Source organism: Streptomyces caniscabiei (assembly GCF_014930365.1).
In the GTDB taxonomy this organism is placed as follows: domain Bacteria; phylum Actinomycetota; class Actinomycetes; order Streptomycetales; family Streptomycetaceae; genus Streptomyces; species Streptomyces caniscabiei.
This window is the reverse complement of sequence record NZ_JABXWI010000010.1, coordinates 57,672-114,707: the sequence shown is the minus strand read 5'-3', so window position 1 is coordinate 114,707 and position 57,036 is coordinate 57,672. Positions and strand designations below refer to the sequence as shown.

Below are 57,036 nucleotides of genomic sequence, written 5' to 3'. Positions count from 1 at the left end.
GCACATGGACGTGCCCTGCCTGCACGACGTCATGGCGGTGGCCGGGCTGTGCCTCGTGGCGGTGGCCCGGGTGCGCGTCGTGCCGCTGACCGGGGATGTGTTCGTGCACCACGCGCCCGTGCCCGCCCTCGTCCCCCTGCCCGCCCCGCTGGCCGGCCCAGGGGGCGTAGGCGAGGAGCAGGGAGCCCGCGAACCAGCCGGCGTCGAGGAGCTGACCGGACTGGTAGCTGGTGTGCAGCAGGGGCGAGGTGAACAGGGCGTCGCACATCACGGTGAGCGCGAGGGCGCCGATCGCCGTGTTGACCGCGGAGCGGTGCATCGAGGAGCGGCGGAAGTGCAGCGCGAGCACCATGCTGACCAGGGCGATGTCGAGCAGCGGATAGGCCAGCGAGAGCGCGGTGTGCGCGGTGTTGGAGTCCTCCAGCTGGGCGTTCTGGGCGAGCGCGAGGCTCCAGGAGAGGGTGACGAGGGACCCGCCGATGAGCCAGGAGTCCAGGGCCAGGCAGACCCAGCCGGCCCTGGTGACGGGCCTCTTGGCCAGCACCAGCAGGCCGACGATGGCGGGTGGCGCGAAGCAGAGGAAGAACAGGTCGGCGTAGCTCGGCTCGGGCACGGGCCGCTCCAGGACGACCTCGTACCACCCCCAGACGCCGTTGCCCAGGGCGGCCATGGCGGAGGAGAGGGCGAACAGCAGCCAGGCGGGTCGAAAGCGGCTGCGCCGGGTGCGCGCGTAGCGGAAGCAGGAGACGGCCGCGGCCGCTGCGGCGGCGCTGAGCCCGAAGTCGCCCATGACGAGGGCGACTTGCTCATTGCCCCAGCCGAACGCGGCACCGACGGCGTAGGCCGCGCAGAGCAGGGCGAGGACGAGCTGGGCCCGCAGGCTCCCACGGCCTCGGGCGGACGCCCGCCCACCGGGCGACTGCGGTCCGGGCAGCGGCTTGGCGGCCCGGAGCGTGGGGTCCAGCGTGGAGGCGGAGGACGGGCGGGTGCTCACGGGGTCTCCCCGGTGAGCACCGCTCCCGTGTCCCGCCGGTCCCGCCGCGTCGGGTGGGTGTGTTTTCTGCGGCTGCTGTGCCTGCGGTACTGACCGTGACCGCCGCGTCCGCCGTGGCTCCCGTGCGGGTGCCTCCGCGTCGCAGCTCGCCAGGGCCGCCGTCGGCGGCTCCGCCGCGTCGGATCGTTCGTCCATAGGCCGTGCATCGCCCGTCGCCCCCCTCGCTGTCTCAAGTCCGTCCCCGGCGCCGAACGGTGCGCGGCGCAGCCCCTGTCGGGGACGATACACCAGTCTCGTCACTCAGGGACATAGTTCCTCTACGCTCAGTGACCACCTGCGGCAACACGAGCACGTTCCGCTTCCGAAGGAATGCGGAGGGTGCCCGAAGTGGATTACGCGTCGTCCGTCTCGCCTGTCGTAAGGACCACGTTGCGCAATGGCTCCCGGTTCACGAAACGCCCCAACTGGTCCACCAACAGCCTTTTCGCACGCGGCAGGAAGGCCGACGTGGGGCCGCCGACGTGCGGGCTGATGAGGACCCCGGGCGCGCGCCAGAGCGGGTGGCCGGGCGGCAGCGGCTCGGGGTCGGTGACGTCCAGCGCCGCGGTGATGCGGCCGTTGTCCAGTTCCGCCAGCAGTGCCTTGGTGTCGACGACGCCTCCGCGGGCAACATTCACCAGGAGGGCCCCGTTCTTCATGTGGGCCAGGAACTCGGCGTTGACCAGGCCTTTCGTCTGTTCCGTGAGAGGCGTGGACAGGATCACGACATCCGCCTGCGGCAGCAGGGAGGGCAGTTCGGTGAACGAATGCACCGGTCCGCGCGCCGTGGTGCGCTCAGAGCGCGCGACGCGCGCCACCCGCGCCACCTCGAAAGGTACGAGCCGGTCCTCGATGGCCGCGCCGATCGCGCCGTAACCGACGATCAGCACGGTCCTGTCGGCGAGCGCGGGGCGGAAGTCGCCCTCCCAGCGCTCCTGTTGCTGGGCCCGGACGAAGTCGGGGACACCGCGCAGCGAGGCGAGGGTCAGGGTCAGCGCGAGTTCGGCCGTGCTGGCCTCATGCACTCCGCGGGCGTTGCACAGCTGGACACCGGGAGCGACCACGGACAGCCGGGCCGTGATGTCGTCGACCCCTGCCGTGAGCGTCTGGACGACCCGCAGGTTCCGCATGGCCGCCAGCGGGTTGCCCGCCACCCCCCGGCGCTTCATGTAGGGGACCACGTAGAGGACGCAGTCGGCGGGGTCGCCCGGATAGGGCTGCGTGCCGTCCTCGCCCCCGTCCCAGAAGAGGTAGTTGGGGCCCTTGGGGAGCCCTTCGATCTCGTCCGGCGGGATCGAGAGCCACACGTCGGCGGTCACGTCCGGGGCCGGGTGGGCGGTCGCGTCAGCAGTCATGCTCCGGAGGCTATGTCAGGTACCCGCTACGGCAGAGGTTAGGTTGGGGGTTCGGGAGAGGGAGGGTCACGACCAGGTGGAGCGCAGGACGATCGGCGCGGCGACGCTCGAGGTGGGGGCCGTAGGACTCGGGTGCATGCCGATGAGCTGGGCGTACACCGGGTCGCGGCAGCGGGGCGACGAGTCGATGCGGACGGTGCACCGGGCCCTCGACCTCGGCACCACGCTGCTGGACACGGCCGACATGTACGGCCCCTTCACCAATGAGCTGCTGGTGGGCCGGGTACTGAAGGAGCGTCGCGCGGAGGCGTTCGTCTCCACCAAGGTGGGCCTGCTGGTGGGCGAACAGCACATCGTGGCCAACGGCCGCCCCGGCTATGTGAAACGTGCCTGCGACGCCTCGCTGCGCCGGCTCCAGACCGATGTCATCGACCTCTACCAGCTCCATCGCGCGGACCCCGAGGTCCCCGTGGAGGAGACGTGGGGCGCGATGGCGGAACTCGTACAGGCCGGGAAGGTGCGGGCGTTGGGCCTGTGCGCGGTGGGCGCGCGGGCGGGCCGCCGGCCGGGGGCGGGGGTCCACGACACCACGCTCCGCCAGCTCCGGCGCGTCCAGCAGGTCTTCCCGGTGAGCGCGGTGCAGGCGGAGCTGTCGGTCTGGTCGCGGGAGGCCCTGGACGCCCTGCTCCCCTGGTGCGTGGCCCGCGGCATCGGCTTTCTCGCGGCCATGCCTCTGGGGAACGGTTTCCTCACCGGCACCCTGACCCCCGGCGGGGGCTTCGAGCCGGACGACCTCCGGGCCCGTCACCCCCGCTTCACCGCCGAGATGATGGCGGCCAACCAACCCCTCGTCGTCGGCCTGCGCCGGATCGCGGCCCGCCACGGGGCGACGGTGACCCCGGCCCAGGTGGCCCTCGCCTGGATCCTGTCCCTCGGCCCCCACGTGGTCCCGGTGCCGGGCACGAAGCAGGCACGGTGGGTGACGGAGAACGCGGCCGCCCACGCGCTGCGCCTGACGCCGCAGGACCTGGCCGAGGTGGCGGGCCTGCCGCCGGCGCGGGGATCCTGGGACTGAGGGAACGCGGCGCCGAGGGACGTACGCCTCGGGGAGCGGCCGGCCGAGGCCCGCCGCGCGGGCCGGCACCGGCGAAAGATCCGCTGGTTCGGGGCGAAAGATCCGCTGGTTCGGGCGGAGGCGGAACTTGTGGGGCACTCGCGGTGTAAGACAAGTAGAAGCTCCACGCCGAAGGGATCGTGATGGTGCAACGTCGAGTGGTGACGGCCGCGTTGGCCGCCGCCGTGCTCCTGGTGACGGCCGGCTGCTCCTCCGACGACGGAGAGAAGACGGACGCGGCCGGCAGCCCACCCCCGAGCAGCAGCAGTGCCGGTTCGTCCCCGCCGGGCAAGGCGACGGACGAGCCACCTCCCGCGAAGGGCTCGGTCAAGGTGGTCCGCACCGTCGCCGAGGGCCTCGACACTCCCTGGGGCCTCGCGCCCCTCCCCGAGGGCGGCCTCCTCGTCTCCTCCCGTGACGGGGCCACGATCAGCAGCATCGACGAGAAGACCGGCGAACGGACCGAGCTCGGCGAGGTCCCCGGCGTCGCCCCGGCGGGCGAGGGCGGCCTCATGGGCATCGCCGTCTCCCCGGAGTACGCCTCCGACCACATGATCTACGCGTACTTCACCTCGGAGTCCGACAACCGCATCGTGCGGATGCTGTACGACCCCGAGAAGCCGGCCGGCGAACAGCTCGGCGCCCCCGACACCATCCTCCGGGGCATCCCCAAGGGCACCAACCACAACGGCGGCCGGCTCGCCTTCGGCCCCGACCGGATGTTGTACGCGAGCACGGGCGAGCGGTACGAGGGGCCGCTGGCCCAGGACAAGGACTCCCTCGGCGGCAAGATCCTCCGTATGACCCCGGAGGGACAGCCCGCCCCGGGCAACCCCTTCGACGACTCCGTCGTCTACTCCTACGGCCACCGCAACGTCCAGGGCCTCGCCTGGGACCCCGAACAGCGCCTGTGGGCCTCGGAGTTCGGCCAGAACACCTGGGATGAGCTGAACCACATCCGCCCCGGCGGGAACTACGGCTGGCCGGAGGTGGAGGGCAAGGGCGGCGAGTCCGGCTATGTAGACCCGGTGGCCGTGTGGAGCACGGAGGAGGCCTCCCCGAGCGGGATCGCCATAGCGGAGGGCTCGGTCTGGATGGCGGGCCTGCGCGGCCAGCGTCTGTGGCGCGTCCCCCTCGACGGCACGAAGACCGCCGCCGACCCCCAGGCCTTCCTGGAGGGCGACTACGGCCGACTCCGTACGGTGGTCTCCGCCGGCGGCGACAAGCTCTGGCTGGTGACCAGTGAGACGGACGGACGGGGCTCCCCGGAGGACGGCGACGACAAGATCCTCGAGCTGGAGGTGACGTAGACCTCCGCCTACTCCTCGGCCGCCGTGGCCGGCTCTGCCTCCTTCTCCACGGGCTCGGGCGGGCGTATGACGACCTTCCCGGACGCGAGGTCTATCGGTCCGCGTCCTGGATCGTTGTCCCCGACGTCCTCGCGGGTCAGTGCCAGCCGGTTCTCCTCGTCACGGGTGTGCTTGCGGCCCGGTGCGAACAGTTCCTCGAAGGCGTTGAACACTGTGTTCCCTCCCCCAGGGCCACGAGGCGGCGGGCGGTCGGTCCCTGTCGAACAGCGGAGCCTCGGTGGTCCTCCCTTCCATCATCCCGCTGCCAGCCGTTCTCCGGCCCCCGTCGGCGCCAGGCCCACCCGGTGGGCCACCGCCGCGGCCTCGCCCCGGCTGGAGACGCCGAGCTTGGCGAGGATGTTGGAGACGTGGACGCTCGCCGTCTTGGGGGAGATGAAGAGTTCCTCGGCTATCTGACGGTTGGTGCGGCCGGCGGCGACCAGGCGCAGGACGTCGTCCTCCCGGTCGGTGAGGCCGAGCGCGGCCACGGGGTCGGCGGCGGGCGCCGGCCCGGGTGCGCGGCTCAGGGTGAGGCGGGCTCGGCGGGCGAGGAGGGCGACCTCGTCGGCGAGGGGGTGGGCGCCGAGGTGGTCGGCGACGGCGGCGGCCAGCCGCAGCAGTTCCGTCGCCCGGTCCCGGGCCTCGTCGTCGGTGCCGGCGGCCAGCAGTGCCTCGGCGAGGCGGTGCCGGACGCGGGCGAGGTCGTAGGGCCGTTCCAGCGGCTCGAAGGCGTTGACGACGTCGGACCAGGTGTCGGGGTCCGTCCTGCCCTCGGCGCGCTGGAGTTCGGCGCGGACCCAGCGTTCGTGGGCGAGCCAGATCGGTGAGCCGGTGGTGAGCTTCCTGGCCACGGTGAAGATCCGGTCGAGGGTCTCGGCACGGCCGGGCCCGGCGGCCGGGAGGGTGCGGGCGTCGGCCTCGGCGGTGGCGGCGGTGAGGAGCAGGGGCCAGGCGTAACGCTGGGTGCCGACGGAGAAGCCGGTGTCGAGGACGCGGGCCAGTTCCGCGCGGGCGTCCATGAGGCGGTCCTCGGCGGCGGCGATGCCGAGGGCGAGGAAGGAGAGCGGCAGATCGTTCTGCGGCATGGGGTTGTGGTGGCCGTAGTGGCCGCGGGCGGCGGCCAGGTGACCACCGGCCTCGGCGACGTCGCCGCGGGCGAGGGCGATGAAGGCCTGGATGAGCGTGCTGAGGCCTCGGGGCTTCTGGCTGGAGGCGACGCTCTGGGCCATGGTCACCGCTTCGAGGGCCTCGTCCCAGCGGCCGAGGGAGAGCAGGGACTCGGCGAGGTTGCCCCACACCCAGGCCTCGGACTCCAGCAGGCCCCGGCGCCGGGTGATGTCGATGCCCTCCTTCAGCAGGCGCACGGCTTCCTGGGAACGGCCGATGCCTTCCAGGCAGGACGGGATGTTCACATAGGAGCGGCCCACGACGGCGGCGGGGCCGCGTTCCAGGGCGCGGCGGCGGACCTCCTCCATCACCGCGATGCCCGTGTCGACGTCGCCGGCGTCGACCATCAGGCCGCCGAGGGTGAGGCGGGCGTTGAGTTCGATGTCCTCGGCGCCCACCATGCGCGCGTAGTCGACGGCGCGCTGGGCGTCGGAGAGCGCGTCGGGGCCGGGGGCGTGGAGCATGGACCAGCCGGCCACCCGGGAGAGCACTTCGGCGTGGACCTCGGAGGGCGGCAGTCCGCGGACGAGGTCCTGGGCGGTGGCGAGTTCCTTCCAGCCGTCGCCCCGGGCGAGACCCTCGGTGAGCAGGGAGCGCTGGACCCAGAACCAGGCGGTGCGCAGCGGGTCGCCCCCGTCCGCGAGCAGGTCCAGTGCGCGGCGGGTGATCCGCATGGCCCGCTCGCGCTCTCCGCACAGCCGTCCGGCGACGGCGGCCTCGGCCATGAGGTCGAGGTAGCGCAGCGGGGTGGTGGCGGGGTCGCAGCCGCAGGGAGGGTAGACCTCGGTGTAGTCGACGGGGCGGAGGGCGGCGCGGACGGCTTCGGGGGCGGTGTCCCACAGCTCCATCGCCCGTTCCAGGAGGCGGAGTTGCTCGGCGTGGGCGTGCCGGGAGCGGGCCTCGGCGGAGGCGTCGAGGACGGCGGGCAGGGCCTTGGCGGCGTCGTGGGCGTGGTACCAGTAGCTGGCCAGGCGGGTGGCGCGGCCGTCGGTGGGGACGAGGGACGGGTCGGCCTCCAGGGCCTCGGCGTAGCGGCGGTTGAGGCGGGAGCGTTCGCCGGGCAGCAGGTCGTCGCTGACGGCCTCGCGGACCAGGGAGTGCCGGAAGCGGTAGCCGTCGTCGCCGGGGGCGGCGAGCAGGATGTTGGCGCCGACGGCGGCCCGCAGGGCTTCGATGAGGTCGTCCTCGGGGAGCCCGGCGACCGCGGCGAGCAGGGCGTACTCCACGGTGGAGCCGCCCTCGGCGACGAGGCGGGCGATCCGCTGGGCGTCCTCGGGGAGCCGTTCGACGCGGACGAGGAGCAGGTCGCGCAGGGAGTCGGTGAGGCCGGGGCAGCCGCCGTCGTCAGCGGCGACGGCGAGTTCCTCGACGAAGAAGGCGTTGCCGTCGGAGCGGTCGAAGATCTCGTCCACGCGCTCCGGGTCGGGTTCGGTGGCGAGGATGCCGGCGAGTTGGTGGCCGACCTCGGCGCGGGTGAAGCGGGGCAGTTCGATGCGGCGGACCGTGCGGAGGCGGTCTAGTTCGGCGAGGAGGGGGCGCAGCGGGTGGCGGCGGTGGATGTCGTCGGAGCGGTAGGTGGCGAGGACGACGAGGCGGCCGGTGCGCAGGGTGCGCAGGAGGTAGGCGAGGAGGTGGCGGGTGGAGGCGTCGGCCCAGTGCAGGTCCTCCAGGACGAGGACGATCGTGCGGTCGGCGGCGAGGCGTTCCAGCAGGCGGGCGGTGAGTTCGAAGAGGCGGGCGGTGCCCTCCTCGTCGTGCCGTGCGCGTGGGGTCTCGCCCAACTCGGGCAGCAGCCGGGCCAGTTCCTGTTCCTGTCCGGTGGCCGCGGCGGCCAGTTCGTCGGGCAGCCGGCGGCGCAGCGCCCGCAGGGCGGTGGAGAAGGGGGCGTAGGGCAGGCCGTCGGCACCGATCTCGACACAGCCGCCGAGGGCGACGACCGCGCCCCCGCGCGCGGCCTCGCCGGTGAACTCCTCGACCAGGCGGGTCTTGCCGACCCCGGCCTCACCGCCGAGCAGCAGTGCCTGTGGGCCGCCGCCCCCGTCTCCCCCGTTCCCCGCCGCGGCCGCGGCGCCTCCCCCGGCGCGGGCCAACGCCTCGCGCAACACCTTCAGTTCGTCGGTACGACCCACGAACACCGGACTGACGGACCTGGTCTCCACAGCGCCGAGCATCGCACGGCCCTCGGCCACTCGGGCACCGAATATCCGCGGCCCCCGGGCGGCCGGGAGGCGATCGTCCGCCCAGGGGGCGGCGTCCGTCCCGGCCCGGGCGGCCCTCCCCGTCATGCGGCGCGCGGGAAGCGGAGTCGGCGCGGGCGGCGGTGTGGCACGCTTCCCTCCGGGTCCTGTTCCCCGTCCCCCGAGGCGGACCTCGCCGCGGTCGTGGAGTCGTGTGCGGCCGCGCGGCGGGCGCGGCGGGCCTCGCGCACCTGGCGGTACTGCTCGGCCTCGCGGATCAGCTCGGCGGAACGGATCTGCTGGAGCTCGTACTCGAACATCTCGTACCCCTCGTGAAGAGTCGGTCTCGGCTCGCTTGCTGCGATGCCTCAACCTTCGTCTCCGAGGCGGGTGCGCCACATCGGGAGAGTTCCGCATCTTGGACGCGGCGAGGGGCCTTAGGCCCGTCGTAGGGATGCCTACGACGGGCCTAAGGCCCCTCAGAAGCCGCTGGGTCCGCCCGGTCGGGCGGGGGCGTCAGGTGCTCGGCAGTGCCAGCAGGATGTCGGAGTACTTCAGGGCGGCCAGCACCAGCCCGATGAAGCCGACCGAGACACCGGCCCAGGCCACCGACTTGATCCACGGCGCCTGGACCTGGTCGGGGTCGCCGAACGCGGGCCGCACCAGCACGGCGACGCCGACGATCAGGCCGACCAGCGCGAAGAGGCCGCTCCAGAGGGCGGAGGCCTGCCAGGCGTCGCCGTAGACGGCCTGGAGCTGGGTGGCGACGGTCGCGTTGGTCGCGGCCTGCATCTCCAGCTGTCCGGTGATCTCCTCACGCGCCGAGGCGACGGTGCCGACCCAGCCTCCGGTGAGGGAGACGAGGCCCAGGACCACGGACACGATGCCGGCGGCCCCCTGGCCGACGCCCGGCGTCGCCTTCGCGGCGGCCGGCGGGAACTCCTCGTCTGCTGCCTCGGCTTCCCCGGCCTCGTCGGAGGCGTCGGTGCCCTCGGTCTCGACCGAGTCGTCGGCCCCCGTCGCGGCGTCCTCGCGCGCCGCGTCCTCCTTGGTGACGTCGGTGCCCTTCACCGACTCGTCGTCGTTCCTGGCCTCGGCGCCCGTCTCGGCCCCGGTCTCGTCAGCTGTCTTGGTTCCCATACCTCGCACCGTACGAATGTTGTCTGAGAGGTTTCTTAACGATCCTTGTGAGCGCTGCGGGCGCGTGCCGCACGCCATTCGGGCGCCAGGACGGACCATATCTCCAAGTCGTGCCGTATCCCTCGGTGGGGATATCTCTCGCGCTGCACACCGTCCCTGACCATGCCGAGCCGCCGTGCCACATCGAGGCTCGGGGTGTTGCCGGAGGCCGCGATCCATTCGACCCGGTGGACGGCGCGGACGTCGACGGCCCAGTCGATGAGGATCCGCATGGCGCGGGTGACGAGCCCGCGCCCGGTGCCGGCGGGCTCCAGCCAGCAGCCGACCTCGCAGTTGGCGTTCTCCGCGTCGAAGTTGAGGAAGAGGACCCCGCCGACGAGTGTGCCGTCGAGCCAGATGCCGTGCAGGGAGCCGGTGTCGGCGGCGCGCATGTCGGCGTACCGCTGGAGGACGGCGCGGGCGCCGTCGACGTCCGTGGCGCTCTGGCCGAAGGGGACGTACTGGTTGATGAAGTCCCGTCCCCGCTCCAGGTGGGCGAGGAACTCCTCGGCGTGCCAGGGCTCCAGGGGCCGTAGTTCGGCGCCGTCGTCACCCAGGGATATCGCGTACATCCTCCGGCCGCTCCTTCTCCAGATCTTCCACCAGGACGTCCGCGAGCCTCTCATGGGCGGCGCGGGTCTCGGGCGGTTCGATGCTGATGCGGGGCATGCGCCGGTCGAGCCAGCGGGGCAGCCACCAGTTGGCGCCGCCGAGCAGGTGCATGAGGGCGGGGACGAGGAGCGTACGCAGGACGAAGGCGTCCAGGGCGACGGCGGCGGCGAGCGCGATGCCGAACATGGCGATCACGCGGTCGCCGCTGAGGACGAAGGCGAGGAAGACGGAGATCATGATGACCGCCGCGGAGTTGATCACCCGGCTGGTCTCGGCGAGGCCGACGCGGACCGCGCGCCGGTTGTCGCCGGTCTCCAGCCACTCCTCGTACATCCGGCTGACCAGGAAGACCTGGTAGTCCATGGAGAGCCCGAAGAGGACCGACACCATGATCACGGGGAGGAAGGGTTCGATCGGTCCGGCGCGGCCGAGGCCCAGCAGCTCGCTCCCCCAGCCCCATTGGAAGATCGCGACGACCACGCCGAAGGCGGCGGCGACGGCGGCCACGTTCATCGCGGCGGCCTTGAGCGGTATCCCGACGGACCGGAAGGCGAGCAGGAGCAGCAGACAGCCGAGGCCGATGACGACGCCCACGAACAGCGGGAGCTTGCCGACGATGACGTCCGCGAAGTCGTCGTACCCGGCGGTCACCCCGCCGACGTGCACATCGAGCGTGGTGCCCGTCTCGGCGCGCGGCAGCACCTCGTCGCGCAGCCGTTCGACCAGGTCGCTGGTCCTCGCGGACTGCGGGGAGGAGTCGGGGACGACGGTGAGGTACGCGGTGTCGCCGCCGGTGTCGTACGTCACCGGGGTCACCGCCGAGACGCCCTCGGTGGCCCGGAGCGTGGTGTCGAGGTTGTCGAGGGCGAGCTTGTCGGCGGCGCCGTCGACCTTGGTGACGAGGGTGAGCGGGCCGTTCACGCCCGGGCCGAAGCCGTCGGCGAGCAGGTCGTACGCCTGGCGGGTGGTCGTCGCCGCCGGGTCGTTGCCCTGGTCGGAGGTGCCGAGGCGCAGTCCGAGCGTGGGCAGGGCGAGGAGGGTCATGACGACGAGAGCGATCGCGCCGAGCTTCTTGGGGTGCCGCTCCACGAAGGCGGACCAGCGGGCGGCGAAGCCGGTGGGCACCTCGGGCTCGGGGCCGTGCTCGGCGAGACGGCGGCGCTCGCGGCGGCTGAGCGCCCGCATGCCGATGAACGACAGCAGGGCCGGCAGCAGCGTCACCGAGGCGGCGACGGTCAGGACCACGGTGAGGGAGGCGGCGATCGCGACGCCGTTGAGGAAGCCGAGCCGCAGGATCAGCATGCCCAGCAGGGCTATGCAGACCGTGGCGCCGGCGAAGACGACGGCCCGTCCGGTGGTCGCGACGGCACTGCGCGCGGCCTCCTCGACGGACAGGCCCCGCTTCAGCCCCCGGCGGTGGCGGGTCACGATGAACAGCGCGTAGTCGATGCCGACGCCGAGGCCGATGAGGGTGCCCAGCATGGGCGCGAAGTCGGCCACCGTCATGGCGTGCCCGAGCAGGGTGATCCCCGCGTAGGCGGTGCCCACGCTGACCAGGGCGGTCGCGATCGGCAGCAGGCTGGCGGCGAGCGAGCCGAAGGCCAGGAAGAGGACGACGGCGGCGACGAGGACACCGACGATCTCCGCGAGGTGCCCGCCGGAGGTCTCGGTGAGTCCGATCGAGGTGCCGCCCAGCTCCACCTGGAGCCCGTCGCCCTCGGCGGCCTTCGCCGTGTCGACGACGGCCTCGGCCTGCGCCTCGTCCACGTCCTCGGCGGGCCGGTCGAAGGTGACGGTCGCGTAGGCCGTACGGCCGTCCTCGCTGATCCGCCCACCGTCGGCGCCGTCGTACGGGTCGGTGACGGCGGCGACGCCCGGCAGCTCGGCGATCTTGTCGAGGGTCTTCGTCATGGTCTGCTCGACGGCGGCGGCCCGCACGCTCGCGGTTCCGTCGCTCGCGGTCCCGTCGCTCGTGTGCCAGACGACGGTGGCGCTGTCACCGCTGATGCCCGGGAAGCCCTCGTTCAGCAGTTCGGTGGCACGGCTGGACTCGGTTCCGGGGGTCTTGTAGTCGTTCGAGTACGCGGCTCCCGCGACGGCGGCGCCCGCGGCCGTACCGGCGAAGGCGAGAAGCCACAGTAGGACGGCGACGAGACGGTGCCGGACACACCAGCGCGCGAGGGCTGCCACGGATCGTGCTCCTGAGGGGGGAGGCGTGAGCGATTCCTGGCAACTGTTGCACCACAATGTGATCGTTTGGCCCCTTTGAGGGTCTCCTCACAGGGGATGGGAGACACCTCACAGGACAAACGACGGCACTCTGTCGCCCTCCGTCACGGCCGTACGCACGCCCGAGGGCGACGCATCGCGGGGATGCGCCGCCCTCGGGGATACGCGGAGAACCGCCGTCGCGTTCAGCCCTCGCCGACGCCCAGCTTCTCCAGGATCAGCTCCTTGACGCGGGCGGCGTCGGCCTGACCGCGGGTGGCCTTCATGACCGCGCCGACCAGGGCACCCGCCGCGGCGACCTTGCCGGAGCGGATCTTGTCGGCGATGCCCGGGTTGCCGGCGATGGCCTCGTCGACGGCGGTGCCGAGGGCACCCTCGTCGGAGACGACCTTCAGACCGCGCTTCTCGACGACCTCGTCCGGGGGGCCCTCGCCCGCGAGGACGCCCTCGATGACCTGCCGGGCGAGCTTGTCGTTCAGGTCGCCCTTCGAGACCAGCTCGGTCACGCGCGCGACCTGCTCCGGCGTGATGGCCAGCTCGTCGAGCGCCGTGCCCGACTCGTTGGCGCTGCGCGCCAGCTCGCCCATCCACCACTTGCGGGCGGAGGCGGCGTCCGCCCCGGCCTCGATGGTGGCGACGATGAGGTCGAGGGCCCCGGCGTTGAGGATCGCCTGCATCTCGGTGCCCGAGATGCCCCACTCCGCGAGGAGCCGGTTGCGGCGGACCAGCGGCAGCTCGGGCAGCGCGGACCGCAGCTCCTCGACCCACTCGCGCGAGGGGGCCACCGGCACGAGGTCCGGCTCGGGGAAGTACCGGTAGTCCTCGGCCTCCTCCTTGACCCGGCCCGAGGTCGTGGACCCCGTGTCCTCGTGGAAGTGGCGGGTCTCCTGGATGATCGTGCCGCCGGACGAGAGCACCGCGGCGTGCCGCTGGATCTCGAACCGGGCCGCACGCTCCACGGAACGCAGCGAGTTCACGTTCTTCGTCTCGGAGCGCGTGCCGAACTTCTCGCGGCCGTGCGGGCGCAGCGACAGGTTCACGTCGCAGCGCATCTGGCCCATCTCCATCCGGGCCTCGGAGACGCCGAGCGCCTTGATGACCTCGCGCAGCTCACGGACGTACGCCTTGGCGACCTCGGGAGCGCGCTCGCCCGCGCCCTCGATCGGCTTGGTGACGATCTCGATGAGCGGGATGCCCGCGCGGTTGTAGTCGAGCAGCGAGTGCGAGGCGCCGTGGATACGGCCGGTGGCACCGCCGACGTGCGTCGACTTGCCGGTGTCCTCCTCCATGTGGGCGCGCTCGATCTCCACGCGGAAGGTCTCGCCGTCCTCCAGCTGCACGTCGAGGTAGCCGTTGAAGGCGATCGGCTCGTCGTACTGGGAGGTCTGGAAGTTCTTCGGCATGTCCGGATAGAAGTAGTTCTTCCGGGCGAAGCGGCACCACTCGGCGATCTCGCAGTTCAGCGCGAGACCGATCTTGATCGCCGACTCGACGCCGATCGCGTTGACGACCGGGAGCGCGCCGGGCAGGCCGAGGCAGGTGGGACAGGTCTGCGTGTTGGCGCCCTGACCGAGTTCGGTCGAGCAGCCGCAGAACATCTTGGTCCTGGTGCCGAGTTCGACATGGACCTCGAGGCCCATGACGGGGTCGTACGACGCCAGCGCGTCCTCGTACGACACCAGGTCGGTCGTGGTGGTCACGGTGGAAACTTCCCTCTCAGCCCAGCAGGACGTCGTCGTCGCCCAGCCGCTTCAGTTCGCGGTAGAGGACGGCGAGGCCGGTGACGATGCCGATGGCGGCCACGGACGCGTCGATCAGCCGCAGCGTGTCCTGATCGGCGCGGGCCTTCCTGATCCGCTTGGCGATGCCCCACGCGCCGAAGGCGGTGGTGGCGATGGACACGTACGTACCGGACTTGGACTTCTGGAAGTCCTTGGCCTTGGACAGTGCGTTGGTCACAGCGACGGAGCCTCCTCGAGGAGCGGGTGCCCCCACTTTTCCACGAAGGCGGCCTCGACGGCGGCGCCGACCTTGTAAAGACGGTCGTCCTTCAGCGCCGGGGCGATGATCTGCAGTCCGACCGGCAGTCCGTCCTCCGGCGCGAGGCCGCAGGGCAGGGACATCGCGGCGTTGCCCGCGAGGTTGGTCGGGATGGTGCAGAGGTCCGCCAGGTACATCGCCATCGGGTCGTCGGCGCGCTCGCCGATCGGGAAGGCGGTGGTCGGCGTGGTCGGCGACACGATGACGTCGACCTTCTCGAACGACTTCTCGAAGTCCCGGGTGATGAGCGTCCGGACCTTCTGGGCGCTGCCGTAGTACGCGTCGTAGTAGCCGGAGGAGAGCGCGTACGTGCCGAGCATGATGCGGCGCTTCACCTCGGGGCCGAAGCCCGCCTCACGGGTGAGGGAGGTGACGGCCTCCGCGGAGTTGGTGCCGTCGTCGCCGGTCCGCAGGCCGTAGCGCAGCCCGTCGAAGCGGGCGAGGTTGCTCGAACACTCGCTCGGCGCGATCAGGTAGTACGCGGCCAGCGCCAGGTCGAACGACGGGCAGTCCAGCTCGACGATCTCGGCGCCCAGCTCCTTCAGGAGGGCGACGGACTCGTCGAACCGCTGGAGCACACCGGCCTGGTAGCCCTCGCCGCGGAACTGCTTGACCACACCGACGCGCATCCCGGCGACGCTGCCGTTGCGGGCGGCCTCGACGACCGGCGGGACCGGCGCGTCGATGGAGGTGGAGTCGAGCGGGTCGTGGCCGGCGATCACCTCGTGCAGCAGCGCCGCGTCCAGGACCGTACGGGCGCAGGGCCCGCCCTGGTCGAGGGAGGAGGAGAAGGCGACCATGCCGTAGCGGGAGACCGCGCCGTACGTCGGCTTGACGCCGACCGTGCCGGTGACGGCGGCCGGCTGGCGGATGGAACCGCCGGTGTCGGTGCCGATGGCGAGGGGCGCCTGGTAGGAGGCGAGGGAGGCGGAGGAACCGCCGCCGGAGCCGCCGGGGATACGGGTGAGGTCCCACGGGTTGCCGGTCGGGCCGTACGCGCTGTTCTCGGTGGAGGACCCCATGGCGAACTCGTCCATGTTGGTCTTGCCGAGGATGACGACGTCCGCGTCCTTGAGCCGCTTGGTGAGCGTGGCGTCGTACGGCGGGATCCAGCCCTCCAGGATCTTCGAGCCGACGGTGGTGGGAACCCCGACCGTGGTGAAGATGTCCTTGAGCGCGAGCGGGACGCCGGCGAGCGGGCCGAGCCGCTCGCCCCTGGCCTTCTTCTCGTCGACGGCACGGGCCTGCGCGAGGGCGCCCTCGCGGTCGACGTGCAGGAAGGCGTGCACCTTCTCGTCGACGGCCTCGATCCGGGCGAGGTGGGCCTCGGTGACCTGCACGGCGGTGAGTTCACCGGCGGCGATCCTCGCGGCGATCTCGGCCGCGGTGAGCTTGATGATGGCGTCGGTCATGACGTGATCAGTCCTCCCCCAGGATCTGCGGCACCTTGAAACGCTGCTGCTCCTGGGCCGGGGCGGCGGACAGCGCCTGCTCGGGGGTGAGCGACGGACGGACCTCGTCCGCGCGCATGACGTTCGTCAGCGGCAGCGGGTGCGAGGTCGGCGGTACATCTTGGTCGGCGACCTCGCTGACGCGGGCGACCGCGCCGATGATGTCGTCCAGCTGACCCGCGAAGTGTTCGAGTTCTTCGGGTTTCAGCTCCAGACGCGCCAGCCGTGCGAGGTGGGCGACCTCCTCGCGCGTGATGCCAGGCATGCAGCGATCCTCTGGGGTGAGTGTGTGTGGTTTGGCGCCAATCCTATGGGGCGCGCGCCGTTGTCCGCGCACGGGTTCTTCGCCCCCGCCGCCCCTACCCGTCCCTCCCCCACTCTCGGCTTCGCTCGAGCGGGAGGTACCCCCACCAAGGGGCTGCGCCCTTTCGACCCCCACACGTCCGTCCGGTGGGGGCTGGTCGCGCAGTTCCCCGCGCCCCTGAAAGGCCTACGGCCTTTCGGGCCGAAAGCAGGGCGCAGCCCGCTTTTTCAGGGGCGCGGGGAACTGCGCGAGAAGCCCCACTCACCCGCACCCGCCGACGAAACCCGCACTCCCGAGCTGTCAGGCGCCCGCGTCACTCATCCGCCGTCGCCGCCGGCAATGCCGCGGCCGGCCGCTGCCACCCCCGCGACCCCCGCGCCCGCAGCCACGCCGTGGCCTCCTCCGGTGGCATCGCGGCGGCGACGAGCCACCCCTGCACCGCGTCGCACCCGAGATCCCGCAACCGCTCCCACGTCTCGTCGTCCTCGACGCCCTCCGCCACGACGAGCAGCCCCAGCGAGTGCGCCAGATCGACCGTGCACCGCACGATCTCCGCGTCCTCGTTGTCGATCGCCAGCCGCGCCACGAACGACCGGTCGATCTTCAGCTCGCTCACCGGCAGCCGCCGCAGATGCACCAGCGACGAGTACCCCGTCCCGAAGTCGTCGAGCGACATCTTCACCCCGTGCCCGGTCAGCCCGGCGAGCGTGTCCGCCGCCCGCTGCGGGTCCTCCAGCAGCACGTGTTCCGTTATCTCCAGCTGCAACGCCCCGGCCGGCACCCCGTGCCGGGCCAGCCGCGCCGCGACCGCCCCCGCGAACCCGGGGGTGTGGACATCGCGCGGGGACACGTTCACCGCGACCGGCACGTGCAGTCCCTGCGCCCGCCACCGCGCCACCTGCCCGAGCGCCGTCTCCAGGACGTACTCCGTCAGATGCGGCATCAGCCCGGACGACTCGGCGATCGCTATGAACTCGTCCGGCGGCACCTTCCCCCGCTCGGGGTGCACCCACCGCACCAGCGCCTCCAGACCGGCGACCTGCCCGTCGAAGCGCACCTTCGGCTGGTAGTGCAGCTCGACCTCGCGGGCGTCCAGCGCGCGCCGCAGGTCACCGAGGAGACCGAGCCGGTCCGGGGTGTTGGAGTCCCGCTTGGACTCGTAGACCTCGACGCCCGTGCGGTCCCGTTTCGCCTGGTACATCGCCACATCCGCCCGCCGCAGCAGCCCCTCCGCGTCGAGCGCGTGGTCGGGGAAGACGGCGAGCCCCGCGCTGGCCTCCAGGACGAGGGTGAGGCCGTCGAGGTCGAGCGGTGAGCCGAGCGCGGCGACGAGGTTGCGGGCGACGCGGGAGGCGGACGTGGTGGAGTCGGCGACGGGCAGCAGGACGGCGAACTCGTCGCCGCCGAGCCGCGCGGCCTCCGCTCCGCGGGGCAGGGCGACCCGCAGCCGGTCGGCTATCTGCAACAGCAACCGGTCACCGGCGAGGTGCCCGAGCGTGTCGTTGACGGACCGGAAGCGGTCGAGGTCGATCAGCATCAGTGCCGATCTCGCCCCGATGCGTTCGGCGTCGTCCAGGGCGGTCCAGGTGCGCTCCAGCAGCCACTGCCGGTTCGGCAGTCCGGTGAGCGGGTCGCGCAGCTGTTCCTCGGCGCGGGCGCGGGCGATCCAGAGCGTGGAGTCGAGCGCGATGAGGGGGATGGCGAAGAGCGGCAGCAGCAGCGGCTGGGCGAGGGCGACGACGCACACGAGCGGGGCGATGCCGAGCAGCGCGACGGCGACGAGGCCCTGTCTGACCAGGGCGGTGCGCGCGACGGTGGGCAGACCGCCGCGCGGTGCGGCCAGGTACCAGAGCAGGACGCGGCTGACCACGAGGTAGGCGATGGCGACCAGGGCCACCTGGGGCGCCGAGTAGAGGTTCCAGCTGTCCGGGTCCCAGGGTTGCTCCACGGAGGGGACACGGCCGAAGACCCGCAGGACGAGCGCGCCGGCGCCGATGCCGAGGATGTCGACCGCGCCGTGCAGCACGCCCTGCCGCCAGCGCCCCCGGCGGGCGACACCGACCAGCACGACGACCGTGAGGCTGACCATCCCGGCGGCCACCCAGCCGTAGAGCAGCAGGACGGCGAGGGTGAGGGCGGCGCCGGAGCCGGTGCCGCCCCACCAGCGGGCGCGGCCCATGGCGACGAGGTGACCGACGATGATGCCGGTGAGCAGGGCGAGGGACCAGCCGACCGCTCCGGCCGGGAAGAGGGCGCTCTCTCCCGTGAAGGCACGGTAGAACCCGGCGCCCAGGATGGCGCCGGCCAGGCCCACGATCACGGCGGGCAGTGCGGGCCAGGACAGGTGCCGGTCGGCGTCGTGGCCCGAGAGGTCGTGGCCGCGGGCCTCGCCGAGCGCGCCGGTGAGGGCGGGTGCCCCGCCGGTGCCGACCGCGGTGCCGGAGGTGAGCTGTGCCGGGCCCGGCAGGAGCGGGCCGCGTGCGCTCGCGCCCGCACGGCCCGGCGGCCAGGCGCTCCCCGCCCGGGACTCCGCGGCCGTCGTCCGACCGGGTCCCCGCTCCGCACCTCCCGGTTCACGGCTTCCGAGCCCCCGGCTTCCCGGCTCCCGGCTTCCCTCGAACGGGCGTACCCCCATGAGCAGGGAGCGTCCCCGTCGCCAGGCCCCGGAGACCCGGCGCAGGCGCAGCCGCGAGTCCGGGGCGACGCTCTCGGTCGGTTCCATTCCCGTCCCTCTCACAGCCGGCGGTGCCCACGCCACGCGGCCCGTTGCTCCCGGACGATCCGGGGCGGCACCGCGTCCGAGAACCCGCCACGCGTCCGGGCACGGCAGGCGCACACCTCAACAGTAGGCCGCACAAGGCTTCCACGGGCAGCGGTCGGTGTCGGTTGCCCGAATGCGACCGGCCACCCGTATGCATCTGGTATGCGCCGAACGGGTGGCCTTCAACCCCTACTCCTCGATCGGGAGCGCGACTTCCGCGGCCGCGTCCGGTCCCTGTTCGAGCAGGACGGCGAAGCCGTCCTCGTTGAGGACGGGGACCTTGAGCTGCATCGCCTTGTCGAACTTGGAGCCCGGATTCTCACCGACCACGACGAAGGAGGTCTTCTTCGACACCGATCCGGTGACCTTGGCGCCCCGGCTCTGCAGCGCCTCCTTGGCGCCGTCCCGGGTGTGGTGTTCGAGTGTTCCGGTCACCACGACCGTCAGCCCTTCGAGGGGCCTCGGGCCTTCGTCCTCGCCGGAGCGCTCGTCCTCCAGACGGACCCCGGCCGCCTTCCATTTGCGGAGGATCTCCTGGTGCCACTCCACCGCGAACCACTCCTTCAGGGAAGCGGCGATGATGGCGCCGACCCCGTCGGTGGCGGCGAGCTGCTCCTCGCTCGCCTCCCTGATGGCGTCGATGGAGCGGAACTCGCGTGCCAGCGCCTCGGCGGCCACCGGGCCGACGTGCCGGATCGACAGACCGGTGAGAATGCGGGCGAGCGGCCGGTTCTTGGCCGCCTGGATGTTCTCCAGCATCGCGACCGCGTTCTTCCTGGGTCCGCCTTCCTTGTTGGCGAAGACCATGGCGTGCTTCTCCTCGCCGGTCTCCGGGTCCCGCTTGGGCAGACCGCTGTCCTGGTCGAGGACGTACGCCTTGATGGGCAGCAACTGCTCGATGGTGAGGTCGAACAGGTCGCCCTCGTCGAGGAGCGGCGGCTCGGACGGCTCCAGCGGCTTGGTGAGCGCGGCGGCGGCGACGTAGCCGAAGTGCTCGATGTCGAGGCACTTGCGGCCGGCGAGGTAGAAGAGGCGCTCCCGCAACTGGGCCGGGCAGCTACGGGAGTTGAGGCACCGCACGTCGATGTCGCCCTCCTTGGCCGGGGCCAGCGGCTCGCCGCACTCCGGGCACTCGGTCGGCATCACGAACGGGCGGGTCTCGTTCTCCTTGCGCAGCGCCACGACCGGCCCGAGGATCTCGGGGATGACGTCGCCGGCCTTGCGGATGACGACCGTGTCGCCGATGAGGACGTTCTTCGCCTTCACGACCTCCTGGTTGTGCAGGGTCGCGAACTCGACCTCCGAGCCGGCCACCGTGACCGGCTCGACCTGGGCGTACGGGGTGACGCGGCCGGTGCGGCCGACGCCCACCTTGATGTCGATGAGCTTGGTGTTGACCTCTTCCGGCGCGTACTTGTAGGCGATCGCCCAGCGGGGTGCGCGGGCCGTCGACCCGAGACGGCCCTGCAGCCGGATCTCGTCGAGCTTGACGACGGCGCCGTCGATCTCGTGCGCCACGGAGTGGCGGTGCTCGCCGTAGTAGGCGATGAACTCCCGTACGCCGTCGAGGTCGTCGACCACCCGGTTGTGCTCGGCGGTGGGCAGGCCCCAGGACTTGAGGAGGTCGTAGGCCTCGGAGAGGCGGGTGAAGCCGCCGTCGAAGCCCTCCAGGGCGCCGATGCCGTGGACGACCATGTGCAGCGGCAGGGTGGCGGTGACCTTGGGGTCCTTCTGACGCAGTGAACCCGAGGCGGAGTTGCGGGGGTTGGCGTACGGCTTCTCACCGGCCGCCACCCGGCGTTCGTTGAGCCCCTGGAAGGCCTCCATCGGGAAGTAGACCTCGCCCCGGATCTCGACGAGCCGCGGGACGCGGTCGCCCTTCAGCCGGTGCGGGATCTCGGCGATGGTCATGACGTTGGGCGTGATGTCCTCGCCGGTCCGCCCGGTGCCCCGGGTGGCGGCCCGGGTGAGCCTGCCGTCCTCGTACGTCAGGTTGACCGCGAGGCCGTCGATCTTGAGCTCGCACAGCAGGTGGTAGTCGGAGGTGCCGACGTCCTTGGCGACGCGCTCGGCCCAGGCGGCGAGGCCCTCGTCGTCGAAGACGTTGTCGAGGGAGAGCATGCGCTCGCGGTGCTCCACCTCGGCGAGGTCGGTCTCGTACTCGACGGCCACCTTCTGCGTCGGCGAGTCCGGGGTGCGCAGCTCGCTGTACTCGTCCTCCAACGCCTCCAGCGTGCGCAGGAGTTCGTCGAACTCCGCGTCGCTGACGATCGGGTCGTCCTTCACGTAGTACCGGAAGCGGTGCTCCTCGATCTGTTCGGCGAGCCGCGCGTGCTTCTCGCGGGCCTCGGCGGGCACCGCTGCCTCGGCGGGTACCGATGTGGGCTGTGCGTCCTTGTCGCCGGCCACCGTGTTGTCCTCCGTCACTCTGGGTTGTCCGCCAGGGATCTCGCCGCCTTGACGCAGTGGGCGAGGGCCCGGCGTGCGTACGCCGGGGAGACCCCCGCGAGCCCGCACGTCGGCGTGACCGTGACCGCCTCCGCGAGCAGCCCCGGATGCAGCCCCAGCCTGCGCCACAGCGTCCTGACCCCCATGACGCTACCGGCAGGGTCTGACAACGCCCCCTCTGTCGTCGGCACGACACCGGCGAGCAGCTTCGTGCCCCCTTCCGCCGCTTCCCCGATCATGTCGTCGTCACGCTCAGTGAGCAAGGTGAAGTCGAACGAGATACCGGTGGCACCGGCGCGGCGCAGGAGCGCGAAGGGTACGTCGGGGGCGCAGGAGTGCACGACGACCGCTCCGTGCTCCGTGTGCACGCCGATGACGTCCCTGAGGGTGGCCTCGACGAGCTGGCGGTCCACCGCGCGGTGGGTGCGGTAGCCGCTGGCGCTCTTGACCTGGCCGCGCAGGACGGCGATCAGGGACGGCTCGTCGAGCTGGAGCACGATCTTGGCGCCCGGGACACGCCGCTGGACCTCGGCGAGGTGCTGGCGCAGGCCCTCGGCGAGCGAGCCGGCGAGGTCGCGGCAGGCGCCGGGGTCGGAGAGGGCGGCCTCGCCGTTCTTCAGCTCCAGCGCGGTCGCGAGGGTCCAGGGGCCGACGGCCTGGACCTTCAGCGGGCCCTCGTACCCCTGGGTGAACTCCTCCAGCGCGTCCAGGTCCTCGCCGAGCCATGACCTGGCCCGCTTGGTGTCCCGTCCCGGTCGGTCGCCGATGCGCCAGCCGCTGGGCTCCACGCGCGCGTACAGCTCGACCAGCACGCCCGCGGTTCTGCCGATCATGTCGGCGCCGGGGCCTCTGGCGGGGAGTTCGGGGAGGTACGCCATTCCTGTCTCCGGCCACTCGAAGGTGCCGGTGACGGTCTTGGCGGCTTCGCGGGCGTCGCCGCCCGGCAGGGACCCGACGCCGGTGGCAGGGCCGAAACTGAAGTCTTCACTCACGCCGTGAAGCCTACGGTTCCCTTGAGGGTGGGTTGTCGGGTGCGGGTGAGTGGGGGCTGGTCGCGCAGTTCCCCGCGCCCCTGAAAGCTTCAGGCCCCGGCGGGCCTGACAAGCACGGGGCGCAGCCCCGGCTTTTCAGGGGCGCGGGGAACTGCGCGAGAAGCCCCCCGGGCCGGCAGCCGCCCACGCACCCCGTTCGGCAGAGCCCTCACGCGCCAGGGCGGACCGTCAGGTCGTTCACCTCCGCGTCGCGGGGCAGATCCAGGGCCATGAGGATCGTCGTGGCGACCGACTCCGGCGCGATCCAGCGCGAGGCGTCGTACTCCTTGCCCTCCTGCTGGTGCACCTTCGCCTGCATCGGGCTGGCCGTGCGCCCTGGGTAGACCGTGGTCACCCGCACCCCGTTGCCGTGCTCCTCCCAGCGCAGGGAGTCGGCGAGGGCCTTGAGCCCGTGCTTGGAGGCCGCGTAGGCGGACCAGTCCGCGTGCGCGTTGAGCCCCGCGCCGGAGTTGACGAACACCACATGGCCCCGCGCGGCGCGCAGTTGGGGCAGGAAGTGCCGGGTCAGCTCGGCGGGAGAGACGAGGTTGACGTTGAGCTGATGCCGCCACGACTTCGGCGTCAGGTCGCCGACCGCGCCGAGGTCCACCACGCCCGCGATGTGCAGCAGCGAGTCCACCCGGTCGGGCAGCGTCTGATGGGAGAAGGCCCAGGACAGCTTGTCCGGGTCCGCGAGATCGCCGACCAGGGTCCGCGCCCCCGGGAACTCGGCCGCCAGTTCCTTCGCCCGCCCCGCGTCGCGCGCGTGCAGCACGAGGTCGTCGCCGCGCTCGTGCAGCCGTCGGGCGACGGCCGCGCCGATGCCGGAGCCCGCCCCGGTGATCACATGAGTAGCCATGCGGTCATGCTCGCATCACGGGAGCGGGACGGAAAACGGCTCAGGCGACGCCCCGGCTCTCCTCCAGGTACGCCATCGCGCCCACCGGCTCCTCCGCGAAGAAGACCAGGTCGGTCAGGGGGCGGGGCAGGAAGCCCTCGTCCTCCATGCGCCGGAACTGTTCCTTCAGCCCGTCGTAGAAGCCGGCGGTGTTCAGCAGGACCACCGGCATCTCCGTGTGGCCGTGCTTCTTCAGCTCCAGGATCTCCGTCGCCTCGTCGAGCGTGCCGGTGCCGCCGACCATGATGACGACCGCGTCGGCCTTCTCCAGGAGCAGCCGCTTGCGCTCGGCGAGGTCCCGGGCGACCACCATCTCGTCGGTGCCGGGCCGCGCCTTCGCCGAGAGGAACTCGACGGAGACGCCCAGCAGTCTGCCGCCCGCCTCCTGCACCCCGTCGGCGACGACCTTCATCAGCCCGACGTCCGAACCGCCCCACACCAGGGTGTGCCCGCCCTTGCCGATCAGCTTGGCGAACTCCTTCGCGGGGAGCGTGTAACGGTCGGCGAGGTCGGCGGCGGAGAGGAAGACACAGATGTTCATGCGTCCACGTTAGGGGGCGGCACCGACATCGGGGTCCGCTCGTCCGCCGGGGTCCTCCGCCACCGTCGCGCGGATCTTCGACTGGCGGTGCGGCAGGTCCTCCCAGTCGTCCATGAGACGGGTGGACAGACCGTGTTTCCGGGCGAGTTCGACGAGGGTCTCGGTCCGGTAGTAGAAGTCCTCGTGCAGCACCTGGTGTTCGGGGCCCTCGGTGCGGCCGAAGGTGAAGTCGAAGAAGCCGCCGGGGGCGAGGACGCGGCCGACGTGGGCGAGGCACTGCTCGATGACGTGCGGCGGGGAGTGGGAGAACACGCTGTGCGCGTGGACGACGTCGAAGTACCCGGCGGGCAGGAAGGAGAAGGTGAGGTCGGCGACGAGCGCGAGATGCGGGAGTTTGGCCTGGAGACCCTCTCGGGCGAGGGTGCGCTGGGCCTCCATCAGGATGGCCGGCGAGATGTCGATGCCGTAGTAGTTCCCGGTGTCCAGGTGGTCGATGAACAGCCGCCCGGCCCGCAGATTGCCGCAGCCGATCTCCAGCATCCGGTGCCGTGGCTCGAGACCGTGCCGCAGGAGGTAGTCGAACTGCATCCGGCCCAGGCGCTCCCACTTCTCGGCCGACGGGTTGTGCCCGACGGCGGCCTCCGGGCTGCGCGCGGTGTCGGCGGCCATCACGGCCCGGTAGTAGGCGATGTGGTCGCGGTGCTTGAGCTGCAACCAGGTGTCCCGCGCCACCCGCCGGGCGTGCGCGGGCACCCGCCGGGGATGCCGCAACGCGTACCGCACACGGTGACCGAGACCGCGCCGGTTCCTGGTCGGGTCGCTCCCGGAGCGCCCGGCCGAACCCGTGGCTGTCATGACGACCTCCTCTGGCCTTCCGCGCCCGCCTGGAAGAACTCATCAGCAGCCTGCGCCGTATCGGAGGAGATGGCTACCCGAGGCGCGTCGATCGTGACTGAAGGGTCTCCGGCGTGCGTGCCCTGACGTTCACCACCCCCTCGTTGACTTTGAACTTCAAGTCTGCAAGATTAACAGAGCAACGTCAGCCAACGGAGGTGCCCATTCCCAAGCTCACGCGGACCATCGAGATCGACGACGAGGTCTTCGCCTGCCTGCAGCGTCTCAGTGAACCGCTGGTCGACACGCCCAACGACGTCCTGCGGCGGGTGCTCCTGAAAGGCGGGGCGGCTGCCGCGGCGTCCGCCGACCCGGCCGGCACCCGGCGCGCCGGATCACTGAAGCCCCTGATCGAAGCCGGTCTGGTCGCCGCCGGGGACAAGGTCCGGCACCACCAGTCGAGACTCAAGCGCACCCATGAAGCCGTCATCACGACGGACGGGTGGATCGAGATCCCGGACGGGCAGGCATTCCCGCGCCCCTCCCCCGCACTCAAGGCGCAGACCGGCAACGAGATCAACGGCTGGGGCCAGTACATCCACGTGCCCAGCGGTCGCCGGCTGCAAGAACTACGGGAAGAGGCCGCGGGCTGACAGGCGCGGCAGCGGCGTCTAATCTGCCCGAGGGGCTCACAAACTTTACGTCAAAGTTTGTGAGTCCCTCGGAAAGTCAGCAGACGGCTGCCGGGCGCCCGGTCGGAGCCCGCTCGACGATCGCTCAGGCGACCGGGCTCGCCGCCCGTCGCGTGGACGCGATCGTCGCCGAGCCCACCACGCGCGTGCCGTCGTACAGGACGATCGCCTGGCCGGGGGCGACGCCGCGGACCGGCTCGGTGAAGCGGACCTGGAGGGTGTCGTCGACCAGTTCCGCGTGGACCTCGGTCTCGCCGCCGTGGGCGCGGAGCTGGGCCGTGTAGGTGCCGGCGCCGGCGGGGGCCGCGCCGCACCAGCGGGGCTTGATCGCGGTCAGGGCGTCGACGTCGAGGGCGGCGGCCGGGCCGACCGTCACCGTGTTGTTGACCGGCGAGATGTCGAGGACGTAGCGCGGCTTGCCGTCGGGGGCGGGCGTGCCGATGCGAAGGCCCTTGCGCTGGCCGATGGTGTAGCCGTAGGCGCCCTCGTGGGTGCCGAGGACGGCGCCGGACTCGTCGACGATGTCGCCCTCGGCCTTGCCGAGGCGGTTCGCCAGGAAGCCCTGGGTGTCGCCGTCGGCGATGAAGCAGATGTCGTGGGAGTCGGGCTTCTTGGCGACGGCAAGGCCCCTGCGCTCGGCCTCCGCGCGGATCTCGTCCTTCGTCGTCACCGTGTCGCCCAGCGGGAAGAGCGCGTGCGCGAGCTGCCTGTCGTCCAGGACGCCCAGGACGTACGACTGGTCCTTGGCCATGTCGGAGGCCCGGTGCAGCTCCCGGGTGCCGTCCTCGCCCACGATCACCTGGGCGTAGTGGCCTGTGCAGACCGCGTCGAAGCCCAGGGCGAGCGCCTTGTCGAGCAGGGCCGCGAACTTGATCTTCTCGTTGCAGCGCAGGCAGGGGTTCGGAGTACGTCCGGCCTCGTACTCGGCGATGAAGTCCTCGACGACGTCCTCGCGGAAGCGCTCGGCGAGGTCCCAGACGTAGAAGGGGATGCCGATGACGTCCGCGGCGCGGCGGGCGTCCCGGGAGTCCTCGATCGTGCAGCAGCCGCGCGCTCCGGTCCGGAACGACTGCGGGTTCGCGGAGAGCGCCAGATGGACGCCCGTCACGTCGTGCCCGGCTTCCGCCGCTCGGGCGGCGGCCACGGCGGAGTCGACCCCGCCGGACATGGCGGCGAGGACACGGAGGGGGCGGGTCTGCTGCGAGATCTCAGTCATAACCCTTCCAGGGTACGGGTCTCCGGGAACCGGAACCCGCGAGTATCCGTTGACGCTCTCGTGGGAACGAGAAGGGCTTCGAGGAACGGGTCCGGGGCCGGCGGCGCGAGCGCCTCGGGCGGCAAGGACGCCGACCGCCGCGTCGGCCGCCGCGCGCTGCTCATCGACACGGCCGTGGCCGCCGTCGGTACGGCCGTGGTGGCGCGGGACGACCTGACGCGCGCGTGGTGGCGGGTGCCGGGGGTCACGAAGCCGCGCAAGGAGGGCGAGGTCGACTACACGGGCGCGAAGTGGGTCGCGGCGTCGGACGCGAACTGGCGGCTGGCGGACCGGCCGGACGACTTCGGCATAGACATGGTGATCATCCACGTCACCCAGGGCAGCTTCGACAGCGCGGTGAAGGTCTTCCAGGACCCGGAGCACGGCGCGGCGGCGCACTACATCGTCCGCAAGGACGGCCATGTCACGCAGATGATCCGCGAGTTGGACGTGGCGTACCACGCGGGCAACCGCGACTACAACGAGCGCAGCGTCGGCATCGAGCACGAGGGTTTCGTCGAGAAGCCCGAGGACTTCACCGACGAGATGTACGAGGCCTCGGCGCGGCTGACGGCCCGGATCTGCGCGCGGTACGACATCCCGCTCGACCGCGAGCACATCCTCGGCCATGTCGAGGTCCCCGGCACGGACCACACGGACCCCGGCGAGGGCTGGGACTGGGACCGCTACATGAAGCTGGTGCGAGCGGCGGCGAAGGCCGGGACGTCGACTCCCGCCTGACCTTCGACAGCCGGGCCACAGGGGTGCGAGGGGCCGGGGACAGCGCCACCACAGACCTCCGGTTCCGTGACGGGCATCACACGCACGAGTGTCGACGCCACCCCTCCCTCCGACGCCCGTCCGATACGTCCCGCGCCACGGATGCGACCTGCGGCGTCCTCAACTCTTTTCCCTCACGCAGGAGTTGAGAGGGTTCAGCGTGCACGGCGGCCTCACAGCCCACTCGGCCCGCTCCAATTTTCGCCCCAGTGCTTACACAGCCCTTAGCTCAAGCATCCCGGCTCATGACGAACAACACGGAGCACAGGGGCAGTCACCGGGGCAGCGGCAGGGGCGGCAGGGGCAAGGGGCTGCACCGCCGTAAGTTCCTCGGCGGGATGGCGGGGGCCGGGCTGGCGGCGGTCGCGGCGGCCGGGACGGCGTTCTCGCTGCTGACCGACGCCAAGGGCAACAAGGCGGGGGCGGCGACCGACACGGCCACGCTGAACATCCCTGACCTGCTGGAGGGCACCACCTCCGACGGCACGACCACGTTCACGCTGACGGCGGAGACCGGCACGCACGAGGTCCTCAGCGGTGTCACCAGCGACACCGCCGGCTACAACGGGTCCTACCTCGGCCCGACCATGAAGTGGACCACCGGCTCCACGGTCCTGCTGGACATCACCAACGACCTCGACGCCGACACCAGCGTCCACTTCCACGGGGCGCACATCCCGGCGGACATGGACGGCGGCCCGCAGAACGCCTTCGCCGCCGGCGAGACCTGGTCCCCGACCTTCGAGATCCTCGACGAGGCCAAGACCCTCTGGTACCACCCGCACGCGCTCGGCACCACGGCCGAGCAGGTCGTGCACGGCCTGGCCGGTCTGATCATCGTGGAGGACGAGAGCGACGCGTCCGCCGCGCTGCCGAGCGAGTACGGCGTGGACGACATCCCGCTCGTGCTGCAGTGCCTGGCCACGGACAGCGCCGGCGACATCAAGTACGACCTGACCGGCTATCTGCGCAACACGCTCAGCTATCCGGTGCTCTGCAACGGCACCAACGTCGACGACACCACGCTGACCTTCACCGCCACCAGGACGCGCACCCGGTTCCGGGTCCTGAACGCCTCGCCGTCCGACATCATCACCGTCCAGCGGAGCGACGGGGGCACGCTCACCCAGGTCGCCACCGAGCAGGGCTATCTGACCGGGGCGACCGAGGTGAAGTCGATCCGGCTGGTCGCGGGCGGGCGCGCGGAGTTCGTGCTGGACCTCGACGACGCGGTCACCCTCCAGGCCGTCGTCACGACCGGGTGGGTCCGGGGCGGCAGCGGTACGTACGACTTCCTCACCGTCACCCCCGACGCCTCGGACACCCCCGACGAGTTGCCGTCCTCCCTCAACACGATCGAGCGGTACGACACGTCGGACTTCACCGCGCGGGAGATCACGCTCGACCAGGACGGCCTGGAGATGGCGATCAACGGGGCCGTCGGCACGACCATGGACTCCATGGCGACGATCATGACGACGCTCGGCTCCAAGGAGGTCTGGACGATCACCAACAACACGATGCTGGAGCACTCGTTCCATCTGCACGACGTGCCGTTCCAGTTGATCGAGATCAACGGCGAGGAGCCGACGGGCGCCGATCTCGGCTGGTTCGACACCTACGAGGTGGTCGGCGGCGGCTCCATCAAGATCGCCATGGAGTTCACCGACTTCGCGGACGACACGTACATGTACATGCTCCACTGCCATCTCCTCCAGCACGAGGACGAGGGCATGATGGCCGGCCTGATGGTGATGGAGAGCTAGGGCCCTAGGCCCGGGTCCGTCCGCTCAGCTCAGACCCGCGTTGCGGGCGCGTTCCACCGCCGGGCCTATCGCCTTCGCGACCGCCTCGATGTCCGCCTCCGTGGAGGTGTGGCCGAGGGAGAAGCGGAGGGTGCCGCGGGCGAGGTCCGGGTCGGTGCCGGTGGCGAGGAGGACATGGCTGGGCTGGGCGACACCGGCCGTGCAGGCGGAACCCGTGGAGCACTCGATGCCCTGGGCGTCGAGCAGCAGCAGCAGCGAGTCGCCCTCGCAGCCGGGGAACGTGAAGTGCGCGTTGGCCGCGAGGCGCCCCGCCGGGGACGGGTCACCGCCGAGGACGGCGTCCGGCACCGCCGTACGCACCGCCTCGACGAGGGCGTCGCGCAGGGCGCCGATCTCCCGGGCGAACCACTCGTGCTGTTCGGCGGCGAGCCGGCCGGCGACCGCGAAGGAGGCCACGGCCGGGACGTCGAGGGTGCCGGAGCGGACATGGCGCTCCTGGCCGCCGCCGTGCAGCACGGGCACGGGGCTGTACTCGCGGCCCAGCAGCAGCGCGCCGATGCCGTACGGGCCGCCGATCTTGTGGCCGGAGACGGTCATCGCGGCGAGCCCGGAGGCCTCGAAGTCGACCGAAACCTGCCCGAAGGCCTGCACCGCGTCGGCGTGCAGGGGGACGTCGAACTCCGCTGCCACGTCGGCGAGTTCGCGGATCGGCATGATCGTGCCGATCTCGTTGTTGGCCCACATCACGGTGGCCAGGGCGACATCGTCGGGGTTGCGGGCGACGGCCTCACGAAGGGCTTCGGGGTGGACCCGGCCGTACGCGTCCACCGGAAGGTACTCGACGGTGGCGCCCTCGTGTTCGCCGAGCCAGTGGACGGCGTCGAGGACCGCGTGGTGCTCGACGGGGCTGGCGAGGACCCGGGTGCGGGCCGGGTCGGCGTCGCGGCGGGACCAGTACAGCCCCTTCACGGCGAGGTTGTCGGCCTCGGTGCCGCCGGAGGTGAACACCACCTCGCTGGGGCGGGCTCCGAGGGCCGCGGCGAGGGTCTCGCGGGCCTCCTCGACGGTCCGCCGCGCTCGGCGGCCGGAGGCGTGCAGCGAGGAGGCGTTGCCGGTGACGCTCAGCTGGGCGGACAGGGCCTCTGCCGCCTCGGGGAGCATCGGGGTGGTCGCCGCGTGGTCGAGGTAAGCCATGGTGAGCCGATTCTACGGGGCCGTGTCCGGGCGACCTCGGGGTGCTCCGCTGAACCGGGGTTTTCCGGCCTGCCTCAGACGCTCCAGGAGACCGTGTTCGTCGTCTGCATCAGGGTGGCCAGGACGATCAGGTCGGCGACGCCCAGGCCGAGGCCCAGGAAGGCGCGGCCCCGGCGGGTCGTGCCGCGCTTGAGGGCCACCGCCGCGAGGACGATCGCGATCGGGCCGAGGAAGAGGTTGAGCACGAGGAGGCCGAGGAGACCGAGGACGAAGGAGGCGACGGCCATGCCGTCGGCGTCACGGCCCCGGGGTCGGGCGGTGGTCGTTCCGGTCTGCTGGCGCGGGGCGGTGAGCTGCATGTCGGTCTGCTCCCAACGGGTTGGCGGTGGCGGACGGTCAGTGCGTGCGGTGACCGCGGCGGGCGTGGCGCTCGCGGTAGGCGAAGATCGCCAGCCAGAGCGCGATACCGACGGCCAGGACCGTCGAGACGGCCGGCGGCACATGGGCCACGGTGCCCAGGACGACACCCAGCAGCAGAAGTGCGGCGACGAGGAACAACATCGTGGAATGCCTCCGTGACAGTTGGGTGAACGGTTGTAGTAACAGTTGTTCACTGACTCCCAAGTCTAGCGCGCCACCCGGCTTTGCAATTACGGAGAACAGTTGTTAACTGCATGGCATGAGTCACACTTTCGGCGTCCGGCAGGTGCAGAAGCAGAAGACGCGGCGGGCGCTCATGGACGCCGCCCTCGCCCTGCTGGAGGAGCAGAGCCTCAGCAGCCTCGGACTTCGCGAGGTCACCCGGGCCGTGGGGGTCGCCCCCACCGCGTTCTACCGGCACTTCCGGTCGACCGCGGACCTCGGCGTCGCGCTGGTCGAGGAGGCGCTCGGCAGTCTGCACCCCGTGCTCGGGGATCTGATGTCGGCGGTGGGCGACAGTGACGAACTCGTCGAGCGCGCCGTCGAGCTGATCGCCCGCCATGTCGACGGGTACCCCGCACACGTCCGGTTCATCGCACGCGAACGGCACAGCGGGGTCCAGCCGGTGCGGGACGCCATCCAGGGGCAGCTCACCCGGTTCACCGAGGAGGTCCGCGGCGAGCTGGCCAAGCGGCCCGAGACCGCGGGGTGGACCGACGACGACCGGCTGATGCTCGCGGGTCTGTACGTCGATCAGATGCTGGTGACCGCCTCGCTGTTCCTGGCGGCCCAGGACGAGCCGGAGGAGGAACGCCTGCGGGTGACCCGGCTGGCGGGCCGCCGGATGCGGCTGATCAGCATCGGCTGCCGCCACTGGCTGGACTGATCCCCCGCGCACACGACAGGGAGGGCGCGCCCGAACACCTCGGGCGCGCCCTCCCTGTGGTCGACTGCGCCGGTCAGCTGTCCTTGGACGCCGACGCCGAGGCCTCCTGGCTCGGCGCCCCGCTCGGCGCCTGTCCGCCCTGGCCACCCTGGCCACCTTGTCCGGGCTGACCGCCACCGGGACCGCCGCAGCCGCCACCGGGTCCGCCGTTCTGGCCGCCACCGCCCGGAGCGCCGCTGGGCGCGCCGGACGGCTGCCCGGAGGGGGCACCCGAGGGGGCACCGGACGGCGCCTGCCCGCCCGCCGACGGTGCGCCCGAGGGAGCGCCGGAGGGGGCACCCGAGGGTGCCTGACAGCTCTGCTGCTGACCCGAGTCGCCGTTGTTCGAGGTGGACGACGACGAGTCGCCGGAGCCGCACGCCACCAGGAAGAGGGGTGCGGCCGCCAGCAGGACGACACCGGGGACGAGACGTGCACGCTTCATGAGAGACAACTCCAAGAACGTCGAGGGAGTTCGTGAGCGGCATCGAATCAACTCAGCTTGGGGCTCTCTTGGGTTCGCGCTGTGTCAACCCTGTGCGAACGGCAAAGCGATCACCAACGTCCCCCCGGCGCCCGGCACTCGGCGTCTCAGTCCGACAGTCTGGCCCTCGCCAGCTGGCGCGACTGGGCGACCAGGCGGTCGGCGCTGTCCCAGACCTCGGCGTCCTCCTCCAGGAAACCCCCGGCGAGATTGCGGGTGGTGATGGCGACCCGGAGCGGCCCCGGCGCCGGGCGGCACCGGATGTGCACGGTCAGCTCGACCGTCGGGACCCAGCCCTTCAGGCCCATCTCGAACGCGGTCGGCGGCAGCGCGTCCACCGCGAGGAGCAGGGAGAACGGGTCGGCGTCACGCCCGTCGGCGAGCCCGAACCAGGACCTCATCTCGCCCTTGCCGGAGGGTGCGCCGAGGGCCCAGCCGAGCGTCGCGGGGTCGAGCTTCAGGAACAGCCGGTCGGCGATGGCGGAGCCGCCGGGGACGGGGCCGGGCGCGTCCTGCGGGCCGAAACACTCGTCGATCGGCGGCATCGCGGGCGGCTTCGCCGTCGTCCGGACGTCGGCCGGGAGGGAGTCCAGGTCGCCGTAGGAGGCGAGGACACGGATCCGCTCGATCTCGCGGCCCTCGTCGTCGTACTGGAAGAGGGAGGCCTGGCCGGTCGAGAGGGTCCGGCCGGTGCGGACGACGTCCGTGCGGACGACCGCCGGGCCGGGCTGGGACGCGGTCAGGTAGTACGCGGAGATCGTGAACGGGTCGTCGTGCGGGAGCGCGTCGGCGAGGGCGCGGCCGAGGACGGCCAGCAGATAGCCGCCGTTGACGGCACCGATGATCGTCCAGCCGGCGGAGAGGTCGATGTCGTAGACACCGGGGGCCCGACGGGTGAGCGCGGTGTCCCGGTCGAACTCGCTGTCGCCGACGGTGGCCTGTACGGAAGCTGCTTCGGGCATGGATGAACCGTACAACAGCTCATTACTAAGCGGTAGCTTTATGCCTCGCACCTCGCGCCCCGCACCTCACGCCCCGCACCTCACGCCTCCTCGACGGCGGCGGACCGCCTGTTCCACGCGCGCGGCGCCCGCCAGTGGTACCGCATCGCCAGCAGCCGCAGGACGAAGGCGGTGACCGCGGCGAGGGCCGAGGTGACGGGGGTCAGGGCGTCCAGGCTGATGCAGAGCACGACCAGCCCGGCGCCGACCATCGCGGGCACGGCGTACAGGTCACGGTCCCAGCGCAGCAGCGACGGCACCTCGTTGGCGAGGACGTCGCGCAGCACACCGCCGCCGACCGCCGTGGCGAGGCCGAGGGTGGCGGAGGCGGTCAGGCCGAGACCGTAGTCGTACGCCTTCGTCGTGCCCGCGACGCAGAAGAGGCCGAGGCCGGCGGCGTCGAAGACGTTCACCCCGGTCTGGATGCGCTCCACGTGCGGATGGAGGAAGAAGACGAGGAGGGCGGCGAGCAGCGGGGTGAGGAAGTAGCCGAGGTCGGTGAAGGCGGCCGGCGGTACGGCACCGATGACCAGGTCGCGGAACAGGCCGCCGCCGAGCGCGGTGACCTCGGCGAGGACGGCGATGCCGAAGATGTCGAAGTTCTTGCGGACGGCCAGGAGCGCGCCGGAGATGGCGAAGACGAAGATGCCGATCAGGTCGAGCGGGTAGGGGGACACCCGTACATTCTGCCCTGAAAACAAGTGTGCGCCTTGCATTGCAAGGCGCACACCGTCCGACGTCAGTCTTTACCGGGCTTCTCGGGGCGCTCGGGCTCCTTGGGCGCTTCGGGTTCCTTGGGCGCCTCCGGCTTCTCGGGAGCCTCCAGTACCGCAGGGGCCTCAGGCACCTCCGGCACCTCCGGCTCTTCCGGCACCTTCGGCTCTTCCGCCTTCTTCACCGCGTCCGGTACCAGCTCGCCCGCCTCCTTCGCGGCCGTCAGCAGGACGACGTCCTGCGGCTGCTGGTCCTCGAAGTTCTCCGGGTGGTGGCAGGCGACCCGCTGGCCCGGCTTCAGCTCGGCGAGGGGCGGCTCGGTGGTCTTGCAGACCTGGGTGGCCTTCCAGCACCGGGTGTGGAAGCGGCAACCGCTCGGCGGCGCGATCGGCGAGGGCACGTCACCCTTGAGCAGGATGCGCTCGCTCTTGGCGCCCCGGCGCGAGGGGTCCGGGATCGGCACGGCCGACAGCAGCGCCTTGGTGTACGGGTGCATCGGCGCCGCGTACAGGGAGTCCCGGTCGGCGAGTTCGACGATCTTGCCGAGGTACATCACGGCGATGCGGTCGGAGACATGGCGGACGACGGAGAGGTCGTGCGCGATGATCACGTACGTCAGGCCGAGCTCGTCCTGGAGGTCGTCCATCAGGTTGACGACCTGGGCCTGGATCGACACGTCGAGCGCGGAGACCGGCTCGTCCGCGACGACCATCCGGGGCTTGAGGGCGAGCGCGCGGGCGATGCCGATGCGCTGGCGCTGGCCGCCGGAGAATTCGTGCGGGTAGCGGTTGTAGTGCTCGGGGCTCAGGCCCACCAGCTCCAGCAGGCGCTGGACCTCCTTCTTCACCCCGCCCTCGGGCTCCACACCCTGGAGCTTGAAGGGCGCGGAGACGATGGTGCCGATGGTGTGCCGGGGGTTCAGGGAGCCGTACGGGTCCTGGAAGATCATCTGGATGTCGCGGCGCAGCGGGCGCATCCCGGCGGTCTTCAGATGCGTGATGTCCGTGCCGTCGAACTCGACCTTGCCGCCGGACGGCTCCAGCAGGCGGGTGATGAGCCGGCCCATGGTCGACTTGCCGCAGCCGGACTCGCCCACGACACCGAGGGTCTCGCCGCGGCGGACCTCGAAGTCGATGCCGTCGACGGCCTTGACCGCCCCGACCTGCCGCTGGAGCAGGCCCTTCTTGATGGGGAAGTGCTTGACCAGGCCCTCGACCCTGAGCAGCGGTTTCTCGTCGGCGTCGGCGCGCGGGGCCGGCACGGCGGCCCGGGTCTCAGTCTCACTCACAGCTTCGGCGCAATCTCTTCGGTCCAGATCCGCGTACGGTCCTCCTGCGACAGGTGGCAGGCGGTGAAGTGCCGGCCGCCGACCTCGCGCAGGTCGGGGCGCTCGGTGCGGGTGATGTTGTCCTTGGGGACGTCCGCGTAGGGGCAGCGCGGGTTGAAGGCGCAGCCCGAGGGGACGTTGATGAGGCTCGGCGGCTGGCCCTTGACCGGGATGAGCCGGTCGGTCTGGGCGCGGTCGATGCGGGGCATCGAGCCGAGCAGGCCCCAGGTGTAGGGGTGCTGCGGCTGGTGGAAGATGTCGTCGACCGGGCCGCGCTCCACACAGCGCCCGCCGTACATCACGAGGATGTCGTCGGCGATCTCGGCGACCACGCCGAGGTCGTGCGTGATGATGATGACCGCGGAGCCGAACTCCTTCTGCAGGTCCCGGATCAGGTCCAGGATCTGCGCCTGCACGGTGACGTCCAGGGCGGTCGTGGGCTCGTCGGCGATCAGCAGTTCGGGGTTGTTGACCAGGGCCATGGCGATCATGGCGCGCTGGCGCATACCGCCGGAGAACTCGTGCGGGTAACCGTCGACCCGCTTGTGGGGCTCCGGGATGCCGACGCGGTCGAGCAGTTCGATGGCGCGCTTGCGGGCGACCTTCTTGCTGACGTCGTGGTGGACCCGGTACGCCTCGACGATCTGGCTGCCGACCTTGTAGTACGGGTGCATCGCGGAGAGCGGGTCCTGGAAGATCATCGCCATGTCGCGGCCGCGCAGCCGGCGTACCTCGTCGGGGCTCGCCCCGACGAGTTCCTTGCCGTCGAGCCAGATCTCGCCGGACATCCGGACGTTCTTGCCGCGGGCGCCGAGCCGGTGCAGGCCCATGATCGCCAGCGAGGTGACCGACTTGCCGGAGCCGGACTCGCCCACGATGCCGAGGGTCTTGCCCTTCTCCAGCTGGAAGGAGAGGCCGTCGACGGACTTGACCACGCCGTCGTCGGTGGGGAAGTGGACCTTGAGGTCGCGCACTTCGAGGAACGCCTCGGGGGCGTCCCCCGCGCGTGCGGGCTCGCCGACGGCGGCCCCGGTCTTGGACAGTTCGGTCACGAGAGCCTCACCCGCGGGTCGATCGTGGCGTACAGCAGGTCCACCACAAGGTTCATGAAGACGACGAAGAACGCCGCGAGCAGGGTCACCCCGAGGATCGGGGGCAGGTCGTTGGCGCTGATCGACTGGACCGCGTACTCACCGATGCCGTGCAGGGAGAACACGGTCTCGGTGATCAGGGCGCCGCCGAGGAGCAGCCCGAGGTCCATGCCGAAGACCGTCACCAGCGGGGTCAGCGCGGCGCGCAGGCCGTGCTTGACGACCACCTTGCGCTCGTGCAGGCCCTTGGCCCGCGCGGTGCGGATGTAGTCCTCGTTCATCGTCTCCAGCATGCCCGAGCGGGTGAGCCGGGCGTAGATGGCCGAGTAGAGGAGTGCCAGTGAACACCACGGCAGGAAGAGGGTGTTGGCCCACTGCGAGGGGTTCTCGGTGAAGGGGACGTAGGTTCTGCCGAAGATCTCCAGCTGGTAGCTGAACAGCAGCAGGGCCAGCTGACCGGTGAAGAACATGGGCAGGGAGACGCCGGCGAGCGCCACTCCCATCGCGGCCCGGTCGAAGATCGACCCGGGCTTGAGAGCCGAGATGACACCGGCCGCGATACCGCCCAGCAGCCACAGCACGGCGGCACCGGACGCGAGCGAGATCGTCACGGGGAGCCGGCTGGTGAGCTGCGGCCAGACCTCCAGGTGGTCCTTGAAGGAGTAGCCGAAGCAGGGCGCGTCGCAGCGGACCGTGGTGGGTCCGAGGTCGTACGTGGCACCGGAGACGATGCCCTTGATGAAGTTCCAGTACTGCTCGTAGACCGGCTGGTCCAGGCCCAGGTTCCGCTTGACCGCCGCGATGTCCTCGGGCGTGGGGTTCTTGCCGATGTACTGCTGTGCCAGCTGGTCGGCCGACTGCCCGGCGAGCTTCGGCAGAATGAAGAAGATGCCGAAGGTGACCGCGGTGACGACGAGCAGCAGGATCACCGCCGCGATCGTCCGGCGGATGATGTACGAGATCACGAGGACCGGCGCCGGCGCCCGCGGGTGTGCTCACCCGCGGGCGCCAATGCCTTCACCTGCCTTCCGGGGCTACTTCTTTTCCGTGGTACCGATGTTGAGGTAGTCGTACTGACCGCTGAAGGCCGCGGACGACACCAGGTTGGTGGCGTACGGCGAGCGGTACAGCAGGACCTTGAAGTAGGTCAGGGGCACGATGGCGGCCTGCTCCATGACCTTCTTGTCGACCTCGGTGTACGCGGCGGTGCGGGCGGCCTCGTCGGTGTTGCCGATCGCGTCGTCGAGCAGCTTGTTGATCGCCGGGTCGTTCAGCTCGGACAGGTTGGTGTTGCCGGACTGGCCGATGGCCTTGCCGTGCACGATCTGCTGCAGGAAGCCGTAGCCGGTGGGCCAGTCGGCGCCCCACTGCATCATGATCAGGCCGATGTCGTTCTTCTTGTTGAACGCCGGCACACCCGCGTAGTCGGAGAAGTACTTGCCCGACGGGTACTGCTTGATGTCGGCCTCGATGCCGACCTTCTTCAGCGCCTCGACGATCGCGGTGGCCGCGTCGACCTCGCCCTGGCGGTCGGTGCGGGCGGAGATGGAGGTCTTGAAGCCGCCCTCCTTGCCGCAGGCCTTCAGGTGCTCCTTGGCCTTGGTGACGTCACCCTTGTTGTCCGGGGTGGCGTACGTGTCGGCCTTCTCGTAGCCCGAGACGTCGGTGGGCAGGACGGTGGAGGCGATGTCACCGCGGTACGGGCCACCCATCGCGGTCTGCACGGCGACCTTGTCGATCGCGTACTGCACGGCCTTGCGGCAGTCGACGTTGTCGAACGGCGCCACCTTGGTGTTGATGGCCGTGTAGACGAGACGGCCGCCGGGCGTGTTGTCCGTGTTGGCGAGCTGGTCCTTGTCCTTCAGGATCGACGCCTGCGTCTGCTGGTCGACACCGGTGCCCTGGATGTCGATCATGGTGTCGCCGGCCATCACGTCCTTGTCGATGGTGGCCTTGTTGACCTTCAGGTTCACCACGATCTTGTCCGGGTACTGCTTGCGCAGCGGGTCCGTCTTGGCGTCCCACTCCGGGTTGCGGGTGAGGACGATCTGCTTGCCCTCCTCGTACTTCTCGAACTTGTACGAGCCGGTGGAGACCACCTTCTTGGTGTAGTCGACGCCGGTGTCCTTGGCCCGGGGAACCGGAGCCGTCTGCGGCATGGTGGCCAGGTAGTCGAACTCGGAGAACGGCTTGTTCAGCTTGAAGACGATGGTCTGGTCGTCCGGGGTCTCGATGGACGAGATGCCCTTTTCGCTCTTGTCCTTGTACGGGCCCTTGTACTTGCCCGGGTCGTCCAGCATCTGCTGGAAGTAGTTCGGGCCGAGCGAGAGCACGTCACGCGCGAAGTTCGAGCGCTCCACGGCGTACTTGACGTCCTTGGACGTGACCGGGGTCCCGTCCTCGTACTTGACGCCCTGGCGGATCTTGTACGTCCAGGTCTTGCCACCGTCGCTGGGCGTGCCCTTGCCCTCGGCGAGGTCCGGGACGATCTCGTTGCCCGCCTCACCGGCGGCCGGCTTGAACGTCATCAGCGGACGCGCGTAGAGGCGGCTGAAGTTGAAGCCGTACGCGTAGTACATGTTGCCCGGGTCGAGCGACTCCGGGGCGTCGGAGCTGGCGTACGTGACCGTGCCGCCCTTGTGGGTGGACTCGTTGACGACACCCTTGGTCGCGGCGTTGGCGCCGGCGCCCTTGGGTGCGTCGTCCGTGCCGTCATCCGCCTTGCTGCACGCGGACAGAAGCAGTCCGGCGGCGCTCGCAACCGCGACCGCGGCCATTGCTGACCTTCGCATGATGGTCGGTTTCCCCTTCGTAGTTGGACAGTTGTGTGGGACGACAGACCGCAGACGTCAGCGGCTGCGGGGGTCGAGGGCGTCCCGGAGGCCGTCACCGAGGAGGTTGAAGGCCAGCACCGTGATGAAGATCGCGAGGCCGGGAACGATCATGTACTGCGGGTCGACCTCGAAGAAGTCGACCGCCTGGTTGAGCATGCCGCCCCAGGAGGCCTGCGGCGGCTGGATCCCGACCCCGAGGAAGCTGAGCGACGCCTCGAAGATGATGTTGGTCGGGATGAGCAGCGTCGAGTAGACGATGATCGGCGCGACGAGGTTGGGCAGCAGTTCCTTGAACAGGACGTACGGGCCGCCCGCTCCCATGCCGCGCGAGGCGTCGATGAACTCCCGCTCGCGCAGCGCCAGGGTCTGACCGCGCACGATGCGTCCCATGTAAGGCCAGTTGAAGAAACCGATGACGAAGATCAGCACCGTGATGTGCAGCGGCAGTCCTTCGAGACCGAAGGCGCCGCCCTGGAGCGTCGCCGAGATGGCGATGGCGAACAGCAGCAGCGGGAACGCGAGGAAGGTGTCCATCAGCCGGCTCACCACCGTGTCGACCCGGCCGCCGTAGTAGCCGGCGACCAGTCCGAGCACCACGCCGATGGCGTTCGACAGCAGCGTCGCGCCGAAGGCCACCACCAGGGAGACCCAGGAGCCCTCCAGGATGCGGGCGAGGATGTCGCGGCCGAACTTCGGCTCGACACCGAGCGGGTGGTCCCAGCTCATCCCACCGAAGTCACCCTTCGGCAGGGAGGTGTTGGGGTCGATCAGGTCCTGGTTGAACGCGTTGGGGTCGAGCCCCAGCAGCGCCTGCAGCGGCCGGGAGAGGGCCGCGATCAGGATCAGCAGGACGACGATGATGCCGCCGGCGACCGCCACCTTGTCGCGCTTGAAGCGGGTCCAGGCGATCTGGCCGAGCGAACGGCCCTCGATCTTCTTGGCCTCGACGCCTTCCAGCACGGCCTCGGGCTGTGCCTCGGCCTGCGATCCGGTCGTCTCAATGGGTGCGGTCATCGTCCCTCGTGCTTGCCCGTGCCGGTGGTTGCCGACTGTGCCTGGCGGCCGCCCGGGTCTGCGGTGCGGTCCGTCACCACTACTGCTCTCTTGCTCTGTGACTACTGCTGGGTACGAGAGGGAGGTACGGCACCGAACTTCACCGCATGAACAGCGTGTTCGCCGGATCCCCCCACTGCTCTGGGGGAGTCTTCAACGGTCGCGCGATCAGGCACCAGACTTGACGGCGAATGTATGCGCAACCGTGATGTGGCCAGCAGGGTTCCGCTATGCGGACGTGACGCTCTGTTGAGCGGTGGAAACCACTCACCCCGGCTCAGTAGCCGCTCGGGTACCCGTATCCGCCCGCCGCCGGGGCCTGGGCGGGCGCCGCGTGGGCATCGCGGTCGTAGAAGGGGCGGGCGCCCGCGCGCAGCCACATGGCGACCGGGTCGTACTCGTCGGACATGGCGACGGTGGAGACGGGCAGACCGTCCGGGACCGCGCCGATGGACTGCTGCATCATCGCCCGCACCGAGTCGACGGCCGGCGGCGAGGTGTCGTACACGTCGAGGCCGATCGCCAGGTACGGCGCGCCGAGCGCGGGCTGCACCCAGGCACGGCGCAGGGACCGCACGGCCGGCGTGCGGTGGGCGTTCTGCGTCAGCAGGGCGTAGAACTGCGGGATCTCGATGGCCGGCTCGGAGAGCCTGAGCGGGCCCGCGGGCTGCCGCTCCAGGCCGGTGGCGATCCGGCGCAGGTCGAGCCAGGGGACGCCGACACCGCCGCCCGGCGCGTGCGGGTTGAGCCAGAGGCCGTAGTGGTCGGGGTAGAGGGTGCGGGCCACGTCGAGGCCGTCGACCACCTCGTAGCTGCGGTTCCAGCCACTGGCGGAGAGCTCCTGGGCGGAGGTCACGCACGGGGCGTAGTTGAACCCGTCGACCTCCATGTTCCCGTACTGGGCGTCGGGGGAGCCGGCCTGGCCGTGCCAGAGCAGCATCCAGATCTGGCCGGAGGACGGGGTGGCGAGGGCACGCAGCAGCGCCTCGTAGGCGTCGTAACGCCCGGGCGTCACCTGCCGCAGCATGTGCTCGACCTGCCCGGTGGCGATGCTGCCGCTCACGTTGGCCGTCCTTCGTGTTGGACCCTGGTTATAGGAGACAGCTTAGGTGGTGCGCTGGTTGAGCCGGTGAGGGCTCGGGGGTTGCCGTGCGTCGCGGTGCGCGGGCGCGTCGTGGCTGGTCGCGCCGGTCCCCGCGCCCCTTGCGGGGCACGCCGATCAGTACCCCTGTTGGTAGAAGGGCCGTACCTTCTCGCGGAGCCAGTCGCCGACCGGGTCCTGGGCCACGTCCAGGAAGACCATGTTGACCGGCCAGGGGACGGGGGCCTTGGTGAGGGCCCGGCCGAGGGCGGCGAGGGGGAGGGAGCGGTCGGCCTCCCAGGAGGCCAGTTCGACGCCGATGAACATGACGGGGTCGGCGGTCTCGATGGTGGCGAGGCAGCGGCGGGCGGAGAGCACGACCCCGGTACCGGCGAACTCGGCGGAGGCCGCGGCCAGGAAATCGACCGGGTCGTCCTGCCAGTCCGGTTCGTAGAGGCGGACGCGGGCGCCGCTCGCCGATCCGTCCAGCGGGGTCCGGCCGGCCCGGCACAGCTCGGCCACGGCGGGCGGCGGCAACGGGATGCCCACGACGCCGTCGGGGTTGAGGGCGAGCCCGATCTGCGGGGGCAGGCCCCGCGCGAACTCGACGGCCGGGGCGATCGTGTACGACATGTGGTTGCCGACGACCTGGCGGAACTGCTCCTCGGAGCTGAAGACCGGCACGTACGCCTGCCCGTCGAACTCCATCGTCGGCAGGTCGAGCTGACCGCTCTGCGGGCCGCCGCCCTCCGGCAGCGGCACCCAGACGAAGCTGCGGGCCAGCACCTCCACGATCCGCGCCCCGGCCTGGGGCACACCGAGCGAGGCGGACAGCACCTCCTCCAGCTCGTTGCCGGGCCATCCGCCGTGCCCATGGGGATACGCCTGTGCCGGAAAGTCCGCCGGGAAGTCCATCTGCTGCCTACCGCTTTGCTCCGTGATGCTGTTGTCCCTGCACCTTAATTGCTTCCGGGGCGGGGGCGCGCCCTTCAGGAGCGCGGGAAGTGGATCCGCTTCAGGACATCGGCGGCGGCCCGGTCGATGAGGACGGCCGCCCCGCAGCCCTCGGGCAGCCTCCCCTTCTCCACCGCCCGCAGCAGCCGGGTCATCGCCCCCCTGTGCCGCGCGAACGCGTACCGGGAGACGCCCCGTCCCCGCTCCCGCTGGCCGTCCCGGGCCTCACCGGGAGTGACGTCGAGCAACAGCAGGTGAAGCGTCCCGCCCCGGCGGCGGGCCTCGCGCGCGAGCCAACTGCGCACCCATGCCTGTGCCCCGCAGTCGTGCACGACGACGCCCTCCCCCGAGCGGAGGGCGCGTCGCAGCGCGGCGTAGTGCGCGAGGCGCACGAAGGGGCGGTAGACCGCGTACGGCAGCTGACGGGCGAAGCGGGCGTCGAAGCGGTCGCGGGTGTCCTGGGAGTCGATGCGGACGCCGGGCACCGCCCGCCGCATCAGGGTCGACTTGCCGCTGCCGGGGAGCCCTGTGACCACCACCAGGTCGTCGGGCCCGAAGGTCAGCTCATGGGGGCTGCGCCCGGAACGCGCCCGGAGGTCGCGGACGACCGCCCTCGGGAACGGGCCGCACGCCGCGCCGGACGGTGCGACGGGCTGCTTGGGCATCGCGATGCCCGACGTCGTCGCGTACGCCGTGGTCCTGTTCACCGTGATCGTCCTCCCCAGGGGCATGGAGGTCCCATCCCCACAGACCGTAAAGAAAAGGTAATGCCCGATCCCTCCTGATTCAGTCCTCGTATCGCCACAAGAGTGCTACGGACCGCTGTGTCTGCCTTGAAAGCTCCCCCTGCCGCACCACGTCGATGCGTGCGATGATGTCCGCGCCAACTGCATACCGGCCGCTTGAATCCGCGCGGGAGAGTTCCCGGCAGCACATCGCTGGGGCGCCGAAGGAGCAAGTCCCTCCCTTGAATCTCTCAGGCCCAGATACCGCGCGGGCGAGGCACATCTGAAAAGCGGGCCGTACCTCCTCTTCCACGGGGGCGGCTCCACCCACGGTGCAAATCACGACCACCGGTACGTACGGTCGTGGTGAACCTCTCAGGTTCCGATGACAGATGGGGAGGACTTTCCTCACCTGTCATCTGTCATTCCCTGGGAGCAGAACCGATGAGCAGCAGCCCCACCACCGGACCGCGCCGGACCGCGCTCGATGCCCTGCATCGCTCGCTCGGCGCGACGATGACCGACTTCGCGGGCTGGGACATGCCCCTGCGCTACGGCTCCGAGCGGGACGAGCACATCGCCGTCCGCACGAGGGCCGGCCTCTTCGACCTCTCCCACATGGGCGAGATCGCCGTCACCGGACCGCAGGCCGCGGCCCTGTTGAACTACGCCCTCGTGGGCGACATCGGGAGCGTCGGCGTCGGCCGTGCCCGCTACACCATGATCTGCCGCGAGGACGGCGGCATCCTCGACGACCTGATCGTCTACCGGCTCGCGGACACCGAGTACCTGGTCGTCGCCAACGCCTCCAACGCCCAGGTCGTGCTGGACGCGCTCGTGGAGCGGTCCGCCGGGTTCGACGCCGAGGTGCGCGACGACCGGGACGCCTACGCGCTGCTGGCCGTGCAGGGCCCCGAGTCGCCCGGGATCCTGGCCTCCCTCACCGACGCCGACCTCGACGGCCTGAAGTACTACGCGGGGCTGCCGGGCACGGTCGCCGGCGTCCCCGCGCTGATCGCCCGCACCGGGTACACCGGCGAGGACGGCTTCGAGCTGTTCGTGAAGCCGGAGCACGCGGTCGAGTTGTGGCAGGCGCTGACCAAGGCGGGCGAGGGCGTCGGCCTGGTCCCCTGCGGACTGTCCTGCCGGGACACCCTCCGTATGGAGGCGGGCATGCCGCTGTACGGGCACGAGCTCTCCACGGCGCTGACCCCCTACGACGCGGGCCTCGGGCGGGTGGTGAAGTACGACAAGGGCGACTTCGTGGGCCGCGGGGCCCTGCGCGAGGCCGCCGAGCACGCCCACCACGAGCCGCCCGTCCTCGTCGGCCTGATCGCCGAGGGCCGCCGTGTCCCCCGCGCCGGGTACGCCGTGGTCGCCGAGGGCAAGGTGGTCGGCGAGGTCACCTCCGGCGCCCCCTCTCCCACGCTGGGCCGGCCGATCGCGATGGCGTACGTCGACGCCATGTACGCCGCGCCGGGGACCCCCGGGGTCGGCGTGGACATCCGGGGCAGCCATGAGCCGTACGAGGTCGTGGCGCTGCCGTTCTACAAGCGGCAGAAGTAGACACTGGGCGCGAGGTCGCCCGCCCCGAGCGTGACACTGGGCACATTCGCGCTGCTCAACAGCGGTTTCAGCAGTCCCCCATTCATCACCACTCCCTCGCGTACAGGAGAATTCAGGCCATGAGCAACCCCCAGCAGCTGCGCTACAGCAAGGAGCACGAGTGGCTGTCGGTCGCCGAGGACGGCGTCTCGACGGTCGGCATCACGGAGTTCGCGGCGAACGCGCTCGGCGATGTCGTCTACGCCCAGCTCCCCGAGGTGGGCTCCACGGTGACCGCGGGCGAGACCTGCGGCGAACTGGAGTCCACGAAGTCGGTCAGCGACCTGTACTCGCCGGTCTCCGGTGAGATCACCGAGATCAACGAGGACGTGGTGAGCGACCCGTCGCTGGTGAACACCGCCCCGTTCGAGGGCGGGTGGCTGTTCAAGGTACGCGTCGCGGAGGAGCCGGACGATCTGCTCTCCGCCGACGAGTACGTCGCCCACACCGCCGGCTGAGAACACGAGGTCGTACGCATGTCGCTTCTGAACACGCCCCTGCACGAGCTGGACCCGGACGTCGCCGCCGCCGTCGACGCCGAGCTGCACCGCCAGCAGTCCACCCTGGAGATGATCGCCTCGGAGAACTTCGCTCCGGCCGCCGTCATGGAGGCGCAGGGCTCGGTCCTCACCAACAAGTACGCCGAGGGCTACCCGGGCCGCCGCTACTACGGCGGCTGCGAGCACGTCGACGTGGCCGAGCAGATCGCCATCGACCGGGTGAAGGACCTGTTCGGCGCCGAGTACGCCAACGTCCAGCCGCACTCGGGCGCCTCCGCCAACCAGGCCGCCCTGTTCGCGCTGGCCCAGCCCGGCGACACGATCCTGGGTCTGGACCTGGCGCACGGCGGCCACCTCACCCACGGGATGCGGCTGAACTTCTCGGGCAAGCAGTTCGAGGTCGTCGCCTACCACGTGGACACCGCGACCGGTCTGGTCGACATGGCGGAGCTGGAGCGCCTCGCCAAGGAGCACAGCCCGAAGGTGATCATCGCGGGCTGGTCGGCGTACCCGAGGCAGCTGGACTTCGCGGAGTTCCGCCGGATCGCCGACGAGGTCGGCGCCCATCTGTGGGTCGACATGGCGCACTTCGCCGGTCTGGTCGCGGCCGGGCTGCACCCCAACCCGGTGCCCTACGCCGACGTGGTCACCTCCACCACCCACAAGACCCTCGGCGGACCGCGCGGCGGCATCATCCTGGCGAAGAAGGAGTTCGCCAAGAAGCTGAACTCGTCCGTCTTCCCGGGCTTCCAGGGCGGTCCGCTGGAGCACGTCATCGCGGCCAAGGCGGTCTCCTTCAAGATCGCGGCGTCGGAGGAGTTCAAGGAGCGTCAGCGGCGCACCGTCGAGGGCGCGAAGATCCTCGCCGAGCGGCTGACCGCCCCGGACGCCCGCGAGGCCGGCGTCGACGTGCTCTCCGGCGGCACCGACGTCCACCTCATCCTCGTCGACCTGCGCCACTCCGAACTGGACGGACAGCAGGCCGAGGACCGCCTCCACGAGGTCGGCATCACCGTCAACCGCAACGCCGTCCCCAACGACCCGCGCCCGCCGATGGTCACCTCCGGCCTGCGCATCGGCACCCCCGCCCTGGCCACCCGCGGCTTCACCGCCAAGGACTTCACCGAGGTCGCCGACGTCATCGCCGAGACCCTCAAGCCGTCCTACGACGTGGAGGCGCTCAAGGCCCGGGTCAAGGCGCTCGCCGACAAGCACCCGCTGTACCCGGGGCTGGGGAAGTAACCCGGGCTTCACCGGACCGTAGTCCCGCTTTTCCGGGGTACCGCGCACACTGGGGAGTGAGCGCGGTGCCCCACCCCCTGCACAACCCTCCCCCGTTCTGAGGAGTCACCGTGGCCATCTCGGTCTTCGACCTGTTCTCGATCGGCATCGGCCCGTCCAGCTCCCACACGGTCGGCCCGATGCGGGCCGCCCGGTTGTTCGCCCGCCGGCTGCGCAACGAGCAACTGCTCGCGGGCGTCGGCTCGGTGCGCGTCGAGCTGTACGGCTCGCTGGGCGCCACCGGCCACGGCCACGGCACACCCAAGGCCGTGCTGCTGGGTCTGGAGGGCGCCTCGCCGCGCACGGTCGACGTCGAGTCGGCCGACGACCGGGTGGCGGCGATCAAGGCATCTGGGCGCCTCCGCCTCCTCGACGACCACGAGATCCCCTTCGCCTTCGACGACGACCTGATCCTGCACCGGCGCAAGACGCTGCCGTACCACGCCAACGGCATGACGATCTGGGCCTACGACGCGGACGGCGCCGAACTCCTGTCCAAGACCTACTACTCGGTGGGCGGCGGCTTCGTCGTCGACGAGGAGGCGGTCGGCGCGGACCGCATCAAACTCGACGACACGGTCCTGAAGTACCCCTTCCGCACCGGGGACGAGCTGCTGCGGCTCACCCGGGAGACCGGCCTGTCCATCTCCGCGCTGATGCTGGAGAACGAGCGGGCCTGGCGCACGGAGGAGGAGATCCGCTCCGGGCTCCTGGACATCTGGGGGGTGATGCAGGCCTGCGTCTCCCGGGGCATGACCCGTGAGGGCATCCTCCCCGGCGGTCTGAAGGTCCGTCGCCGCGCGGCTGTCTCCGCCCGTCAACTGCGCGCCGAGGGCGACCCGTTGGCCCACGCCATGGAGTGGATCACGCTCTACGCGATGGCCGTGAACGAGGAGAACGCCGCCGGGGGCCGGGTCGTCACCGCTCCGACCAACGGCGCGGCGGGCATCATCCCCGCCGTCCTGCACTACTACATCAACTTCGTGCCCGGCGCGGACGAGGACGGCGTCGTGCGGTTCCTGCTCGCGGCCGGGGCCATCGGCATGCTCTTCAAGGAGAACGCCTCCATCTCCGGCGCCGAGGTCGGCTGCCAGGGCGAGGTCGGCTCGGCCTGCTCCATGGCGGCGGGCGCGCTGGCGGAGGTGCTGGGCGGCTCCCCCGAACAGGTCGAGAACGCGGCCGAGATCGGCATGGAGCACAACCTCGGCCTCACCTGCGACCCCGTGGGCGGTCTCGTCCAGATCCCGTGCATCGAGCGCAACGGCATGGCCGCGGTGAAGGCCGTCACGGCGGCCAGGATGGCGATGCGCGGCGACGGCACCCACAAGGTGTCCCTCGACAAGGTCATCAAGACGATGAAGGAGACCGGCGCCGACATGAGCGTGAAGTACAAGGAGACGGCGCGGGGCGGCCTGGCGGTCAACATCATCGAGTGCTGAGGGGGCGCGTGGTCCTCAGCAGCGCCAACTGTTGGAGAAGACGCGTGGCGCCGTCGGCGGATTCGTGATCCCCGTCCCCCGGGACAGGGAGAGCCTCGTTCCGGAGTAGTTCGGCGCGGACCACAGGTCCGCCGTGCAGGCGACCGCGTTGTTGTAGAACGACCGCGCACAACTCGACCAGTCTCCGGCAGGACAGTCCGGGCCGGACAGCGCGGACCAGTTCGGGATCGAGGTCCGCTCCGCTATCCGGCCCGGTAGGCCGGTGAAGTTGGGCCCCGACCAGACACAGAGGTACCCCACCGAGCAGCCCGGCGGCGCCACGGCTTCGGTGTCGGCCACGGCCGTGCCGGTCGCCGGGCCGCCCAGTGAAACGAGCGCCCCTGCCACGACAGCGATCAACGCCCTGCTTCTCGCCCTCCTCCTGGCCCCGGTCCTCCGCCGCTCCTTCGTCCCTGTCCTCGTCCTTTTCTCTGTTCGCACTGCGGCTTCCTCTCACTCGGTCAGCTTGCGGGCCTGTGCGGCAGCGGCCTTCCATATGTCGGCGAGTTGGCGGAGATCGCGTTTGTCGGCGGCGGGCAGGGAATTTGCGTACTGCCTTCTGAGAGAAAGGACGGTGTTCGGCACGTGCGTCTGCCGGGCACAGGTGCCGTCGTCCGTCGCCACCTCGATCTCCCGCTTTCGCATGTCCCGGGTGGCGCCCCGCTCTCCGTACTCGTCCTTGAGTTTCCGGTACGCGTCCTCGGGATCCTTGTAGGAGTATCCCTTCGCGGCCATGCACTCTTTCCATTTCCGCATGACGGCCGTGTACGCGGGATCCGCTGTCACACGGCCCGTGAGCGAGTTGTTGAGGATCTGCGGAACATGTTCGGAGGCCGCCCAGTCGTCCAGACTTCCGTACAGTTCCTCCCGGCTCACCGCCTCGCACCCTTTACCCGAAAAAGTGATCCTCTGGTCGTCCGGGAGCCGCATCTCACGGCGGTCGGAGGCATTTCCGCGTAGCGCGTGCACATACTTTTCCGCTTCCGCCTCGGGCAACCGGGCCACATAGGCGTCATTCTCCATCCCCGGCGGGAGGGGCTCGCCGCCCTCCCGTTTCTCTCCGGATCCCGGAGTATCCACATACTGTGCATGGAGGCCGTACCCTCGGGTCCGCCGCTCGTCCATGCCCAGCAGTTGCTCCTCGAAGGACATGGGTGCGGACGCGGATGTCCCGGCCCGGTACGGGAAACCCTTGTCCGCCATGCAGACCGTGATGAGTTCCGATTCGGCCCTGCGCAGCGCGCGTTCGTCCTGGACGTAGGAGCCGGATCGGGTGAGCAGTTCGAGTTCGGCCGAGGTGAGGCCTGTCGTCCCGCCCTCGTCGTCCGTGGCGTCCGGCGCGGCCACTCCACATGCCGTGAGCAGGAGAAATCCCGCCAGCGCGCAGGAAATCGAAACGCCACCACCAGGTCTTGGGCCGCGTGCCATCCGGGTGCCCCTCAGTAATCAGTAAGTGGTCGGTGCGGGCTCGCAGGTGAGCAGGGGCCGGCGTCCGTGAATCGGCGCTCCCGGACGCCGGCCCCCGTGATCGACCGGCTCAGCAGCTCCAGTTGTTGGACGATATGGCGTTGTTCATCGTGGAGCTCAGAGCCGTCTGGCCCGAACCGATGCCGAGCGTGAGCCTTGACCCGCCGTAGTTCGCGGTGGTCCAGAGATTGGCGCTACAGCTGGTCCCGTTGTTGTAGACCGAGGAGGCGCAGTCGTTCCAGGTGCCGGTCGGACAGCTGGAGTGCGAGAACGCGGTCCAGTTCGAGTTCGACCCGGACAGTCTTCCCGGGCCGTCCGAGTAATTGGTGCCGTTCCAGAAGCACACGTTCGTCGCCGTGCATCCGGGCGGTGCCGCGGTGATCGCGTTATCGCCGGCCGGTGCCGCGGTCGAGACATAAGCGGTGTTCTTGACCGAATCGCTCGCCGAACTGGCCGTGGCCGTGCCCGCCAGTCCGCCCACCGGCAGAACAACTCCCGCCGCGATGGCCAGAATCCGCTTGGTCGCCTTGTTCAATTGATCTTCCCCTCGCAGTGGGCCGACATCCGTGCGTGCCTGATCGAGCCACAATGCGCGTCCACGGCTCGATCCGCGTGTTCCACCATTGCGGAGAAGTTGACACCGAGCCATGCTGTTGCGGCTGACCGCAAAAGCTGAGCTCATCGGGGGAGAACGAGATGCTCCGCATACATTTCAGCGACGCCGATCTGGCCAGAACTCGCTTGTCCGCGACCCCTAATCCGTTCTGGGAGATCGTCGCCAGCCTGCACCGTTTCCAGACCCGGCAGGGCCGCTGGGCCTACGCGGAGTGGTTCCGCACCGTCCGCCACCGGCTGCGGGAGAAGAAACTCGATCGTGCTCTGCACACCCTGCTGCTGCCGCTGCTCCCGAGGGCCTCCTACTTCCCGGATTTCCTCACCCCGTTCGAGGCGTCCGACGGTTTCGACGCCGGGCTGGAGGCCGTTCTGGCCACGCCGGCGAGCCGGGTCCTGGAGGAATTGGACATGCTCGACCGCGTCGTGGGAGCCCCGTCATGGGCCCCGCGATTAGCCGAGGCACGGCCTCGCCAGGAGCTCGTGCGGGTGCTGCGCGCCTACTACGAGGTCGCCATCGCCCCGTACGGGGAACAGATGCAGTCCCGCATCGAGACCGAGCGGGCGATGCGGTGCCGCGGGCTGCTGGACGGCGGTGTCGAGGGCATGCTGGCCGGTCTCGGCCCCACCATGTGCTGGGAGGCCCCCGTCCTGCGCGTCGACTACCACCCCGCCGTGGACCGCGATCTGCACCTGGGCGGCCGCGGGATGCTCTTCGTCCCGTCGTACTTCTGCTGGCACCGCCCGGTCGGGCTCGCCGACCCCGGGCTGCCGCAGGTGCTGATGTACCCGCTGCTGCACGAGCAGCCGTCGGCCTCGTCACCGCAAGGACGGCGCGTTCTGGACGACTCCCCCGAGGCGTCCCTGACCACTCTGCTCGGGCAGACCCGGGCCACCGCCCTGTGGGCCTCGGCGGCCGGGGCCACGACCGGGGAGATCGCACGGGCCGCCGGGGTGTCCGCGTCGTCGGCCAGCCGGCACGCCAGCGCGCTGCGGGACGCGGGGCTGATCACCAGCAGTCGGCACGCGACGACGGTGCTGCACACCCTCACGCCGGCCGGTGCGTCCGTGCTCCGCGCCTGTGCGCGCGGGGCGTCGGCGGCTCGGGGCACATCACGGACAGGTGGGGGGCTCTGACGCGGGCAGGAGAGGCCGGCAGGGGTGTTCGGTCGGCCCGGTCGGGGTCGGGGTCGGCCAGGCGCGCAGGGCGGGGTCGAGCAACAGGTCGAGGGAGTCTTGGGTGGGGTTCTCCTCGGCGGTCGCCGTGAGGAAGTCGGACTCGACCGGCGTCAGGGCCGTGATCAGGGTGTCGAGCGGGTAGGTGCCGACGAAGCGCGCCCGGGTGTCGCCCACGAGCAGGACCGCGAGGGGCTCGTCGCCGGGCATGGGCAGGCCGGGGTGAACGTCGCCGCCCCAGTACAGGACCGGTGTCTCGGTGCCGGGGTGGGCGAAGCGGCCCGCGCCCGCCAGCATCAGCAGGGTGGTCTGCGTGCCGCTCGCCTCGCCGTGGTAGTCGTACAGATACACCTCCAGGGCCTCGTCCCGGTGGCGGATCAGGTTGTAGCCGTGGGCGCGGGGGGCGAGCAGGTCCAGGGGGGTCCGGGTCCGGTCGGCGCGGATCGCGGCCGCCGCCTGCGGGGAGCCGGCGGCGAGTCCCGTCAGGTCCCAGTCCGGGTCGGCGCCGTCGAGGGCCCATCCCGTGTACATCGCCGACGGGTTGTCGATGACGGCGAGGTCCGGCAGGGGGGTGCGCAGCCATGCGTCGAAGCCGTCGCGCGACATCGGTGTCCGGGTGGCGAGCATGAACGAACGGGCGCCCATCGGGTGCCTCCTCGGGCGACGGCAGCGGCGGTGCCCCGCACGATGCCACGGTCGCGGGCCCCGTTCGCGGGCCCGCGCGCCCGCGCGGCGAAGGTGCGTGGCGGGTTACGTGGTTCCACGTACGGGGCGGGTGCCGGCCGCACGGCCGGTGAGGCCCGACAGGGCCAGGGCGCCCGGGCCGGCGAAGACCAGCAGGAGGAAGCCCCAGCAGAAGAGGACGGGGGCGAGACCGCCGTTCTGGAGGGGGAAGAGGCCGTCCTTCTGGTGTTCCGTGAAGTACGCGAAGGCCATGATGCCCGAGCTGAGGAACGCGGCACCGCGCGTCGCCACGCCGAGGAGGATCAGAACGCCGCAGGTCAGCTCGATGACTCCGGCGTACCAGAAGGGCCGGTCGCCGACCGGGCTCGTCTTGCGGTCCAGGACGCCGAAGACCGTGGCCGTGCCCTCGCCGGCGAACAGCAGGCCGAGGGCGATGCGGAGCAGCCCCAGCACGAGGGGTCTGCGGGCCGCCGGCCAGTCCTCCAGGCGCGGAGGGCTGCTCATGGGTGCTCTGCGGATTTCGGCACGAAGGGCGGACGCGCCGTCTCGGGTGGGTCAGGGGGTCTCCCCCGAGTTCGCCAGCGCCGCGCCGAGTTCGGATCTGCGTCGGATGCCGAGCTTGCGGTAGGTGCTGGTCAGATGGGTCTCGACGGTGCGGCGCGCCAGGTGGAGGAGCTGTCCTATCTCCGTGTTCGTGCGGTTCTGGGCGGCGAGTTCGGCGATACGGCGTTCCCCGGCGGTCAGCGCGGCGGGCCCGGTGAGCGCGGTAGCGGTACGGCGGGCGCCACCCTCGCGCAGCGCCGACTCCGCGATCGCGCGCAGGCGGTGCGCGCCCAGTCGTTCGGCGCGTTCGGCCGCCTCCCGGAAGGCGTCCCGGGCCCGCGCCCGCTCCCCGGCGGCGGCGAGCTGCCGCCCCTGCGCCAGAAGCGCCGGTATCAGCTCGACCTCGACCGGCGCACCACCCGCCCCCGTCGTCCCCCGACGGGTGCCCGCCGCCGCCCCGCCGTCGATCGACCAGAGCGTGGGCGCTCCGCCCGCCGGCCAGGTGCCCACGGCCAGCGCCGGGCCCCCGCCCAGGGCCCAGCCCCGCATCGCCGTCACCCTCACGGGCGCGCCGGCCGACGCCGTGGCACTCCAGAGGGAGAGCGCTCCCTTCGTTGCCGCCGCACCCCGCGCCGCCGTCGCGGTCGAGGCCGCTCGTATCGCCGCCGCCGCCGTGGGCCCGGCCTCCCCCAGGGCCCCGGACACGTCGCGGGAGTCGGCGTCGACGCCGTGGCGCAGGAGGTGGACCGCGCGGTCGGCCAGGTGGAGGCCTCGGCGGCCGCGGGTGGCCGTGGCCAGCGTGGTGAGGGCGCGGCCGACGACCCGGGGGGTGTTCCAGACGGTGGCCAGGGAGAGTTCCTGTTCGGCCAGGGCGAGGGCCTCGTGGGGGCGGCCGAGAGCGAGGTGACACTCGGCGGCGGCGGTGCGCCAGGGGGTCACGACGGGGCTCGCCACGTCCCGCGCCGACTGACGCCGGCCGCACTCCAGGAAGTCGTCGAGGGCCGCCGCCTGGTCGCCGGTGGCGGCGCGCAGGACGCCGCGCGCGTAGAGGAAGCGGTTCAACTCCCAGGAGTCGTGGGCGTTCTGGAGGTCGAACGCGTCGGCGAGACGCGCGGCCTCGTCGGTGCGGTCGGTCTCCACCAGGGCGACGACCGCGTGGGCCAGCGCGTTGGCGGACTCGGGGCGGCCGGCGACCGCGCGCGCGACCTCGGGGTCGGCGAGGACGTCCTCGTGGGCGCCACGCGCCGCGATGATGTCGACGCGGACGTTGCGCAGGGCCAGGTGCATCGGGTGCAGCAGGGAGATCCGCCGGCCGCCGAGCCCGCGGTGGACCAGCCGTTCGGCCTCGTCGAGCTGGTCGGCCCACTGGGCGACCGCGGCGGCCGTGCCCAGCAGGAACACCTCGTCCGTCGGGTCGACGGGCTGGGCGAGCAGGGCGCGGATGCGGTCCATCGCGGTTGCCGCCGAGGTGAGACCTGCGGTGGCCTCGTAGCGCACCAGGAGGGCCTGCCCGGCGGTGCCGACCAGGTGGGGGGTCTCCTCGGCGGCTTCGCGCAGCCGGCGGTAGACCTCCTGTCGTACGCCCTGGTCGTGGTCGGAGAGCAGCGCCGAGGCGGTGCGGACCGTGCGGATCAGGTCCGGATGGTCCGTCAGGTGCTCGTCGTGCAGCCCCCGCAGCACGTCGACGGCGGCGCGGGCCTCGCCGCGCCGCGCCAGGGCCGTGCCGAGGGCGACCGCCGCCTGGACGCGCTCGCGGGGCGGGCCCGGCCGGCGCATCGCCTCGACCAGCCGGGGGATGCCCGCGCCGGACCGTACGGTGGCGTACTCCAGGGAGCCCAGTTCGGTGAGGACCGCGGTGCGGCGGGCGGCCGGCATCGGTTCGTCGAGGGCGCGGCGCAGCAGGGCGAGGGCGTCGTCGTCGCGGTCGTCGCGGACGGCGAGCTCGGCGGCGTCGAGCAGGGCGCCGGTCGCCCACGCCTCGCCCACGGGGCCGCAGCGCAGCAGTTGGGCGGCGACGGCGGTGGCGCTGTCGCCGCGGTGCAGCAGCGCCTCGGCGGCCCGGCGGTGGGCGGTCTGCCGGTCGGCGCCGGCCCAGCCGCCGAGCACGGCGTCCCGCAGCAGCGGGTGGGCGTAGCGCGGCCGGCCCTCGGCGTCGGGGCGCAGCAGACCGAGGCCGGTCATCGCGGTGAGCCAGCCGGGGACGCGGGCGGGGTCGACACCGGCCGTGCGGGCGAGCAGGTCGGCGTCGATCGGTACGGACGTGTGCGCGTCACCCCGTACGGGGGCGTGCCCGTCGGCCGGTACGGAGGTGCCCGGGTGGACCGGGGCGGGAGCGTGCGCGTCGGCCTGCGCGAAGCCGTGCGCGTCGGCCGGTGCGGGGGTGGCCGCGTCACCCTGCGCGGGAGCGTTCGCGTCGTCGAGGGCGGCGAGGGCGCGGGCGACCTCGACGGTCGCCGGGCCGGCGCTGTCCAGCCACCAGGACACCGCGGCGGCGTAGGTGCCCGGGTAGAGCGCCGCGCAGGTGTCCGGAAGGGCAGCCGGGAGGGCCCCGGGGTGCGTGGTACGGAGGTCGGACAGCAGGGCGCGCAGCAACAGCGGGTTGCCCGCGCCCGCGCGTAAGCAGGCGTCGATCCCTTCCGGCGGGGCACCGGCGTGGACGGTACGGACCAGGCGCGCGGCCGCGTCCGCGCTCAGCGGGGCAAGGGTGCGGGTGTGCACGAGGGCAGGCGAGAGGGCGTGCGCGAGACCGTCCGCCGGGGGGTCGATGTCGTACTGGCCGCGCTCGGTGACCACCAGGAGGACCGGCAGCCGGTCGATGCGGCGGACGGCCTCGACGAGCCAGCGGCGGGAGGCGGGGTCGGCGGCGTGCGCGTCGTCCACGGCGACGAGGAGGGGGGACTCGGCCGCGTAGGAACGCAGCAGGCGCCACAGCCGGGCGGGCCTGCCCCGGTGCGGCGGGGTGCCCGGCGGGTCCGGCGCCTCCCCGGCGATCTGGTCGAACTCCGTTCCGTGGGAAAGGAGTTGGAATACCGTGTCGAACGGTACGGAGGTGTGCTCGGGCGAGCAGCGGGCCCGCAGGACCCGCATGCCGTTCGCCGCCGCGTGGTCGGCCGCCCACTCCAGGAGCGCGGTGCGGCCGGTGCCGGTGGCGCCCCGGAGCAGCACCAGGCGGCCCGAGCCGGTCCGGGCACGGGCTGCCTCCGCGGTCAGCAGCTCCATGGCCTCACGGCGTTCGAGAAGCGGTTCCGGCGGGCACATCGCTGTCTCCTTCGTGGAAGGTCGTTTTCCGCTTCCGTAGACGGGGCAGGGCCCGTCGAGGTGCACCGTTCGCGGCCGGTCGGCGTGAAAACGCCGTGGCCGATCCCGTGGCGAGTGCCACGGTCGTCCCGTGGTGGTCCCGTGGTCAGGTCCCCGGGGATCTCGTGGTGTGTCTCGTGGTCCTCCACGATTGCGCAGCGCACGCGTCACACAGAAGTGTGAATCGAGCCCATCGGCCACTCCCCTCACAGGAGTGGCGTTTTCGTGCATACGGGAGAAACGGTTGCGCAGCACATTTCGCACCACGGACACGGCGACGGCCACCGCCGCGGCGACCGCCGCGTCGGAGCCCCAGGAGACCCGGCGCCGCATCCCGGTCGTGGTCCACACCCCCGACCCCCTCTCCCGCGCCGGCGTGCTCAGCCAGCTGCGGGGGCACCCGGTGATCGACCTCACGGACGACGCCGAGGTACGGCCGGGCACCGTGGCGGTGCTCGTCGGTGACACCCCGGACGAGTCACTGCTCTCCGTGCTGCGCCGGCTGGTGCGCAGCGAGGGGGCGCGGGCCGTGCTGGTGGTGAGCATGATCCGCGAGACGGAGCTGCTCGACGTCATCGAGTGCGGGGTCGGAGCCATCGTGTGGCGCCACGAGGCGACCGCGCACCGGCTGGCGCAGGCGGTGCTCGCGGCCTCGCGCGGCGACGGTGACCTGCCCGCGGATCTGCTCGGCCGGCTGATCAACCAGGTGGGGACGTTGCAGCGTTCGGTCGCCGGGCGCACCGGGGCGCCGCTGTCCGGCCTGGTACCGAGGGAGATCGACGTCCTGCGGCTGGTGGCCGAGGGAATGGACACCGGCGAGATCGCGAGCAAGCTCTCCTACTCCGAACGCACCGTCAAGAACGTGATGCACGGACTCACCACCCGACTGCATCTCCGCAACCGGGCGCACGCGGTGGCCTATGCCCTCCGTGAAGGCTACATCTGATCGAACGGGCAGCCGCACCCGCCCACTTGGGCAGCGCACTGTGCCCGCGGGTCGTCCCCGGCGCGTCTACGGGCGCGGTGCCCGCGCGGGGCAGGATTCGGCGCAGAGACGTCCGGGACGACGGCGGGCAGACGTCCGACACGGCGGCGGACAGACATCCGACACCAGCAGGAGCACGACCGTGATCCACGAGGTGGACGAGGTCCTCAAGGGACTGATCGGCGGTGGTGCCCTGGCCGGCTCCGGCATCGACGTCTCCTTCGAGGCCCCGACCCGCGACTGGGCGGCCCGGCGCAACGCGCCCGCCGTCAACACCTATCTGTACGACATCCGTGAGGACGTCTCGCGCCGCCAGCGCGGCCACATGCCGGTCCGCGACGAGCGTGACATCGTCGTACGCCGCCGGCAGCCGCCCCGCTGGTTCCGGCTGTCGTACCTGGTGACGGCCTGGACCAAGCAACCCCAGGACGAACACCGGCTGCTCTCGGCGGTGCTCGCCAACCTGCTGACGCGCGAGCTGCTGCCGCCGGGTGAACTCCCGGCCGCGCTCGGCGCGCTGGGGCTGTCCGTGCCGCTGTCGGTGGCGGGGCTGCACACCGAGTCGCGGTCTCTCGCCGAGATCTGGTCC

Annotated in this window: 52 protein-coding genes and 1 riboswitch (2 of these 53 running past the window's edge); of the genes, 13 read left to right on the top strand and 39 right to left on the bottom strand. The window is 71.3% G+C overall.

Translation table 11 applies throughout. The features are described 5' to 3' along the window. Positions 1-994, bottom strand: the beginning of a protein-coding gene (locus HW837_RS26795; protein WP_045562455.1) for a putative bifunctional diguanylate cyclase/phosphodiesterase. It extends 2,111 nt beyond the left edge of the window; the window shows 994 of its 3,105 coding nt (coding positions 1-994); it begins with the start codon at positions 992-994; the stop codon falls past the left edge of the window. 392 nt (positions 995-1,386) lie between these two features. After that, the gene (locus HW837_RS26790) at positions 1,387-2,388 is read right to left on the bottom strand and encodes a 2-hydroxyacid dehydrogenase (protein WP_177261902.1); all 1,002 of its coding nucleotides are present in this window, start codon (positions 2,386-2,388) and stop codon (positions 1,387-1,389) included. 76 nt (positions 2,389-2,464) lie between these two features. Between HW837_RS26790 and HW837_RS26785 the strand changes: the two genes are divergently transcribed. Together HW837_RS26785 and HW837_RS26780 are read left to right on the top strand one after the other, a co-directional pair. After that, positions 2,465-3,463 (top strand): aldo/keto reductase, encoded by a 999-nt coding sequence (locus tag HW837_RS26785; RefSeq protein WP_045562456.1) that lies wholly within the window; start codon positions 2,465-2,467, stop codon positions 3,461-3,463. Positions 3,464-3,645: 182 nt separating this feature from the next. Then, positions 3,646-4,812 carry a PQQ-dependent sugar dehydrogenase gene (locus HW837_RS26780; protein ID WP_193381737.1) on the top strand — a complete coding sequence of 389 codons (1,167 nt, stop codon included), beginning with the start codon at positions 3,646-3,648 and terminating at the stop codon, positions 4,810-4,812. 8 nt (positions 4,813-4,820) lie between these two features. On the opposite strand, the gene HW837_RS26775 is transcribed toward HW837_RS26780, so the two are convergent. From HW837_RS26775 to HW837_RS26700, 16 genes are all read right to left on the bottom strand, one after another. Then, positions 4,821-5,024 (bottom strand): DUF6191 domain-containing protein, encoded by a 204-nt coding sequence (locus HW837_RS26775; RefSeq protein WP_045562457.1) that lies wholly within the window; start codon positions 5,022-5,024, stop codon positions 4,821-4,823. 81 nt (positions 5,025-5,105) lie between these two features. Beyond that, the gene (locus tag HW837_RS26770; RefSeq protein ID WP_193381758.1) at positions 5,106-8,189 is read right to left on the bottom strand and encodes a helix-turn-helix transcriptional regulator; all 3,084 of its coding nucleotides are present in this window, start codon (positions 8,187-8,189) and stop codon (positions 5,106-5,108) included. A 110-nt stretch (positions 8,190-8,299) separates the two neighbouring features. Then, positions 8,300-8,515 (bottom strand): hypothetical protein, encoded by a 216-nt coding sequence (locus HW837_RS26765; protein ID WP_193381738.1) that lies wholly within the window; start codon positions 8,513-8,515, stop codon positions 8,300-8,302. 196 nt (positions 8,516-8,711) lie between these two features. Next, positions 8,712-9,335, bottom strand: coding sequence for a hypothetical protein (locus HW837_RS26760; protein WP_193381739.1), 624 nt, complete (start codon positions 9,333-9,335; stop codon positions 8,712-8,714). 35 nt (positions 9,336-9,370) lie between these two features. Next, entirely contained in the window at positions 9,371-9,946 is a 576-nt protein-coding gene (locus HW837_RS26755) for a GNAT family N-acetyltransferase (protein ID WP_045562460.1), read from the bottom strand. Beyond that, the gene (locus HW837_RS26750) at positions 9,924-12,176 is read right to left on the bottom strand and encodes an MMPL family transporter (protein WP_193382700.1); all 2,253 of its coding nucleotides are present in this window, start codon (positions 12,174-12,176) and stop codon (positions 9,924-9,926) included. The genes HW837_RS26755 and HW837_RS26750 overlap by 23 nt, the downstream gene beginning before the upstream one ends. A 224-nt stretch (positions 12,177-12,400) precedes the next feature. Next, positions 12,401-13,915 carry an Asp-tRNA(Asn)/Glu-tRNA(Gln) amidotransferase subunit GatB gene (gene gatB / locus HW837_RS26745; protein ID WP_193381741.1) on the bottom strand — a complete coding sequence of 505 codons (1,515 nt, stop codon included), beginning with the start codon at positions 13,913-13,915 and terminating at the stop codon, positions 12,401-12,403. Between the two features lie 16 nt (positions 13,916-13,931). Beyond that, positions 13,932-14,174, bottom strand: a complete 243-nt coding sequence (locus HW837_RS26740; RefSeq protein WP_045562463.1) for a hypothetical protein — start codon at positions 14,172-14,174, stop codon at positions 13,932-13,934. Beyond that, positions 14,171-15,667, bottom strand: coding sequence for an Asp-tRNA(Asn)/Glu-tRNA(Gln) amidotransferase subunit GatA (gatA, locus tag HW837_RS26735; RefSeq protein WP_045562464.1), 1,497 nt, complete (start codon positions 15,665-15,667; stop codon positions 14,171-14,173). Before gatA ends, HW837_RS26740 begins: the two co-directional genes overlap by 4 nt. A 7-nt stretch (positions 15,668-15,674) precedes the next feature. After that, positions 15,675-15,971 (bottom strand): Asp-tRNA(Asn)/Glu-tRNA(Gln) amidotransferase subunit GatC, encoded by a 297-nt coding sequence (gatC, locus tag HW837_RS26730; protein WP_005480000.1) that lies wholly within the window; start codon positions 15,969-15,971, stop codon positions 15,675-15,677. A 352-nt stretch (positions 15,972-16,323) separates the two neighbouring features. Then, complete coding sequence (locus HW837_RS26725; RefSeq protein ID WP_193381742.1) at positions 16,324-18,732, bottom strand: putative bifunctional diguanylate cyclase/phosphodiesterase; 2,409 nt, start codon at positions 18,730-18,732, stop codon at positions 16,324-16,326. A gap of 228 nt (positions 18,733-18,960) precedes the next feature. Continuing rightward, positions 18,961-21,180 (bottom strand): NAD-dependent DNA ligase LigA, encoded by a 2,220-nt coding sequence (ligA, locus tag HW837_RS26720; RefSeq protein ID WP_045562511.1) that lies wholly within the window; start codon positions 21,178-21,180, stop codon positions 18,961-18,963. A gap of 14 nt (positions 21,181-21,194) precedes the next feature. Further along, positions 21,195-22,211: a methionine synthase gene (locus HW837_RS26715; RefSeq protein ID WP_093790183.1), complete on the bottom strand. Its 1,017-nt coding sequence runs from the start codon at positions 22,209-22,211 to the stop codon at positions 21,195-21,197. A 208-nt stretch (positions 22,212-22,419) separates the two neighbouring features. Next, positions 22,420-23,109, bottom strand: coding sequence for an SDR family oxidoreductase (locus HW837_RS26710; protein WP_078853897.1), 690 nt, complete (start codon positions 23,107-23,109; stop codon positions 22,420-22,422). A gap of 40 nt (positions 23,110-23,149) precedes the next feature. Next, positions 23,150-23,689: an LOG family protein gene (locus HW837_RS26705; protein ID WP_045562469.1), complete on the bottom strand. Its 540-nt coding sequence runs from the start codon at positions 23,687-23,689 to the stop codon at positions 23,150-23,152. A 9-nt stretch (positions 23,690-23,698) separates the two neighbouring features. Beyond that, entirely contained in the window at positions 23,699-24,544 is an 846-nt protein-coding gene (locus HW837_RS26700) for a class I SAM-dependent methyltransferase (protein WP_177261900.1), read from the bottom strand. A gap of 113 nt (positions 24,545-24,657) precedes the next feature. Between HW837_RS26700 and HW837_RS26695 the strand changes: the two genes are divergently transcribed. Further along, the gene (locus HW837_RS26695) at positions 24,658-25,176 is read left to right on the top strand and encodes a restriction system modified-DNA reader domain-containing protein (RefSeq protein ID WP_143110723.1); all 519 of its coding nucleotides are present in this window, start codon (positions 24,658-24,660) and stop codon (positions 25,174-25,176) included. A gap of 124 nt (positions 25,177-25,300) precedes the next feature. Here the strand turns inward: HW837_RS26695 and mnmA are convergent, their stop codons facing one another. Next, positions 25,301-26,431, bottom strand: a complete 1,131-nt coding sequence (gene mnmA / locus HW837_RS26690; protein ID WP_193381743.1) for a tRNA 2-thiouridine(34) synthase MnmA — start codon at positions 26,429-26,431, stop codon at positions 25,301-25,303. 60 nt (positions 26,432-26,491) lie between these two features. Between mnmA and HW837_RS26685 the strand changes: the two genes are divergently transcribed. Together HW837_RS26685 and HW837_RS26680 are read left to right on the top strand one after the other, a co-directional pair. Continuing rightward, complete coding sequence (locus tag HW837_RS26685; RefSeq protein WP_193382701.1) at positions 26,492-27,211, top strand: N-acetylmuramoyl-L-alanine amidase; 720 nt, start codon at positions 26,492-26,494, stop codon at positions 27,209-27,211. 284 nt (positions 27,212-27,495) lie between these two features. Next, entirely contained in the window at positions 27,496-29,016 is a 1,521-nt protein-coding gene (locus tag HW837_RS26680; protein WP_093790182.1) for a multicopper oxidase family protein, read from the top strand. A 24-nt stretch (positions 29,017-29,040) separates the two neighbouring features. On the opposite strand, the gene HW837_RS26675 is transcribed toward HW837_RS26680, so the two are convergent. The 3 genes from HW837_RS26675 to HW837_RS26665 form a co-directional block, all read right to left on the bottom strand. Then, entirely contained in the window at positions 29,041-30,210 is a 1,170-nt protein-coding gene (locus HW837_RS26675; RefSeq protein ID WP_193381744.1) for a cysteine desulfurase family protein, read from the bottom strand. 74 nt (positions 30,211-30,284) lie between these two features. After that, entirely contained in the window at positions 30,285-30,569 is a 285-nt protein-coding gene (locus HW837_RS26670; RefSeq protein WP_045562474.1) for a hypothetical protein, read from the bottom strand. Between the two features lie 37 nt (positions 30,570-30,606). Continuing rightward, on the bottom strand, positions 30,607-30,771 hold the full coding sequence (locus tag HW837_RS26665; protein WP_045562475.1) for a hypothetical protein: 165 nt from the start codon (positions 30,769-30,771) through the stop codon (positions 30,607-30,609). A 118-nt stretch (positions 30,772-30,889) separates the two neighbouring features. On the opposite strand from HW837_RS26665, the gene HW837_RS26660 reads away from it, so the two are divergent. Continuing rightward, positions 30,890-31,516: a TetR family transcriptional regulator gene (locus tag HW837_RS26660; protein WP_045562476.1), complete on the top strand. Its 627-nt coding sequence runs from the start codon at positions 30,890-30,892 to the stop codon at positions 31,514-31,516. Between the two features lie 73 nt (positions 31,517-31,589). On the opposite strand, the gene HW837_RS26655 is transcribed toward HW837_RS26660, so the two are convergent. The 11 genes from HW837_RS26655 to HW837_RS26605 all read right to left on the bottom strand — a co-directional run bounded on the left by HW837_RS26655 (position 31,590) and on the right by HW837_RS26605 (position 42,807). Next, positions 31,590-32,000: a hypothetical protein gene (locus tag HW837_RS26655; RefSeq protein ID WP_078853898.1), complete on the bottom strand. Its 411-nt coding sequence runs from the start codon at positions 31,998-32,000 to the stop codon at positions 31,590-31,592. A gap of 146 nt (positions 32,001-32,146) precedes the next feature. Continuing rightward, positions 32,147-33,001, bottom strand: a complete 855-nt coding sequence (locus HW837_RS26650) for a thioesterase family protein (protein ID WP_045562477.1) — start codon at positions 32,999-33,001, stop codon at positions 32,147-32,149. Positions 33,002-33,081: 80 nt separating this feature from the next. Next, on the bottom strand, positions 33,082-33,756 hold the full coding sequence (locus tag HW837_RS26645; protein WP_093790178.1) for a trimeric intracellular cation channel family protein: 675 nt from the start codon (positions 33,754-33,756) through the stop codon (positions 33,082-33,084). Positions 33,757-33,779: 23 nt separating this feature from the next. Then, complete coding sequence (locus HW837_RS26640; RefSeq protein WP_193381745.1) at positions 33,780-35,042, bottom strand: ABC transporter ATP-binding protein; 1,263 nt, start codon at positions 35,040-35,042, stop codon at positions 33,780-33,782. Beyond that, the gene (locus HW837_RS26635; protein WP_045562480.1) at positions 35,039-36,133 is read right to left on the bottom strand and encodes an ABC transporter ATP-binding protein; all 1,095 of its coding nucleotides are present in this window, start codon (positions 36,131-36,133) and stop codon (positions 35,039-35,041) included. The genes HW837_RS26640 and HW837_RS26635 overlap by 4 nt, the downstream gene beginning before the upstream one ends. Next, positions 36,130-37,137, bottom strand: a complete 1,008-nt coding sequence (locus HW837_RS26630) for an ABC transporter permease (RefSeq protein WP_045562481.1) — start codon at positions 37,135-37,137, stop codon at positions 36,130-36,132. The genes HW837_RS26635 and HW837_RS26630 overlap by 4 nt, the downstream gene beginning before the upstream one ends. A 69-nt stretch (positions 37,138-37,206) precedes the next feature. After that, positions 37,207-38,964: an ABC transporter substrate-binding protein gene (locus HW837_RS26625; RefSeq protein ID WP_177261899.1), complete on the bottom strand. Its 1,758-nt coding sequence runs from the start codon at positions 38,962-38,964 to the stop codon at positions 37,207-37,209. Between the two features lie 57 nt (positions 38,965-39,021). After that, positions 39,022-40,020, bottom strand: coding sequence for an ABC transporter permease (locus HW837_RS26620; RefSeq protein WP_045562483.1), 999 nt, complete (start codon positions 40,018-40,020; stop codon positions 39,022-39,024). Between the two features lie 316 nt (positions 40,021-40,336). Further along, positions 40,337-41,086 carry an enhanced serine sensitivity protein SseB C-terminal domain-containing protein gene (locus HW837_RS26615; protein ID WP_045562514.1) on the bottom strand — a complete coding sequence of 250 codons (750 nt, stop codon included), beginning with the start codon at positions 41,084-41,086 and terminating at the stop codon, positions 40,337-40,339. 192 nt (positions 41,087-41,278) lie between these two features. Further along, on the bottom strand, positions 41,279-42,055 hold the full coding sequence (locus tag HW837_RS26610) for an enhanced serine sensitivity protein SseB (RefSeq protein ID WP_045562484.1): 777 nt from the start codon (positions 42,053-42,055) through the stop codon (positions 41,279-41,281). A gap of 74 nt (positions 42,056-42,129) precedes the next feature. Continuing rightward, positions 42,130-42,807, bottom strand: a complete 678-nt coding sequence (locus tag HW837_RS26605) for an AAA family ATPase (protein WP_045562515.1) — start codon at positions 42,805-42,807, stop codon at positions 42,130-42,132. Positions 42,808-42,997: 190 nt separating this feature from the next. Next, positions 42,998-43,096: riboswitch (glycine riboswitch) on the top strand. Between the two features lie 167 nt (positions 43,097-43,263). Between HW837_RS26605 and gcvT the strand changes: the two genes are divergently transcribed. The 4 genes from gcvT to HW837_RS26585 all read left to right on the top strand — a co-directional run bounded on the left by gcvT (position 43,264) and on the right by HW837_RS26585 (position 47,644). Further along, entirely contained in the window at positions 43,264-44,385 is a 1,122-nt protein-coding gene (gene gcvT, locus HW837_RS26600) for a glycine cleavage system aminomethyltransferase GcvT (protein ID WP_193381746.1), read from the top strand. Positions 44,386-44,504: 119 nt separating this feature from the next. After that, positions 44,505-44,882 carry a glycine cleavage system protein GcvH gene (gcvH, locus tag HW837_RS26595; RefSeq protein WP_045562486.1) on the top strand — a complete coding sequence of 126 codons (378 nt, stop codon included), beginning with the start codon at positions 44,505-44,507 and terminating at the stop codon, positions 44,880-44,882. A gap of 18 nt (positions 44,883-44,900) precedes the next feature. Beyond that, on the top strand, positions 44,901-46,166 hold the full coding sequence (gene glyA / locus HW837_RS26590; protein ID WP_206705201.1) for a serine hydroxymethyltransferase: 1,266 nt from the start codon (positions 44,901-44,903) through the stop codon (positions 46,164-46,166). A gap of 110 nt (positions 46,167-46,276) precedes the next feature. After that, positions 46,277-47,644: an L-serine ammonia-lyase gene (locus HW837_RS26585; RefSeq protein WP_045562488.1), complete on the top strand. Its 1,368-nt coding sequence runs from the start codon at positions 46,277-46,279 to the stop codon at positions 47,642-47,644. Positions 47,645-47,659: 15 nt separating this feature from the next. Here the strand turns inward: HW837_RS26585 and HW837_RS26580 are convergent, their stop codons facing one another. The 3 genes from HW837_RS26580 to HW837_RS26570 all read right to left on the bottom strand — a co-directional run bounded on the left by HW837_RS26580 (position 47,660) and on the right by HW837_RS26570 (position 49,685). Then, positions 47,660-48,043, bottom strand: coding sequence for a peptidase inhibitor family I36 protein (locus tag HW837_RS26580; protein ID WP_193381747.1), 384 nt, complete (start codon positions 48,041-48,043; stop codon positions 47,660-47,662). 93 nt (positions 48,044-48,136) lie between these two features. Continuing rightward, positions 48,137-49,030, bottom strand: coding sequence for a hypothetical protein (locus HW837_RS26575; RefSeq protein WP_193381748.1), 894 nt, complete (start codon positions 49,028-49,030; stop codon positions 48,137-48,139). A gap of 190 nt (positions 49,031-49,220) precedes the next feature. Continuing rightward, positions 49,221-49,685, bottom strand: a complete 465-nt coding sequence (locus HW837_RS26570; protein ID WP_045562490.1) for a peptidase inhibitor family I36 protein — start codon at positions 49,683-49,685, stop codon at positions 49,221-49,223. A gap of 161 nt (positions 49,686-49,846) precedes the next feature. Here HW837_RS26570 and HW837_RS26565 point away from each other — a divergent pair, with 161 nt between their 5' ends. Further along, positions 49,847-50,899, top strand: coding sequence for a helix-turn-helix domain-containing protein (locus HW837_RS26565; protein ID WP_045562491.1), 1,053 nt, complete (start codon positions 49,847-49,849; stop codon positions 50,897-50,899). Here HW837_RS26565 and HW837_RS26560 read toward each other — a convergent pair. From HW837_RS26560 to HW837_RS26550, 3 genes are all read right to left on the bottom strand, one after another. After that, positions 50,876-51,583 carry a hypothetical protein gene (locus HW837_RS26560; RefSeq protein ID WP_045562492.1) on the bottom strand — a complete coding sequence of 236 codons (708 nt, stop codon included), beginning with the start codon at positions 51,581-51,583 and terminating at the stop codon, positions 50,876-50,878. The genes HW837_RS26565 and HW837_RS26560 overlap by 24 nt on opposite strands. Positions 51,584-51,688: 105 nt before the next feature. Then, complete coding sequence (locus HW837_RS26555; protein ID WP_193381749.1) at positions 51,689-52,126, bottom strand: DoxX family protein; 438 nt, start codon at positions 52,124-52,126, stop codon at positions 51,689-51,691. Between the two features lie 51 nt (positions 52,127-52,177). After that, entirely contained in the window at positions 52,178-55,423 is a 3,246-nt protein-coding gene (locus HW837_RS26550) for a helix-turn-helix transcriptional regulator (protein ID WP_193382702.1), read from the bottom strand. A gap of 283 nt (positions 55,424-55,706) precedes the next feature. Between HW837_RS26550 and HW837_RS26545 the strand changes: the two genes are divergently transcribed. Both HW837_RS26545 and HW837_RS26540 read left to right on the top strand, forming a co-directional pair. Beyond that, positions 55,707-56,408 carry a helix-turn-helix transcriptional regulator gene (locus HW837_RS26545; RefSeq protein ID WP_045562495.1) on the top strand — a complete coding sequence of 234 codons (702 nt, stop codon included), beginning with the start codon at positions 55,707-55,709 and terminating at the stop codon, positions 56,406-56,408. A 181-nt stretch (positions 56,409-56,589) separates the two neighbouring features. Beyond that, on the top strand, positions 56,590-57,036 hold the 5' portion of the coding sequence (locus HW837_RS26540; RefSeq protein ID WP_045562496.1) for a Pvc16 family protein. It continues 210 nt past the right edge of the window; 447 of the gene's 657 nt are visible here — the first part of the coding sequence; it begins with the start codon at positions 56,590-56,592; the stop codon falls past the right edge of the window.

Coding starts and splice junctions, on each gene's coding strand:
- HW837_RS26790 (WP_177261902.1), bottom strand. CDS start 2,388: ATGACTGCTGACGCGACCGCCCACCCGGCCCCGGACGTGACCGCCGAC.
- HW837_RS26780 (WP_193381737.1), top strand. CDS start 3,646: ATGGTGCAACGTCGAGTGGTGACGGCCGCGTTGGCCGCCGCCGTGCTC.
- HW837_RS26770 (WP_193381758.1), bottom strand. CDS start 8,189: ATGCTCGGCGCTGTGGAGACCAGGTCCGTCAGTCCGGTGTTCGTGGGT.
- HW837_RS26765 (WP_193381738.1), bottom strand. CDS start 8,515: ATGTTCGAGTACGAGCTCCAGCAGATCCGTTCCGCCGAGCTGATCCGC.
- HW837_RS26760 (WP_193381739.1), bottom strand. CDS start 9,335: ATGGGAACCAAGACAGCTGACGAGACCGGGGCCGAGACGGGCGCCGAG.
- HW837_RS26755 (WP_045562460.1), bottom strand. CDS start 9,946: ATGTACGCGATATCCCTGGGTGACGACGGCGCCGAACTACGGCCCCTG.
- gatA (WP_045562464.1), bottom strand. CDS start 15,667: ATGACCGACGCCATCATCAAGCTCACCGCGGCCGAGATCGCCGCGAGG.
- gatC (WP_005480000.1), bottom strand. CDS start 15,971: ATGCCTGGCATCACGCGCGAGGAGGTCGCCCACCTCGCACGGCTGGCG.
- HW837_RS26725 (WP_193381742.1), bottom strand. CDS start 18,732: ATGGAACCGACCGAGAGCGTCGCCCCGGACTCGCGGCTGCGCCTGCGC.
- HW837_RS26710 (WP_078853897.1), bottom strand. CDS start 23,109: ATGGCTACTCATGTGATCACCGGGGCGGGCTCCGGCATCGGCGCGGCC.
- HW837_RS26705 (WP_045562469.1), bottom strand. CDS start 23,689: ATGAACATCTGTGTCTTCCTCTCCGCCGCCGACCTCGCCGACCGTTAC.
- HW837_RS26700 (WP_177261900.1), bottom strand. CDS start 24,544: ATGACAGCCACGGGTTCGGCCGGGCGCTCCGGGAGCGACCCGACCAGG.
- mnmA (WP_193381743.1), bottom strand. CDS start 26,431: ATGACTGAGATCTCGCAGCAGACCCGCCCCCTCCGTGTCCTCGCCGCC.
- HW837_RS26680 (WP_093790182.1), top strand. CDS start 27,496: ATGACGAACAACACGGAGCACAGGGGCAGTCACCGGGGCAGCGGCAGG.
- HW837_RS26675 (WP_193381744.1), bottom strand. CDS start 30,210: ATGGCTTACCTCGACCACGCGGCGACCACCCCGATGCTCCCCGAGGCG.
- HW837_RS26670 (WP_045562474.1), bottom strand. CDS start 30,569: ATGCAGCTCACCGCCCCGCGCCAGCAGACCGGAACGACCACCGCCCGA.
- HW837_RS26665 (WP_045562475.1), bottom strand. CDS start 30,771: ATGTTGTTCCTCGTCGCCGCACTTCTGCTGCTGGGTGTCGTCCTGGGC.
- HW837_RS26660 (WP_045562476.1), top strand. CDS start 30,890: ATGAGTCACACTTTCGGCGTCCGGCAGGTGCAGAAGCAGAAGACGCGG.
- HW837_RS26655 (WP_078853898.1), bottom strand. CDS start 32,000: ATGAAGCGTGCACGTCTCGTCCCCGGTGTCGTCCTGCTGGCGGCCGCA.
- HW837_RS26650 (WP_045562477.1), bottom strand. CDS start 33,001: ATGCCCGAAGCAGCTTCCGTACAGGCCACCGTCGGCGACAGCGAGTTC.
- HW837_RS26645 (WP_093790178.1), bottom strand. CDS start 33,756: ATGCAAGGCGCACACTTGTTTTCAGGGCAGAATGTACGGGTGTCCCCC.
- HW837_RS26625 (WP_177261899.1), bottom strand. CDS start 38,964: ATGCGAAGGTCAGCAATGGCCGCGGTCGCGGTTGCGAGCGCCGCCGGA.
- HW837_RS26620 (WP_045562483.1), bottom strand. CDS start 40,020: ATGACCGCACCCATTGAGACGACCGGATCGCAGGCCGAGGCACAGCCC.
- HW837_RS26615 (WP_045562514.1), bottom strand. CDS start 41,086: ATGCTGCGGCAGGTGACGCCCGGGCGTTACGACGCCTACGAGGCGCTG.
- HW837_RS26610 (WP_045562484.1), bottom strand. CDS start 42,055: ATGGACTTCCCGGCGGACTTTCCGGCACAGGCGTATCCCCATGGGCAC.
- gcvT (WP_193381746.1), top strand. CDS start 43,264: ATGAGCAGCAGCCCCACCACCGGACCGCGCCGGACCGCGCTCGATGCC.
- gcvH (WP_045562486.1), top strand. CDS start 44,505: ATGAGCAACCCCCAGCAGCTGCGCTACAGCAAGGAGCACGAGTGGCTG.
- glyA (WP_206705201.1), top strand. CDS start 44,901: ATGTCGCTTCTGAACACGCCCCTGCACGAGCTGGACCCGGACGTCGCC.
- HW837_RS26565 (WP_045562491.1), top strand. CDS start 49,847: ATGCTCCGCATACATTTCAGCGACGCCGATCTGGCCAGAACTCGCTTG.
- HW837_RS26560 (WP_045562492.1), bottom strand. CDS start 51,583: ATGGGCGCCCGTTCGTTCATGCTCGCCACCCGGACACCGATGTCGCGC.
- HW837_RS26555 (WP_193381749.1), bottom strand. CDS start 52,126: ATGAGCAGCCCTCCGCGCCTGGAGGACTGGCCGGCGGCCCGCAGACCC.
- HW837_RS26550 (WP_193382702.1), bottom strand. CDS start 55,423: ATGTGCCCGCCGGAACCGCTTCTCGAACGCCGTGAGGCCATGGAGCTG.